This is a genomic window from Nodosilinea sp. FACHB-141 (assembly GCF_014696135.1).
In the GTDB taxonomy this organism is placed as follows: Bacteria; Cyanobacteriota; Cyanobacteriia; order Phormidesmidales; family Phormidesmidaceae; genus Nodosilinea.
The window spans coordinates 1-57,553 of record NZ_JACJPP010000019.1 but is presented as its reverse complement, the minus strand read 5'-3'; the positions used below and the strand labels follow the sequence as shown (position 1 = coordinate 57,553).

Genomic DNA, 57,553 nt, shown 5'->3' with positions numbered 1-57,553 from the left:
ATAAGCACGCAGTCGGTCAATCGAGATTGGATTGCCGTAGTTTATCCCTCGCTAGCTTAGCCCCTACCCAAAACCCCGTCGCCATGCCTGCAAACAACAAAGACGTCATATTGACGGCAGCCAGCGGGTTGAATCGGGGCTTGCGTTTGGCAATTAAGGTGCGCGAGGGATGCTCTGGGTCATACCAGACAGTGACGGTTTCACCGCGCCAAAAGGCAGGGCTGAGCCTATTTTCTCGTTGTCGATCGCCAGAGGGAGTTGTTTCTGCACAGGCGCTGCTAACCTCATGAGCTTGCCCAGTGCGATCGCTAAAGCGAATCACCGGGCAAGACCTGATGCTTCTAGAGCGGTTGGACGTGGCGGATTGCTCGGAATTGTCTACCTGCACCACTGTGGCTGAGGTTGAAAGCCAATTTCTATAGGCCAAGTTATCCACTGACGCCAAAAAAGAAATGACAGCCACAAAAACCGTCAATGCAGTTGTAATTCCACCGGCAATACTGAAAGCAACGAGGCTAAGAACCAGCAGCAACTTATGCACAGCTTTTCAACGTAGAGTGCGACATTCAAGACTATCAAGCAGTTTTGATTTTCGCTCTTCAGCTTTTCTTTTGTTTTTTTGCATTCACAGCCACGGTTTCTCCCTTGCCTCCCTTCTCTAAGCCTTAGGAGAGCCCAGTGGCCCCAGCAGCAAAAATGGCCAGGGCAGCTCTAGATCGGGCACCAGCTCGGCGTAGGGTCGCAGCCCCGGCACCGCGTAGGGCAGCACAAACCGCAGCGACCTGAGCGACGCCGGCCGATTGCCCTCGGCATCGACTGCGCCGTACTCTCTGGCTAGTTCGGCAACAATTTGCACCTGCCCAGTGCGGCGCAGCAGGTTGCGATCGCTCGCCAGTGCCGCAATTACCCGGCCGGTGAGCAGCGGCGTTTCCCAGTTGTAGTGATCGGGTGCCGAGCTATCTTCCCCAGCACCAGCAGGTTGACTATTGCCCAGCCCCATCTCAGCGGCAAACTGGGTCATCAACTCGGTTCCAACGATTCCCGGCCAAATCGAGAGCGAGGTTACCTGGTGGGGTTTGAGTTCTACCGCCATGTCTGCGGCCAGGCGATCGCAGGCTGCTTTGCCCACCCCGTAGGGCACCCCAAAAATGTACGACAACCCGCCCCACGACGACAGGGTGCAGATTAACCCTCGCCGCTGCGGCACCATCAGGCGAGCGGCATGAACGCTGGCCAGGTAGTGGCTCCGCAGTCCCACAGCGTTGCACGCGTCCCAAAACTCGGCGGGGTCAGCCTCCCAAAAAGGCTTGCCGTAGGCCGCCTTAAGCGCTGACACCCCAGCGTAGGCGTTGTTCACCAGCAGATCGAGCCGGCCATTTTGGTCGGTTCGAATGCGATCGAAGAGGGCCTTAACCTGATCATCGTCGCTGTGGTCTACCTGTACCGGAATCGCCGTTCCGCCTGCCTGATCTACCGCCGCCGCAGTTTCTTCCAGCGACCCCATCGAGTCGGTCGAGGCAGTGAGGGTGCGCCCGGTGATATAAACTACCGCCCCGGCTTCCCCCAGTCCAGTGGCAATGCCCTTCCCCAACCCCCTAGTGGCCCCAGTCACCACCGCCACCTGTCCGTCTAGCCGTGCCATAGATATCTCCTAATTAAACCGGCGACTTGCAGCCTGTAACAGAGCGATCGCCTAACCGGCCATCCCCAACGTAGCTGCGAGTCAGCTATTGGTTCCAACAACTTTGTTCTAACAGCCCCGCCGCTTGTGGGTAAGCTCCTGAAGAATCGCAGCGGCGCAATAGTTACTTATTTAGACAGAAGCCTCAGCCCCTCTAATTAGATAATCTATGGCCATAAACGGCGACGGCTCAAATGTCGGCCCTACTCAATTCAATTGTAAAACTATGTTTGTTAAAGACGCCCAAGATCAAACGCTAATTAAAGTACTCGACGTCACTGACTTAATTGATCCGCAGAACAACCAGATTCAGGGTCAGCAGCAGGCTGGTGAAGAAGAACAGCCACCCCAAGCCTACGAAAAATCGCGCCTTCAGTTTCCCTCTGGCGAGGCCCTACCCGAGTGCTGGACTAACCCAGACTACAAACTGCAACAGAGCCCAACCCCCCAGGCGTAGCCAATCCGTTGCGCCAGAGCACGGATATATTCCGATCGCGATCCTTCCACCCCATACGATGGTGGCCATTACCTTGCCCCGCAGCAATCACTCTCTGACCTATGCATCGACTTGAGCACAGCAAAACTACCCTTCGGGGCATTTTGGCCGTCTGCATAATTGTGGCAGGGGTTTTGCATTTCGCCCAGCCAGAACCGTTTATTCGGATTGTGCCGGACTTTTTGCCTGCCCCGGCTGCCCTGGTCTACATCAGCGGAGTGATCGAAATTATGCTGGGGATTGGTCTGTTGGTGCCCGCTCTGCGCCAAGCTTCAGCATGGGGGCTGGTTGCATTGTTCATTGCGGTGTTTCCGGCCAACCTCAACATGGCCATCAATCACATTGAAATCCAGGGCATCCCCAACACCTGGTGGTTTCAGGCGATTCGACTACCGTTTCAGTTTGTGCTGATTGCCTGGGCCTATTGGTATACCCGTCCAGAGCTACCGCAAACTTCTCAATAATTATTTTGGTTGTTGATTGGCATTGCGTGCAGCGTTAGGACCGATGACGCTGAATTTTTTCACATGCAGGCGTTACCTCCGTTGGAGACCCTCTGAGGAAGAGAATTGCGGCTTTAACCCCCACCCTCCAATAGCTTTATTTTCATCCTTGAGAACGAGCTAGTAGGAGAAAAATCCTTCCTGGGGGCGATTGAGGTGATCCTACAGCCCTGATAGTCTTAAGCAATCAAATTAGGTAATAAGCTATTATTACAAGTCCAGAGTTAACTTATACCGTTTGGACTGTGATGGTGGGTGAAACAAGGTGTTTTAACGCCGGTTGGCGGCGATCGCGCCCCAGTCAAAACTTTCACCGCCTAAATCTGCCCTAGACGCAGCGCTAAACATTTGCGTGGCCCGCAGCGACGGCATCTTTAATATACGAATTCATGTTTGGGGTCTCTATGCAAACTCGTCGAAGGCAACCTTCTAATGACTGGACTAAAGGGTCAAAGGGCATAGCCAGTTTTTTTGTGCTCTTTTTAGCCGTTGGCTTTTTGCTGTACCAGCTTTCTTCTAGCGTGCTGTTTGCCATGAGTTACTCCTCTGGCGCTGGAGCCCGAAGTCTTGCTGCAGCACTATTTCCGTTAACAGTCTTAATTTATCTAGGGTTCATTGCGCGAATTCAAATCCCTACTCGGGAGAGTCGCGCTCCCATTATTAACAGCTTTATCGTCTTTCTGTTGTGGACGATGCTGGTGCTCGGTGTTGATATTACTAATGAAACCGCTTATTTCCCAATCGAAGAACTGCTCTACTCCCTGACTTTGGCCGCCATGCTCTGGCGCTACAAATATCGAGGCCAATTTAAAGCATTGGTGGCCTGTTGCTATGGCGTTTTAGCTGGGACGATGGCAGCGGTAATTGTGTTTGGCATCAACCCTGCCGCTATGTAGGGTTTTAGAGGGCGTCTGATACGCGTTTTCTGTAGCTTTAGTCTCCTGCTGCTCCCCTCTGCTTCCCTTAAGCGAAGAGCTTCCTAATACCCTTAAAAGGTGTACTAGGGAGCTCTTCGCTTTTACTGCCAAAAGTAGGGCTTTTCAACCGTCCTCTTAAAACTGACGGCGCGAAAAAATTATGATTGATACTGACAGCAGTAGCGCTGTGTAAAGTAAGCCGTAGAGGGCATGGCCAAAAAGCTCTGGAGGGGTGGGCAATAGTTCTATGCCGTAGGCGGCGGCGTTGCGCAGGTTGAGGCGTTCTAGGTCAGGCAGCACCAGGTATAGGACGTTGGTGAGCCGCTGCACCGCTGGGGTCTCGCTGAGTTTGCCAAAGGCTACCAAGTCCTGGCTCAGGTGGCCCATCAAATACACTGCGAAGGTGAGCATTGTGGCCAGTAGGGAACTGGTGAATACTCCAAATACGATGGCTACGGCCACCAGCAGCGCCGCTTCCAGAGTTGTAAAGAGCAGCGCTAGTACTAAGCTTCCCAGCGAAAAGGGCACGCCGCTAGCGGCTAGCACCAGCACAAAAATTGCTCCGAGGGCAGCAATCAGCACCGCCAGCACCGCTGTAAGGCCCAAATGCTTGCCTATGATAAACTCGGCTCGACTGACTGGCTTGGCAATCAGCACCAGCACCGTGCGCTTCTCGATTTCTTTGTTGATGAGCCCAGTGCCCACAAACACAGCCACTACCACGCTCAGCAGATGAATGCTTGCTAGACCCAGGTCCATCAAAATTTTGTTTTCTGCCCCGGCAGAAATGTCGGGCAGCAGCACCCGCGCGATTACCAGCAGCAGGGCGAACAGGGCCACCAGATACAGAATGCGATCGCGAATTACCTCTAAAAACACGGTGCGGGCAATGACCCCTACCCGCGATAGCACCATTGGCTTAACCACTTCTGTACCTCTCAAAATTAGCCTTGCTGTTGTGTGCCCCTAGGATGCCCTGCCTGCCGCGGCGTTTGCAGGTCGCAGGTGAGGGTAGACCACTGGGTTGTGGTGTACCCGGGCGCGGCATTTTCGGTATCTACTAGGCCACCTCGGTTGACTGGCATCAGTAGGCAGGTTTTTTCTAGGTAGTAGCCGTTTTGGTTGGCGGCTGGCCCTGACCAAATTGCCCACAGCTTCAGGGTGTAGCCATCGGCGTTAGACAGGGGCTGAAAATCGAGCCGCCACAGCGAATTTTCTAAGGATGCGCCGCGACCCATCTGGGATTGTACCCGCCGCTGCAGAGCCTGACGTTGGCCTTCAAGGTTGAGTAGCCACCGCTCTACCGAAGGCCAGGGCTTGTTATCGATCTGCTCCCGCAGCACTTCTTCGGCAATGGTGAGGTGGGTGACCCCGGCGGGCAAGGCCACCTCCTGGCCCGGAAAGCGGTAGACAAAGGCGCTGTTGTCTACGCTGTCGGCCACTAGGCTGGGGTAGTCGCGCACCCAGGATTGAATGCGGAAGTAGAACTGAAACCAGCTGCTAAACAGCAGGCTGAGGCAAAACAGCAGCGCCAACTGCTGGCGTACCATCGGCGGCGGCGTTTTTAGGTCAAAATCCCAGCTCAATAGACTGGGCACAGCAATTACCGCAAAGGACACTAGGGGCCAGGATACCAGGGCGGGCTGTAACCACCGCCCGCCCCACGACCCAAACAAAAAGATGCATATAATTGCCCCCGATACCCAGGGGGCAACGGGAATACCGAAAAACCGGACTTTATTGGCTTCTAGCGCCCAACCCACCCCTAGGGCTAGGCAGATCCAGCTGATGGTGGCCAGCAGCCCTACAGTAAAGGGTGTGGCTGCCAAGAGGCGCGCCAGCAGCGACATGAGCCACGAAAACAAGCTCATGTAGATGACGGTTTGCCAGGAAAAGTAACGCGGCGGCAGCACCGCTTGCCACAGTTCAACCAGGGTTTGACGCAAAAAACCGAAAAAACCTACCATCCCAGTACTCCGCTCTGGTTGATCAGCAGTAGCAGCACCAAGATCGCGGTAAAGCTAGCGGCGTTGGCCTGGAGCATGGCCAACGCCCGAGGCGAGGTGCCGCCCTGTCGTCCTTCAATCTGGGCTCGCCGGGCCCGCTCGTAGCGCTGGCGGCGATCGCCTTCGATCGCCTCTGGAGTGTTTTCTGCGGGCTTTTGGCCGAGCAGTTGCAGCAGCCAGAGCAGCCCTTGGAGCTTAATCCAGTAGGTGACAAAGAAGGCGGCGATCGCCACCACCACCACCACCACCGGCAGCGCGTCGTGCCAGCTGTTGGTGTAAAACCGATTGAACAGCACGTAGCTAATCACCTGGCTGCGCAGCGCTAGGGGCAGCACCGCCTCAAGGGCCAAAAACGCAATCCAGCCCAAACTGGTGGCCAGCAGGTTAAGGGTGGCGGCATACTGCATACTGGTGCGGTAGCCCAGGCGCAGCTGCTGACGCAGCACCATGGCTTCTAGCACAATGGCCACCATGAGCAGCATGCTCTGCACGGCGATCGCCCGCAGCGGCAAAATGCCAAGTTCTGATAGCAAATCGTTGATGGGCATGGGCGCTGAGGGTGGGTCGCAAATCTCGACCCCTGATGGGGGGTTCCCGGTGCACTCTCAAGGGTATAACCTCGGCCCGGCTTTCGCTAAGATCTTAGATCGGGCCGCTCAAGAATACGCACACCTAGTACGCAATCCGCAACATCCATGGTTAGAACCGGCATCGGCATCCGCACTGCCCAGCAGGGCAACGAGCGGATCACAGGGCAGATTCACGTCTACGACGGTGAGGGCAAGGGCAAGTCCCAGGTGGCCCTGGGGGTGGTGCTGCGCTCCATTGGCCTGGGCATTCAAAATTTTTTGGAGAGCCGGGTGCTGCTGCTGCGGTTTCTGAAGGGGCCGGGCCGCACCTACGACGAAGATGCCGCGATTGAGGCGCTCCAGCGAGGCTTTCCCCACCTAATCGACCAGGTGCGCACCGGGCGGGCCGAGTTTTTTGGGCCAGAGGAGATCACCAAATTTGACAAGCAGGAGGCCCAACGGGGCTGGGATGTGGCTAAGGGAGCGATCGCCTCGGGCCTCTACTCCGTCGTGGTGCTCGACGAAATCAACCCGGTGCTCGACTTGAGTCTGCTCGATGTCAATGAGGTGGCCAAAACCCTGCTGAATAAGCCTGACCACCTGGAAATTATCGCCACTGGACGCGGTGCCCCCCAGCCCCTTCTCGACGTAGCCAACTTGCACTCAGAAATGAAGCCACAACCTCGGCCCGAGGGCATTGAGGGCATTGAGGGCATTGAGATCTACACGGGTTCGGGCAAGGGCAAGTCGACCAGCGCCCTGGGCAAAGCTCTCCAGGCTATCGGTCGAGGCATCAGCCAAGATCTCTCCCACCGGGTGCTGATTATTCAATGGCTGAAGGGGGGCAATGGCTATACCGAAGACGCGGCGATCGCAGCTCTGCGCAAAATTTATCCCAACCTGGTTGACCACCAGCGCTGCGGCCGCGATGCGATCGTCTGGCGCGGACAGCAGCAAGAGATTGATTATGTGGAGGCTGAAAGGGGTTGGGAAATTGCTCGGACGGCGATCGCCTCAGGTCTCTACAAAACCATCATCCTCGACGAGCTTAACCCCACAGTCGATTTAGAATTGCTGCCCGAGGAGCCAATTCTCCAGGCGCTGCTGCGTAAGCCTCGTGGCACTGAGGTTATTATCACCGGGCGCTGTAAAAATCGCCCCGCTTATTTTGAGTTGGCCAGTACCCACTCGGAGGTGTTCAACCACAAACACTATGCTGAAAAAGGCATTGATTTGAAGCGCGGCGTCGACTTTTAAAGAAGGTTATTTTCGTTAAGGCTCAAGGAAGGAATAAAGCAGAAATTCGCAGTTTAAAGCACAAAACACTGATCGAAGCCGTGACTTTAATCAGTATTTTGTCACTCTAGAATCTCGTTAAGGTCATCTCGTAAGCTGGGGTAACGCAACTATAGAATCTATTAGTCCGCTCTAGGACAGCTAGCCGTTTTTACTCAACCCAGTTGCGGCTGCGATGGGCAGCTAAACGCTCCTCGTAGGAGCGAAGTAAGCCATGGTTGTCTTCGTTGCTCAATCCATAGAAGCCAGTTTCTTGGTCGTAAATATTGGCACTGTGGTCAGGTCTGCCAGGATGGTTTTCTGTCAGCGTGCCCACAGGAGCGCCGATCGGACCCATACGTCGTAGGTCTCCTGCTACGGAGTCATTGCGGGTAGCCGTCGCGCTAGCCGTGTTGCCGATGGGAGGCATGCGTCGCAAATCGCCAGCACGAGAGTCGTTTTGAGCCTCAGTGGAGTAGGTGGTGTTGCCCAGAAATTGACGACTAGAACGCCCTTGAGCGATCGGTTGATAAATTCCTCTGATGCGCTCTTCGTAATGCTCGTCTACCACCATATCGTCGTCATATTTTGGCAGGTGCTCGACCTGGCCCTTGGTCAGGCCATCGACGTAGATACGGGTATTGTCATAGTCAAACCGGGCTAAGCCAACGGGCAGCAGGACGGTTTTCCCAAAAATCCACGGCCCAGTATCAATTACTAAGTAGCGAAAATGACCAGAATCATCTACTAACAAATCTTTTGCAGAACCTACTTTGTCTTCGCCTTGGGCATAGACAGCGTAAGAACTAATTTTATCCATTTGTCCGTCAGCAAGAGTCTCACGGTAATTAGGATAATAGCTTTTAAGCCGATGTAAAGGCACTTTAACGCCTCCTTTAATTCGTCCTGTTCAAAAGCTAACGAGAATAATCTTCTTCCCCATCGCTCAATAGAGGGACGGGTATAACCCCAGTAGGCATACATTAAGGGAACGGGTGGACATAGGCATGATGCAGGCTGAACCGACAATTGTGATGGATGTGGTGCTGGTGGGCGGGGGCCACACCCACGCCTTGGTGCTGCGGCAGTGGGGCATGGCTCCTATGCCGGGGGTGCGGCTGACGTTGCTGACCGACCTAGTTGATACGCCCTACTCGGGCATGTTGCCCAGCTATGTGGCCGGGCGCTACAGCTTCGACGAGGCTCACATTGACCTGCGGCCGCTGACTCGTTTTGCCCAGTGCCGCCTAGTGGTCGATCGCGCCGTGGGGCTCGATTTAGCCCAGCAGCGAGTGCTGTGTGCCAACCATCCGCCCCTGGCCTACGATGTGCTGTCTATTGATACGGGCAGCACCCCCGCGACGCTATCGGTACCGGGGGCAGCGGAATATGCTATTGCCGCCAAGCCAGTGCCCGCTCTGCTGCGCCAGTGGCAACAGCTAGTTGAAAATGTCGCAGCAAATCCTCAAAAACCAGTCTCCCTGGCGGTGGTAGGTGGGGGCATTGGGGGTGTAGAGCTAGCTATCGGCATACACGAACGGCTAGTGAACCTACTAGACACCTTGGGCCAACCGGCGGCTAACCTGGCGCTGCACCTATTCCATCGGGGCGAAGAACTGGCCCCCGAGCGCAATCGATGGACGCGCCGCCGATTGGAGCGGGTGTTGCGCGATCGCGGCATTCACCTCCACCTCAGCGAAGCAGTCAAGGAAATTTGCCTGGATGAAGGCAGCGGTCAGCGGGTGGTGAGGGGCTCGTCGGGGCTGGCAGTAAAGTGCGATCGCGTTTTCTGGGTCACCAGTGCCAGTGCCCCCGCTTGGCTGCAAGAGTCTGGCCTATCCCTCACTGACGAGGGCTTTATTCAGATAGGTGATACCCTGCAAACCCTCTCCCATTCCAACGTCTTTGCCGCTGGGGATGTAGCCACCATGGCGCGCCACCCCCGCCCCAAAGCCGGGGTGTTTGCAGTGCGCCAAGGACCGCCGCTAGCCCATAACCTGCGCTGCTTTGTGCAGGGTCAGCCGCTCAAACCCTTTCGCCCCCAGCACCAGTTTCTCAGCCTAATCGAAACCGGCAACGGCAAAGCTATTGCCGATCGCGGCCCGGTTGCGATCGAGTCTCCCTTGGCCCACCGTTGGAAAGACCACATCGATCGCAAGTTCATGGCCCGCTTCCGCGACCTACCGGTTGGGGGAATGGCTCAAGCTGCGGTTAAAACTCCTGCCGTTCCCCCCTCGCTCCCCTGCGCGGGCTGTGGCTCTAAGGTAGGCAGCACTGCCCTAGCCGAAGCCCTTCGCCGGGTGCGCCAAGACTTTCCTGAAGTCGATAGCGAGGCCGTCTTGATTGGCCTAAATGCCCCCGATGATGCGGCTGTAGTCACCGTGCCGCCGGGGCAGGTCATGGTGCAGACCGTCGATTACTTCACCGCGCTAATAGACGACCCATTTACTTTTGCCCAAATCTGCCTCAAGCATTGCTTGGGAGATCTCTACGCCATGGGTGCCCAGCCCCACACGGTACTGGCCCTGGTGCAGGTGCCCTACGCTACCCCAGCCAAGCAGGCTGAAATGCTCTACCAAATCTTAGCCGGCACCTTTAAAGGCCTGCTGGCTGCCAATGCTCCGCTGGTGGGCGGCCACACCGTTGTTGGTCCTCAACTGGCCCTAGGCTTCGCCTGCAACGGTGTGGCCAGCCCCAATGCCCTGCTGCGCAAAGGTGGCATGCAGCCCGGTGACGCTCTGATTCTCACTCAGCCCTTAGGGACCGGGACGTTGTTTGCCGCCGACATGCAGGGCAAAGCTAAGGGGAGGTGGATTGAGGATGCGATCGCCCACATGCTCACCCCCAACCAGGCTGCTGCCCATATCTTTCGCACCCATGGGGCCACCGCTTGCACCGATGTCACTGGGTTTGGCCTCGCCGGGCACCTGCTCGAAATGGTGCGAGCCTCGGGTGTTGCCGCTGCTCTAACCCTTGATGCTCTGCCGGTGCTGCCTGGTGCGATCGAAACGCTAAAAGTGGGCCTCTTCAGCAGCCTCCACCCCCAAAACCTCCAAGCTGCGGATTTTGTCGATCACACCTGGAGCGACCACCCGATCTATCCCCTGCTGTTCGATCCCCAAACTGCCGGGGGGCTCTTAGCAGCCGTGCCAAATGCTGCGGCCAACAGCTGCCTGGCCGACCTACATCGCCAGGGCTATAAAACCGCTGCGGTGGTAGGCCGCGTGACACCCGCCGCTGATACTGCCCATGCCCTAGTGCTGGACCTTGAAGAAGGGTGATTTTAGGGTAAAGTGGCACTGCCTAAGTGGTCTTAGACAATGCCGCTTCCAAAGATTTAGTCTGGAAATCTCGGGTTGAGCTAGACTGCTGCCGCTTTATAGGCTGCCCAGCCGCCGTGGGCCGAGATATCGGGCCAGCCGTGCTCGTCGATCAGTGCTTTGGGGTAGAGAAACGCGATCGCCGTTCCCCCGTCTGCCAGCTGCACCTCGTGGGGATACATGTGCGGCGGCTCATTGTCTTTCAAATAGGCGTACTGCTCTGGGGTCATGGCGTACAGCTCACCGGGAATCGAAATTCCCCCCGTCTCAACCTGGTAAATGCCTGGGTGCCAGCCATCCTTCACCGCATGCAGCCGATAGATAGGAGTCGTTGCCGCCGCTCCGAGAAAATCTGCATCCTGGAGGTTTTGGTTGTCAGGCTGGCCGCGCAGAGCCGAGCCACAAATAAAGACCGTAATGTTTTCGGTGTTGTCAGTCATGGCGAGCATTCCAGTGCCGGAGAGAGCGTGAAAAGGTTTTCAAATTATCACCTTAGAGGATCACGCCACCCCAACACAGTTTTTTGTATACAGTCCACCACCGTTGACTAGACCAATCGGCCGTTGGGCTCTAGCAGCGCCAGCGTAAACGTCGGTGGCTCAATCACCAGTAGGGTTTCATCGCCGCGACGGGCTAGTTTAGCGGCAATGTCGAGCACCTTCGCCGCATCGGTATCTTGCTTAAAGAAGCTGTAGTAGCGATCGTTATGGGTAAGCGCCATCAGCGGTTTAGTCACGTCGGGCACCTGCAACCGACAGGTCTGATAGGTGGTTTCGTCCGTCACTACTAGGCAGGCCTGGGGTCCAAATACTGGGCGAATCGTGTAGTCCGGCTTTCTAGCTGGGGCGGCGTAGACAGCCTGAGGCTCGTGGGCCCACACAGCGTAGCCCTGCCGAGTTTGTGTAATTGCCGCCGTATAGTCTCGCTTCCCTAGGCGGGCCACCACATTTAAAGCCTTGCGAGCCTCAGGCACAATCTTGAGAAAACTGTAGAACTGGTTGTCGACATAGATCGCTGACAGCCGATGGTCGATATCGGGCACCCGAACATGGCAGGGGGTGTACAGGTCGCGGTCAAACAGCAGCTTACAGGCCATGGCCGGGGCGGGGGCCAGAGAAACCTGATCGAGGCGAGGGGAAACGCTCATAGGGCAGTAGAAGTTGCAGTGGGTGGGGCCGTTACTGGAGATTGCCCCCAGTAACACAGTAGGTTTACTCAATAGCATGGGGGATGGTCAGTATTTTCCCAATGTTGAAATAACGGAGGTTTGGCTGATTAAAAAGAGCATCGACCGGGGAAAATACGGACGCTTTCTGCGATTTGCAACAAAATGCAACACAAGATGGCGACGGCGGCAGTAGCGCGATCGCGCGTCGGGGCAGAATACTCCACCGTTGGTAAGCCATGCCGGGCTAGGGTTTGGCAATTCCTGATATGGTGAAGGACTGAACCATTGCCCCTTTTGAGTACGTTGACCACGCCATGATGGCCACAGTAGATTCCCCAATTCCGGTTGTATTTCCCCTGGCGGCGGTTGTCGAGCAGGGGGCGATCAAAATGGCCCTGCTGCTGGCGGCGGTGGACCCTAACCTGGGCGGGGTCGTGATTGCCGGGCGGCGCGGCACCGCCAAATCTGTCATGGCGCGAGCGTTGCACCAGTTGTTGCCCCCCATTGAAGTAGTCGAGGGTTCCTGCTGCAACGCTGACCCCGCTGCCCCTCAGCTGTGGGATGACCAAACCCGCGATCGCTTCAGCGACTCCAGTCACCATCTTGATCTGCCCACCCGCGTGGTGCCCGCCCCCTTTGTGCAAATTCCCCTGGGGGTAACCGAAGACCGGCTGCTGGGCTCAGTGGATGTGGCCCGCTCCATCCAGGCGGGGGAAAGCGTGTTTCAGCCGGGGCTGCTGGCCGCCTCTAATCGGGGTGTGCTGTACGTCGATGACATCAACCTGCTTGATGACCAGGTGGCGAACCTGCTGCTGGCTGCCCTCACCGCCCGCCGCAACCAGATCGAGCGCGAGGGCCTGAGCTTTCAGCACCCTTGTGAGCCTTTGCTGATCGCCACCTACAACCCAGAGGCCGGGCCGCTGCGACAGCACCTGCTCGATCGCATTGCGATCGCCCTGTCAGCCGATAGCGCCATGGCCCTTGAAGACCGAGTGGCCGCGGTAGAACAGTCCACCCAGTTCGCCAACGATCCTCAGGCGGTGATTGCCGCCTACGCCGACGAGATCGATGCCCTCAGAACCCAGATTATTCTGGCCCGCGAATGGCTCAAAGAGGTCACCATCAGCCGGGAGCAGATCCAGTACCTGGTGACCGAAGCCCTGCGGGGTGGCATTCAGGGTCACCGGGCCGAGCTGTTTGCGGTGCGAGTAGCCAAGGCCCACGCCGCCCTAGAGGGGCGCGCCGAGGTCAATGCCGACGACCTGCGGGTGGCGGTGGAGCTGGTGATTGTGCCCCGCTCCCTGCTGCCCCAAGACATGCCCGAAGAGCCGCCGCCACCGCCGCCACCGCCGCCCTCCAATCAGGATCAAGACGAGCCCCAGGACAACACGGAAGATCAAGACAAGGAAGACGAAGAGGACGATACCCCCGACGAGGATGACAGCCCCCCCAGCATTCCGGAGGAGTTTGTCTTCGACCCCGAGGGCGTGATCATTGACCCGTCGATGCTGCTGTTTGCCCAAACCATGGGCCGTCAGGGGAAATCGGGCAATGCCAACCTAATTTTTTCTGAAGAACGGGGCCGCTATATCAAGCCCTTCTTGCCCCAGGGGCCGGTGCGCCGCATTGCGGTAGATGCCACCCTGCGGGCTGCTGCCCCCTACCAAAAGGCTCGTCGCGAGCGTGAGCCCGGTCGCCGAGTCATTGTTGAGCAGGGGGACATTCGCGCCAAGCGATTGGCCCGCAAGGCCGGTTCGCTGATTATTTTTGTGGTCGATGCCTCGGGCTCCATGGCCCTGAACCGCATGCAGAGTGCCAAGGGGGCGGTGCTAGAGCTACTGACCGAAGCCTACCAAAACCGCGACCAGGTGGCGCTGATCCCCTTTCGGGGCGAGCAGGCAGAGGTGCTGCTGCCGCCTACCCGCTCGATCGCCATGGCTCGGCGGCGGCTAGAGCGCATGCCCTGCGGCGGCGGCTCGCCGTTAGCCCATGGCCTCACTCAAGCGGTGCGGGTGGGCATCAACGCCCAGCAATCAGGGGATGTGGGCAGCGTGGTGATTGTGGCGATTACCGATGGTCGGGGCAACGTGCCGCTGTCGCGCTCCCTGGGCGACATTCCTGAGCCCGATGCCCCTAAGTCCGACATCAAGCAGGAGCTGCTGGAGATCGCCGGGCGCATTCGTGGAGTGGGCTATCAACTGCTAATTATCGACACTGAGCGCAAGTTTGTCTCGACTGGGTTTGGTAAAGAGTTGGCTAAGACTGCCGGGGGCCGCTACTACCAACTGCCTAAAGCCACCGATCAAGCCATTGCTTCTATGGCCCGAGGGGCGATCGCAGATATGAAGACTGGGTGAACCGTTCGACTTCCGGCCTCTATTTGGCGCATCTTAAGGTCTAGACGGGCAATATGTAAGGTATGAATCTCTAGAGGTAGGTCCTCGCTCTAGAGTCAGCCTATCCCTAATGTGCACCATCGCGAGTCGCCATGGAACGTCGAGTGTCATCGCTATCCCAGGGGCAACGCCTGCTGGCCGCTATCATGATTACTGATGCGGTAGGCTTTAGCACCCGCATGTCAACCGATGAAGAATGCACTCTGCGGTTGATCGATCGCGACCTGACGCTGATCGGCGATATCTGCCGAGAGTTTGGCGGCACTGTGCTCAAATCGACCGGTGACGGTCTGCTAATCTACTTTCTCAGCGCTGTAGAGGCGGTCTCCTGTGGGTTAGAGATGCAGCGGCGGCTAGTCGATCTAGCCGAGGGCTTGGAGCCCAACCAGTATCTCGATCACCGCATTGGCGTGCACCTCGGCGATATCCTGGTCAGCGAGCAGGATGTGATGGGCAATGGGGTCAACATCACCGCCCGACTGCAAACCTTTGCCAAACCCCGCGGCCTGTGCGTGTCGCGCACTATCTACGATGTGGTCAAGGCGCGGCTCAATCTTCACGCTACCTTTTTAGGCCCTCTGCAACTCAAGAATATTGAGGAGGCAGTACCTGCCTACCAGCTGGCGCTCCACGCTGAAGACACTGAGTCTGGCCCCCAAGGATCTGAGGACCACACCTGCACCCTACCTATGACCACGGAGGCTCTGCTAGACAATGCCCTGCGCCACCTGGGCACCCACGCCCATAACCTGCGCATTAAGAAACTGGTGTTTGCTACCTATCAGCAGGCCTGGGAAAATGACCCTGCGGTGCTAGATCAATTTGACCTCCGATCGCTGCTGCTGTCGCTGCGCGATCGCTACCCGACCTTGGCTGAATTTGAAGATCAGCTAAAGCGGGTAGTGGCCGGGCTCAACCGCCAAGATCTTTACAGTGAAATTGCCGGAACCATCGTCAAACAGCTCCAGCCCTGGTACGGGCGATCGCTGTTTCAAAACCCTGAGGCTACTTCCGAAGTTTTCACCCAGCTCACTCCGCGTTCTCTAGAGGAGCGCTGCCAGGCCATCGCCGACCAGTTTGACCGCAGCCCCGAGGCCCTACGACTGCGCAAGCTGCTGCACTGTCTTTGTCACGGTGGCTGGGAAAATGACCCCAGCCGTCTCAGCGAAACCTATTTGCCGGGGCTAATTCAACAGACGCTTACCCTGGCCCCTAGGCCCCAAGACCTGCGCTATCGGTTGAGCCGCGTTGTTAAGTATCTCAACCGACGCCAGCAGTACACCCGCTTGGCCAATCAGATCATGGTGGGGTTCCAGCCCCTCTACCAAACCCAGCCTGAGGCCCTAGCCGAGGCCACCGCCTTGGTAGAACAAACGGTTTTGGCCGAGGCCACCGTCCTGGCCGAGCCCTCTGGACCCTCCAGTCCGATCGCCGAAGCCTATACCACCCTGTCCAGCGGCGGCTATGACCAGCCAGCAGATTTGACCACTCTCCATGGCACCCTCTCTAACCCCATAGGTGGCGGGTCTGAGCCAGGAGGCCCGAGGCGCGATCGCTCGTCTCTATTCGACCTGCGGGGCGAGATTGTTCAGTATGCCAATCCGCTGCGGGCCAAAATTTTGCTGTACTCCTGTCTCCACGGCCCCTTCGGCTACACAACCCAAGACTGGTCTAGCCTCAGCCGACGCACTCTCGACGACTTATTGCAGCAAACCTTCGAATACTGTCCCACCTACTCTGACTTAGACAGTAAGCTATCCATTATTGCCCACTGTCTCGGCCGGGTCGGCGACGGGGGGCAGGTGGCCAGCGCCATTGCTCAGGCAATGCGCGCCTACTATCCCCAAGACCCCAATGGTCTGCTAGAGTCGGCAGAGGCAGTGGCCCAAAGCCCAACCCCCCATCTTGAAGTTGTCTCTGAGACGTCTAACGCTGGCGATCGTTCCGCTGTGGCTGCCCCTGTATCCGCCCGATTTTCTGCCTAAGCCCCTTGGTCTTCGATATGAATGCCCGCGAACTGCTCGACGCCTATGCCCGCGGCGATATGGACTTTAAGGGTAAGACCCTGGTGGGCATCGACCTCGCTGGGGCTGATTTGATTGGGGCCGATATGATGCAGGCAGATCTCGAGAATGCCAACCTCATGCTGGCGTTTTTAACGCGGGTGCGCTTTCGCCAGGCTAATTTGTCGCGGGCGCGCCTGGGGGGAGCTAACCTCAACCAGGCCGATCTGTCGGCTGCCATGCTGCGCGATGCTGATCTGCACGGGGCTAGCCTACAGGGGGCCGATCTGCGCAGCGCCAATATGACCCTGGCCGATCTGCTCGATGCCAATCTCACCGGAGCTGACCTGCGCAACGCTGATCTCAGCGGCGCTAACCTCACCGGTGCTTGCCTACGTGGAGCTAATCTACGCCAAGAAAACCGCAAGTACGCCACCAATCTGCGGGGAGCTAAGCTACACCTGGCTGATTTACGGGGCACCAATCTCTCGGGGGCCGATTTGGCCTACGTTGACCTCAGCGGCGCTAATCTCAGCGAGGCGGTGCTACGCGATGCCAACCTCAAGGGAGCCAATTTGCAGGGGGCGCTGCTGTGCAATGCCAACCTCAGCGATGTCGACCTTAGCCAAAGCTGTTTAGAGTCTGCCGATCTTACCCAGAGCCGTTTCCCCCGTAGCAACCTCAGCCAGGCTAACCTTAACCGCGTCAGCGCCAAAGGGGTCGACTTCACTGAAGCCACTATGGCTCTAGCCCAGATGGATGACTGCAATCTGGCCGACGCTCGCTTTAGTCGCTCTGACCTATCTCGTGTGAGTCTACGCCGCTCTATTCTCACTAAAGCTCTGCTAGTTGAAGCATATTTAGGTCGAGCCGATCTTAGCGATGCTGACTTAAGCGAGGCTATTTTAGAGCGGGCTGAAATTAGCAGCACCACCCTAGTCAACGTCATGCTGGCCGGAACTACTATGCCTGATGGCAGTATTCATGAGTGATGGGAGCGGCTCTGTTCCTGGCCAGGATTACTGCGCCACTTGCTCCCATGGATATTCAATAGTCCAGTTCTTCTTCGTACTCGGTGACTTTTTTCTTTTGGGGAATGTTGAGGGGCTTGGCCTCGTAGGGCGCGCCCTCGTCTTCCTCTGTCCAAACGTCTTCAGTGACGTCTTGGAAGTCGGCGTCGTAAGCTTTGTAGGTGCTCTGGTCATCTAGGGTAGCAGCCTGGTAGCGTTCCGCAGGCTGCTGGGCCTGGAGGGGGGCTTCAACCCGCTCGGGTTCGCCCCAGTCGTCGTCGCTCCAGCGCTCTTCAGTAGTAGCCGGACGAGCTTTGCTAAACTCGGCAGGTACTTGAACCCCTGAGGGCAGCTGGTTGGCGGTTGACACCGGCATAATGTATTCGCTGTCGTCGTTGCGATCCCAAGGGGCGCTGCCGATACCTAGGCGCTCTAGCAGGCCCACGCTGAGCTGCACCATTTTTTCTTCAGCGCCTTCGAAAACAATCAGGCGATCGGGGCCACTGCTGACTACTTCGTCAATGGAAAGTTCGTAGGTGCTAATCACCTGGTCAGGAATCTGAGGCAGTCCAAAGGAGGCGATCACAATGGTTTCTAGCCGTCCAGTGGTGACGTCGAACTTAAACCCACGCACTCGGCCCAGGGGTTCCCCGGTCTCAGTAATGACTTCACAGTTGACCAGCGTGCTGTAGGAAGCCACGCTCATTTCGTCGTCTAAAACGGCTTCATCATCTACTAAGATGACGTCGCCAATCTGGCGAATGTTGGTGAGCGCCATGACCTGCTGGGTGCTCGATACCAACCCAGACATAATATTTTCGCGCAGGCCAATGGCCACGACTTCTCGCTGGTCTACATCGACCCAAACCTGGCTGACAATTCCCAGTCGCTGGCCTGAGTTGCGGGTAATTACCTGGGTACCCAAGAAGTCGGAGCGAAGACGATATTTGTCTAAGGTCATGTTTAATCCATCTCGTGGACCGAGACAACAGAGCGCTGGTACAAGCCAGGCCGGTAGCAGACCGCGTTACCGGGGTAAAACGATTCCTTAACCTGAATAGCTATCTTAACCAGAATCGTCTAATTCTACAGGAGGGAAGACCGAACTACTAGACGGATTCGGTTGGTCACTAGCTTGATTTGCTCTGTAAATCTAAGGTTTAGGGGAACGGGGAAATGCCTAAACCTGACATGCTTTTTGCTACATATTGTGTCTACCTCGATTAAGACTATAGCGTTGCACTTTGGGTCTCCAGATCGATGCCGAGTACCTGGGTGTAGGCTCCACGGGCCTGGGTGACGCCGATGGTGCGCTGGGCGGCTTCAATCATTGGGCGACGTAGGCTCACCACGATAAATTGGGCCTGTTCGGTCTGGTGCTTGATCATACGCGACAGTCGCTCTACATTGGCCCCGTCGAGGAACATGTCAACCTCATCGAAGGCGTAGAAGGGAGAGGGGCGATAGCGCTGGAGGGCAAAGATGAAGCTGAGGGCCGTGAGGGATTTTTCGCCTCCGGACATGGAGGCTAGGCGGCGCACGGGCTTGCCCTTGGGGTGGGCGACTAGGTTGAGGCCGCCGTTGAACGGGTCTTCGGGGTCTTCGAGCTGTAGGTGGCCGTCGCCATCGGAGAGTTCAGCAAAAATTGACTGGAAGTTGAGGTTGACGGCGTCGTAGGCTTCGGTGAAGGCCTGGCGACGCAGGGTGGTAAAGGTCTCGATGCGCAGCAGCAGCTCGGTGCGCTCTTCTTCGAGGGTGGTGAGCTTGTGGGTCAGCTCAGTGAGACGCTCTTCAGTTCGGTTGTATTCTTCAAGGGCCAGCATGTTGACGGGTTCCATGGCCTCCATGCGGCGTTGGAGCGATCGCAGCTCTTTCCGCAACTCCTCCAAATCTGTCTCGGCGGGAATCTCGGGCAGTGGGTCGGGTAGCTCAGCCGCTTGGGTTGACAACAGTTCCTGGGCCTCGGCCAACTGCTGACGGCGTTCCTGCTGGGTTTCGAGCAGCTTTTGCCGCTCCCACTCCTGCTGCTGGGTCTGGGTACGCCGGGTGCGCAGACGGCCCTCTAGCTCATCGCGGACGGCTTTTTCGGCAGCTAGGGTTTGATCGAGGGCAGCCATCTGCTGGCGCAGCTGGGCAATTTCACCATTCAGCCCGGCCTGCTGCTGCTGGAGCTGGGTGAGCTGCTGATCGCGCTCAGTCTGCTGCTGGGCCTGGGTGGTGAGGGTCTGCTGGGCTTGGGTAAGGGCAATCTCAAGCTGCTGGCGCTGGTTGTGCAGATCTTGCAGGTAGCGCTCGGCATCTTGGAGGGCCTGCTGGCGATCGCTCAACTGACTCTCCAGCTGCCCCACCGCTGCCTGGGCAGTTTGCCACTCGCTGTGGGCCTGGGACTGCTCTAGCTCGCTAAGAGCCTGCTGCAGACGGGCGATTTCAGCTTCCTGGGCGGGCAAAGATTCTGCGAGTTCTTGCTGGTGCTCCTGGGTGCTGGTCAGTTCTTGCTGGTGCTGACTGAGCTGGGTTTCGAGCTGGGCTGCCTGCTGGGCCTGCTGCTGGTGCTGGCTCTGCTGCTGCTCGTTCGCTAGCTGGAGTTCGCGGTACTGCTGGCGCTGGGCAATTAAGTTTTGGGAGAGGGTTTTCAGGGTTTCGGAGGTGTTGTTGAGGTCGCGATCGCAGCGCTCTAGCATCACCTCAATATCTCCCAGCCGCTGGCGCAGGGCCTGGGCTTCTGACGATTCTGCCGGTTCTACGGTGCCAAAGTGCAGGCCGCTGGAGCGCGACGACACGTTCCCCCCGGTCATCGCCCCGCTGGTTTCGAGAATTTCCCCTTCCAATGTGACGATGCGGTAGTCGCCGAGGTACTGCCGGGCCGAGGTGAGGCTGTCGAACACCACGGTGCTGCCAAAGGTGTAGCCAAAAATATCGCGGTAGCGGGGATCGCAATCGATTAGGTTAACGGCGTAGTCGAGGAATCCGTCGGGGCGCTTCCAGTCGGGCACGGGAGTAAACCGGGGGGCGCGAATTTTGTTGAGAGGCAAAAAAGTAGCCCGTCCGGCCCGGCGCTGCTTGAGAAACTCAATGCCTTTAGCGGCTACCTGGTCGTTCTCGACCACTAGGTAGCCGAGGCGCGCCCCGGCAGCAATTTCTAGCGCGAGTTGATATTTGGGGTCTACTTTGCCCAGTTGAGCTACTAAGCCGCTGATACCCGCTAGGCCGCTGTCGAGCAGCAGCTTGGTGGCGTGGGTGCCCTGGCTCTCTTGCAGAGCCTGGGTTTGGGCTTCGAGCTTATCGAGTTCGCGCTGCTTGTCGCGCTGTTCTTTGAGCAAGCGGGTTTGGGTGTCGCGCTGGACAGAGAGTTCTGCCTCGGCAGCGGCAATCTTGGCGGCGATCGCCTGAATTTCTTTTTCCGCTGCCGCTAAACGCTGGGCGAACCCAGTGTCGGCTTCCGAGGCGGCTGGCGCAGACCCTAAGGCGCGGCGCTGCTCGCTTAACGTCTCGATCTGCTGTTCGAGCTGACGCAGGCGCTCTTGCAGGCGAATCTGCTCGGCCCGCTGGGGTTCGACATCGCCCCGTAACGTTTCGATCGCCTGGCGCAGCTGGGTCTGCTGCTGAACGCTGGCTTGGGACTCAGAGGCGATCGCCAATGTTGCCTGGCGGCGTTCTTCTAGGGCCTGCTGCACCTGGTTCTTGGCCTCGGTAAGGGCGACTAGCTCTCCCGTGGTTAGAGAGGCAATGGATTGCCGCACCTGCTCCAAATCTCGCTGCTGCTGCAGTTGGGCGATCTCAGTGTCGCGACGCAGGGCAGCTCCCTGGTTGGTAGCGTTGCGGTTTTCCTGTTCCTGGCGCTGGCGCTGGCGTAGCTCGGCCTCATGGGTGGCCACCTGGGATTGCAGGGCCAGATGCTCGTCTTCGCCCATGGCTCGAATGCGGGCATTGAGGGTGGCAAGTTCAGCTTCTAGGGCAGCGATCGCCCCCTGCCCCTGGGTAATTGCCTCGGCTAGCTGGGTCGACTTGACCTCGCCCTGCTCTAGGGTTTGGTGCAGGGCAGCGATCGCCCGCTGCTGGCTTTGCCACAGCAGCACTGCCTCCCACTGGCTTTTGGTCTGAAAGGTTTCCTTGAGGCGCTGGTATTTCTCAGCCTTTTGCCGATCTTGAACCAAGCGCTCAAGCTGGGTTTGCAGCTCGCGCTCAACAATGCGAAAGCGATCTTCGTGGTCGCGCACGGCCTCCAGCTTGCCCCGGGCCTGGTCAATTTTGCGATCGAAGGCGGCGACTCCGGCCAGTTCGTCGATGATTTCCCGGCGCTCGCGGGAGTTCATCGAAATAATGCTGGTGACATCCCCCTGCAGCACCACGTTGTAGCCTTCGGGGTAAACATGGAACCGCTGCAGCTGCTCGTGGAGCTGGTTGAGAGTGCAGGGCTCGCCGTTGATGTAGTAATTAGAGGTGTAGGTACCCTGACTGGTCACCCGCAGCCGCCGGGTCACACTCCACTCGCGGCCCGTGGGTAACGTGACCACATTGGCGGCGTCTGACTCAGAAATTGCAAGGGTGGGAGAATTGCCGTTGCGGCCGTTGGTATTAGCGATCGCACCGTTCCCACTAACATTCTTCTCCTGAACCTCCGTGTCGCCATCGATCATCAAATCGGCAGCCACGTCGCTGAGGTCGAAGGTGACTGTAACGCTGGCTTCAGAGGTCGCGCGACGGCTCATCTGGTTTTGGTTCACCAAGTCGGGCAGGCGATCGGCCCGCATGCCCTTAGAGCTGGCCAACCCCAAACCAAACAGTAGCGCGTCTAAAATATTCGATTTGCCTGAGCCGTTAGGTCCAGATATGACAGTAAACCCAGGCAACAATGGAACCTGGGTTGTACCCCCGAACGATTTGAAGTGGGACAGCTCAACACGCTTGATGTGCACTGGCCAGCGTTACCTCAAGGTTGAAACAAGTGTACTACAGGGCAGAGATTTTGGCTATCTAACTTAGACAGCTAGGATCCATACCTATTAGCTAGGCTGATGCCGCCTAAGTTTAGTGCAAAGAAAAGGATTTGTACGCTAGATAGCGAAGAAGGCATCCACATTCCGGGCAAACCACTTCGAGTTTCTTGGCTCTGCAGCCAGAACTGCACCTTCCCAAGAAAACTGATCCAGGATGGCACAATGAAGGGGAAAATCTACCCCCAGCCCCCGTGAGCCAGACCACTCCCCCCCCTCTGTCCCAGCCGATGATTTTAGGCTTTGACCCCGGACGGCAAAAATGTGGCTTGGCCGTCATGGGGCTAGACCGATTACTGTGCTATCAGCAGGTGGTTGCCGCCGATGCGGTGATCGATGAGATTACAGCCCTGCGCCAGCGATTTCCAATTTCAACCATCGTGCTGGGCGATCAGACTGCCTCGGGGAACTGGAAAGATACCCTCAGCCAGCTGCCTGACCCGCCTCGGATCATGTTGGTGGATGAACGATATACCACGCTGGAGGCGCGCGATCGCTACTGGCAGATGTATCCTCCATCGGGACTAGCAGGGATCATTCCCCAATCGCTGCGCAAAATTTCTCGTCCCATAGACGACATCGTGGCCATTTTGTTGATCGAGCGCTATCTGAACCGCCTGACAGGCGAGTAGGGCATGAACTGTCTCTTGGTCTAGAGCTTTGCCCGAATGGTGAACGAGTAGTCACCGCCGGGTTCGAGCTGGTAGTCGAAGCGTTCCAGAAAGCGGCTGAGGGGTTCGCAAATCAGCGCTCGCCCCAGGGATGGCTCTACTCGAAGGTTGCCCTGGCGAAAGCGCCACTGAAATTGCCATTCGTAGGTGCTGGCCCGCACTTCGCCTTCGATGCGGCCCTGGCTCCACGACTGGTGGGTAATGCGAACGTAGGCGGTGGTTTCAGAGGGGCGACGGGTCACGGCGGCAAAAGCAAAGCGATAACAAAACAATCGTGATCGAGGTTAAGGGCTGGGCAACACCCCCACAGGTAAGATAACCGTAGCGTAGGCTGTGGTCTACCCCGATACTGTGGGCAACGATACGGCTCAGCACTCTGCGATCGAGCAATTCGGTCACGGGCTGTTTTACCCTAGACGAAAAAACGGTAGCCTAGGGAGAAGCTAAATTGTGATCCCCAGCGTGTTCGGCATCTTAGCGGGTGTAGGGCACGTTTTGTTTACCTGATTTCCCCGATTGTAAGGTTGGACCCTGCCTGTGCCCAAGGTTGGCATTATCTACAACGACGTTAAGCCTGTGGCCTGCCAGGCCGCTCTCGAATGGGAGGAAAAACTGACTCGTCGAGGCTACACCGTCAGCCTGGCCACCGGCATGGGCGGCATTCTGGGCTATTCTCAGCCCGAGCGCCCCGTCTGCCATACTCCCCTTGACAGTCTAGTGCCGCCCAATTTCGATGCCGATATGAGTTTCGCGGTGGTGCTGGGGGGCGATGGCACGGTGCTATCGGCCTGTCGGCAACTGGCCCCCATCGGGGTGCCCCTGTTGACAATAAATACGGGCCACATGGGCTTTTTGACCGAGGCTTACCTGAATCAGTTGCCCCAGGCCATCGACCAGGTGCTGGCAGGCGACTACGAAGTCGAAGAGCGGGGCATGCTAGCGGTGCGCCTTTTCCACGAGTCTAGCCTTGTCTGGGAAGCCCTCTGCCTCAACGAGATGGTGCTGCACCGTGAGCCCCTGACCAGCATGTGTCATTTTGAAGTGGCGATCGGCTGCCATTCTCCGGTAGATATTGCGGCCGACGGCATCATTGTGTCGACACCCACTGGGTCTACAGCTTATTCGCTTTCGGCGGGGGGGCCAGTGATTGCCCCTGGGGTGTCGGTGACTCAGCTCATCCCTATTTGCCCGCACTCCCTGGCCTCTCGAGGGCTGGTATTTCCTGACCACGAGCAGGTAGTGATTCGTTCGGCTAACCCCGACCCTCTGGTGCTGATTGTGGACGGCAACGCGGGCTGCTACGTCATGACTAAAGACGAGGTGAGCACCTGCCGCGCTCCTTACTCAGCGCGGTTCATTCGGCTAAAACCGCCGGAGTTTTTTACCGTGCTGAGGGAAAAGCTGGGTTGGGGGCTGCCTCATATTGCTAAGCCAACGTCGGTAGAGCTGCCGTGAGGGGTAGTCGAGTAGTTGGGTGGATGGGTGGATGAGTGGGGGGTAAGGGACAGCTCCATGTGTCTGCCCAGCGTTCTATCAATGGGTGGACGGACGACTTGGGGTAGATCGGTGGGAATACTGGTCTGAGCCCTACATTCCCTGTTGCTATGGATTGGCCCACCATTGCTGTAATTATTCCTACTTACCAGCGGGAGGCGGTACTGTGTGAGACGCTGCGTAGTGTGCTGGCTCAAAATTACCCGGCCTACGAAGTGGTGGTGGTAGACCAGACTCAAACCCACCAGCCGGAGACCCAGCAGCAGCTTCAGGCTTGGCAAAATGCGGGGGACATTACCTGGTACTCAGTGCCCTGGGCGAGTCTACCGGCGGCGCGAAATTGGGGCATAGAGCGATCGCATTCCGATCTCGTCCTCTTCATCGACGACGATGTGGTGCTGCCTCCGGGCTACCTCTACGCCCACGCCCGCACTTTTCTGGAGCGGCCAGAAGTTGGGGCGGTGGCCGGGCGCGTGTTTGACCGCATGAAGCTCGCAGAGCAGACGGATCTGGAAATCGACTACCTGCCTCCCCAGGCGATGGATCCAGGAATTGCCTGGTACCACATTGACCTAGTGCACACCACGCAGCCCCAGCGGGTGCTGACGGCACGGGGGTGCAACATGTCGTTTCGGCGAGAATTGTTTGACAAGCACGGCCTGCGCTTTGATGAGCGCTTCTACGGCAGTGCCGTGCGCGAGGAGTCTGACTTTTGCCTCCACACTCGCGCCACCGGCTACATCATTTGGTACAACCCGGAGGCGCACCTGGTGCACCTGGGAGAAGAGACAGGGGGCTGTCACGACATCACGACGCGATCGCTCAGCTACCAGATGAACTTTTACCACAACCATTTTCTGCTGGCGCTGAAAAATCTTACCCTGGGGCAAAACCTGCGTCTCTACGGCCGCCTGTTTGACTGCCACGTGCTGGGGCACCCCCCTTGCAATAAGAGCGGCCATCCGCTGAAGATTCTGAGCCGAGGGTTGTTTTTTGGGTTGGGCTGGTTCTATACGGTTTACACACTGGCCACTACTTTGGGCAAACACGGGCGACTTTATGCCGATATGGAGTAGACCCACCCCAAGGTTAAGAATCTCAGGATTGAGAATCTACCTGTTGTGGCAACGCCCATAATTCTAGAACCGTCCCCCAAGGCAGAGTATGGCTGACGATCGAGACCCTATTATTCGATTACAGCTAGACCTATCGCCCGATCAGCCGGGACTGCTAGAAGGGCTAGACACTTGGCTACGGCTGGGGCTGATTACTGACCAGCAGGTGCGCGACCTAGGGCAGGCCAGCCTCAGCTGTGACTGGTTGCCAGAGGCGGCAACCGTAGCTGGTTCAGAATTAGATTTGACCGATGCGGTCAATCCCTTCCTGGAGCCTGAAGGGGTCTTAGCGGCGGGAGAGACGCCCTCCCCAATCCCTATCCCCGCTGAAGCAACTCCGATTAGGGATTTTATTCCCGCTGAGCCTGCCGATCGCCCTCGACGCCAGCGATTGCCCCGGCCCCGCACTCCTCGCCAAACTACCTCCCGACAGTCCCAAGGCCCATCCCCTACAAACCTTTGGCTTGGCCGCTTGATGAGCGAACTGAGCGTGGTGTGGCTGCTGGGGCTAGGGGTGTTTTTAGTCGTGCTGTCGTCGGCGGTGCTGGCGGCGACCCAGTGGGCTAGGTTTAACGGGGTGGGACAGTACCTGGTGCTGCTGGCCTATACCCTAGTGTTTTGGGCGGCGGGGCTGTGGTGTCACCGTCGCCCAAATTTGCAGCTGACGGCTAAAACCCTGCAAATGATTACCCTGCTGCTGGGGCCGCTGAATTTTTGGGCGCTGGATGGACTGGGGGTGTGGCGCGGGGGCGGAGTGCTGGTCGGGGCGATCGCCGCTATTCTTCTGACCCTAACGGCCCTGCAGGTGCTGCGCCAGCAGCAAAGCACTCCCTTAGAGCAGGCCAATGCTTTGGGATTGGCTTACCTACATACTGGCTGGGGCTTAAGCAGTGAGTGGGGCGGGGTGCCGTTGCTGGCGGTCTATGCCGGGGTTTTGGGAACTGCTGCGGCCACGGTCTATGGTCAGCAACAGCAGGGCAAATCGCCCGGGCTGCGCTGGTCTACGGTAGCCATCACAGCGGCCTTAGGGCTACTGCTGGCGAGGGGTCTAGGTGTCTTAGATGCTGAACAACTGGGGCAGCTGGGCTTGGCCTTTGGGCTGTATGGCGCGACCTGGGTATGGCTGGGTCAGCGGCGACTGGTGCCCCAGCCCCAGCGCGAAGCCAGTCTAGAGGTATCGCCTGGGGTTGAGTCTTCTGCCGATCGCACCTCCCGTTGGGGCATTGCTGCAGGGCGAGGACTGTTGTGGTGGGGCTGGCTGCTAGCGATTACAGACTGGCTCATTCAAGCGTTTGGGATCGGTCTGCTCGGGCTGGCGCTGCGTGTTCAGGCGTTAGGCAAGCTGGGTAAGCGGCGAGATCTGCTTATTGCCTATGCGATCGCCGTACAGCTCGGCTTCGTCGGCTGGGAGATGCTGCCCCTGTCGTTGCGGCAGTCCATGCTCGCCCCCTTTGCTAGGTTGGATGAATTTGCGGCTGGCACCTGGCCACTGCTAGGGATTTCGCTATTTCCCTATGTGGTGGGGATGGTGGCTTTGGCCGATTGGTATCGGCAGCGAGACAAGCTGAAGCTGGGCCGATTTAGCGACGGCATTGCCCTGGCTAGCAATTTTGTATTGACGCTGATCAGCCTGGCCAGCGGCCCGGTGCTGGTGGTGAATCTGATCGCCTCTACGATCACGACGTTGGTGGTAACGCTACGGCGACCTTCCCTAGCCCAGTGGCGCATTGTCGTGACCTACGGCTTGGCCTTGGGAAGTATTGTGGCAGCCATTGGCGATCGCTGGCCAAATCTGACCCTGAGTTACTGGGTTGTGGTCATGGTGGCCCTGGCAACGGTGGCGCTGGTGCTGAGCAAGACTCTGCGCGCCCTCTGGGGTAGCACGGCCTGGCTCTACGGAATTGGACTGTCTGCTCTGAGCTACGCGCTGCTGTGGGCAGACCTGATCGATAGCGGCTGGCGGGTCAGCTCGAGTTGGGTGGGGCTGGTGATACCGCTGGTGTTGCTGTTGATCGGTCGCTACCGCGCCAGCGTGCTAACTACAGGTATTGCGCTGCCCTTTACCTTAGGGCTGCCGTGGACTCGGCTAGTGGGTCTGGGCTCGGCAACGGCTCTGACAGGGGTAAATAGCACGTTCTACCGGCGGCCGGAGGTAGCGTTTTTGGCGGTGGGCTTTGCCGTGGGCTGGGTTTATAGCAGCCTGGCCGATTGGGTTACGGGCTTTCCTCGCCATTTGGCCGACTGGGGGCTGGTGACGGTGGGGCTGATGGCAGTGCTGTGGATTGCCTGGCGAGTGCTGCCCGCGCCCCAAGAGGCCGAAATGCCTTCGCTACCGGGGCTGTATCGGGTGGCTTGCGATCGCTGGGGTCACAGCCTGGCCATTGGCTTACTGACCCTTTCAACCATTGCAGTCTCTCTCTACTACCTCGACTGGCGAGAACCTCGCCCCTTGATCGTTGCTGTCCTGGCTGCATTCTTGATGACTTTGGTCCTCCGCTTTTGGGGAACCTTGCGGCCTCTCACTATTTACCTGGCAGGCTGGGGGATAGAACTGCTGGTAGCGGGGATCGCAGTAGAGCGTTATCCCGCGGTGGTTTCTTTGGCAGTGCCAACTCTGGGACTGGGGGCGATCGCCCTGGTCCTAGCCGCAGTTGTGGGACGTTCTCGCCCGGCCTTGGCTCCTCCCCTACAGACCCTGACGCTGCTCTATGCCGGCATAGCTTTGGCTTTACGCGCCTATACGGCCACAGCCTGGACAGGCTGGCTAGTCGTAGTCGCGGCCCTGCTGGTGCTAGAAGTGGGGCAACGTTCCCAAACGGCCCTGGCTCGCTGGCTGGCCTTGGGGCTGCTGTCGGTGGGGTGGTATGAGCTGGTGATCTACCAGATGTTGCAGGGCTCTGACGGCGAGGCGGCAGATGCTCTGCTGGTGCTGACAGGAGTTGCCGCATTAATCATGCTCGTGTATCGCCTGGCCGCAGGGCAGCTCGATCGCACCCTGGGTCTACCCCAGGTGGAGCTTATCTGGGCAGCTCACCTGCACTGGTTTATTGGTAGTTTGCTCATGCTGGGGTACGGCATTGGCCTTGGGTTTACCGAGGCGACCTTGGGGTGGTTGGGGTTGGCGATCGCCACCGCCCTGGTGCTCTATGCCCTCAGCCAGGGCCGGTTGGGTGCCTCTGGTGAGGTACAGCATGCCTGGGTCTACGCTGGCCTGGTCGAGCTGGTGGGCTGGTTTGCCCTGGGCCGATCGCTGTTCCCAGTTTTGGCATTTCTCGACAACTGGTGGGGCGTGGTGGCCTGTGTCGTAGCGGTGCCAGTGTATTGGCTACCTTGGGCCACCTGGGGCTGGCCTCAGCGCCCCTGGCGGGTAACGGCGGTTGGGGTACCCCTGGCTATCACGCTACTCGCGGGCGGCGTTGACCACATTCCGACGCTCTGGGTGCTAGTAGGGTTCTACGGCTGGCTGGCCTGGCACAGCGGCAAAATTCGCGTTTCTTATCTATCTGTAGTTTGTGCCGCTTGGGCGATCTGGATTTGGCTAGAAAAGGCAGCGATTCGCGATGGCCTGGCCTGGTTGCTGCCCCTGGGGCTATTGCTGCTCTACGTTGCTCAACTAGACCCGGCGTTGCAGCGGCCCGAGGGCAAAGAACAGCGGCATTGGCTCCGGATGATGGCCTTGGCGCTCATTTTATTCACTGCCCTAATTACGGAGCGGTGGACCGGACTGCCAGCTGGGACCATGGCCCTGGGGGCGATCGCCGCAGGGCTCGTGCTGCGCATTCGGGCTTTGCTCTACGTGGGCACCGTTGTTTTTGTCCTCAACGCCCTTAATCAGCTGGTAGTGCTCAACGCGGCCTTTCCCTTCATTAAGTGGGTGGCCGGCATTTTAGTCGGCATCGCTCTGATCTGGATTGCCGCCGATGTAGAGCGTCGCCGCGGTCAGTGGCTGCAGCTTACCCAAAACTGGGGGCAAGACTTAGATGCCTGGCAGTAGGGAAGGGATAAGTTTTGAGTTCTCAGTTTTGAGTTAAACCGAGCAATTCAAAACTCAATGGACTCTCTGTTCTAAGCTGCTAAATCTTTAGGAGCCAACTACTCTAGCGGCGGTGACAGCGGCTAGCAGATCGCTATGCACAGCTTTAGAACTGCCGATCACCATGCCCGGTCTCAGGTAGTTGCTACAAGTGTGCAACGGCGGCGGCGGCTCGCCTGTAAATGTGGTGACAATAAACCCCATTTCTTGGGCCATAAAGGCCAGCACGGCTCCGTCAATAAACTGCCCTTTGGCCAGCACGGCCCCGGCTAAATCGCTGCTGAGCAGGCCGTTAAAGTTGGGAATTTGGGTCTCTTTGGAATAGTCGGTTTTGGTGTGGTAGACCCGGTAGCGATCGCTCAAATAGGGCACCAGATCTCCCATTTGCCACCCCAGACAGATAGCTGGCTTGGGGCTTTGCACCTTGATCTGGGTGCAATCGTCGAGGGACTGTGCCAAACTCCCCATAAACGTGCCCTCTCCTCGTAGGGTGTAGTAGTAGAGGTCTTGGCTAGGGGTAATGGCGATCGCTGCTTCGTAGTCATCCGCGTTGAGAATCCCCAGAATGATCTGGTAGTTTGAGTGGCCATCTAAATAGAACTGAGTGCCGTCGATGGGGTCGAGGGTGATTAGATAATCGCCCTGCGGCCCTAGGTCAATGGCGCGAAAGTATTTGGTGTTGTAGGTCTGCTCGTGCTCTTCGCCGTAGAAGCGCACCGAGGGAAACAGCCCCAGCAGCACCACCTCCATCATGGTTTGAATCGACAAATCCGCATCGCTGAGGGCCGAGGCAAAAAAGTTGTCGCCCTTGCCGTCTTTGTCGGGCTGAGCCGCAATTTGAGCCTGAACCTGCTGGGCATAGGCCCCAGCGGTTTTGAGATAGGGCAGCAGCGCGGCTAGAATTTGCCGGGGAGTAGTGGGGGCCATAGGAGATGCAGCAAAAGAACGAAAATAGAAGAGCGAAAAAAACGCTCGATAGGCTTGAGTTTTGGTATTTTGGGCTAACCCAGACTTTACCGGCTATACCAGCGCCGGAATAGCAAAATAATCTAAAAAAATAGGGCTTCCTCAAACGAAGAAGCCCTGGGTTGGTTCAGGTGAGGTCAATTCCGTAAAGGATTTGACCTATAGCTTGTGACTAGACCGCAGCGGTGGTGGAAACTTTAGCGTCAAGTTCGCCCTTGGCGTACTTAGCAGCGTAAACTTCCACGGGCTCTTGCTTGATCTTGCTGGCCTGACCGGCAGTGCCAAAGGCGTCATAGCGCTCAGCACAGACCTCAGTCATGTACTTCATTGAGGGCTTCATGAAGTGGCGAGGATCAAAGTTAGCGGGATCCTTAAAGGCCGCTTCGCGGATGGCGGCGGTGATGGCTAGACGGTTGTCGGTGTCGATGTTGACCTTGCGCACACCGCTCTTGATGCCCTTCTGAATTTCTTCGATGGGCACACCATAGGTCTCAGGAATATTCCCGCCGTACTCGTTGATCATATCGAGCCACTTCTGGGGCACGGAGGAAGACCCGTGCATAACTAGGTGGGTGTTGGGTAGGCGGCGGTGAATTTCTTCGATGCGGCTGATAGCCAAGATTTCGCCGGTGGGCTTGCGGGTGAACTTGTAGGCACCGTGGCTGGTGCCGATGGCCACGGCCAAAGCATCTACCTGGGTGGCTTCTACAAATTGAACCGCTTCGTCGGGGTCGGTGAGCAGCTGGTCGTGGCTGAGGGTGCCCTCAAAGCCGTGACCGTCTTCTGCTTCGCCAGCACCGGTTTCGAGGGAGCCGAGGCAGCCCAGTTCGCCTTCTACACTACAGCCGATGGAGTGGGCTACTTTCACCACTTCACCGGTAACGGCAGCGTTGTACTCAAAGCTGGCGGGGGTTTTGGCGTCAGCTTCCAGGGATCCGTCCATCATGACGCTGGTGAAGCCGTTGCGCAGCGCCGAGTAGCAGGTGGCAGGAGAGTTGCCGTGGTCTTGGTGCATCACCACGGGAATGTGGGGGTAGGTTTCGACCGCAGCGAGCACCAGGTGGCGCAGGAAGTTTTCGCCAGCGTAGGAACGAGCACCGCGAGAGGCCTGCAAAATCACGGGGCTGTCGGTGTCATCCGCCGCCTTCATGATGGCCAGAATTTGCTCCAGGTTGTTTACGTTGTAAGCCGGAATGCCGTAGCCATTCTCAGCCGCGTGATCCAGCAGTAGCCTCAGTGAGACAAGCGCCATAAAAATCCTCCTAGTGTGTTCTCGCCGTTAGGCCTTCAGACGTTTTAGTAGGTAGCCTTACTCATCAATCTTAGGATAGATCGATGGATATATAACGAAATGTTTGGACAAGCTAAAGTCAAGCTTAAAAAGAACTCCCCACCCAGCTGGGGTGTGTTTGCCCTGCTGTTTGACCCATCATAAAACACTGGGGGACAGGAACCGTGAACTCTGTTACCGGAAGGCAGACAAAACTCAAACTATAAAAATGGGTCGCCTGGGATTCGAACCCAGGACCAATCGGTTAAAAGCCGAGTGCTCTACCGCTGAGCTAGCGACCCCCGTGAGGGGAAGTGGTGTTTGGTTATGAACCAGACACGGCTTATAAACATAGCATACCGCCGTGGGGATTTTGCAACATGCTTTCAAAAAAAACTTGCGGCTTTGGCTGGCTTGGTTGTCCAGCGGGGCAGAACGATTGTGGGGCGATCGCCTGTGCCCTTAGTTTCCCCATTTGCTCCCATTCGATTTGGATCAGCACCCATAAGCGGGATCCCCTCATACCCCTTTACCACTTGCCGGGCGAACTCTAGCCCAGCTCAAACTTAGTTACGGAACGTTACCAAGCGCTTGTTTTAGGCCCTGAATAGAGCTTTAGTTTAATGAAGCTTCATTTTTAGATAAAACCTCATCACACTACAGGCTATGTTTCCCACCCATCGCCCTCGCCGTCTGCGCCAGCATCCGCAACTCCGCCGCATGGTGCAAGAGACCCTGGTGACCCAGGCTGACCTGATTTATCCGCTGTTTGCGGTACCGGGCGACCAGGTGGCGAAGGAAGTCTCGTCGATGCCGGGGGTCTACCAGCTTTCGATCGACAAGATCGTAGAAGAAGCCAAGGAAGTCTACGACCTGGGTATTCCCGCCATTATTCTGTTTGGCATTCCTGACGAGAAAGATACCGACGCCACCGGGGCCTGGCACGACTGCGGCATTGTGCAAAAGGCCACCACCGCCGTCAAAGAGGCGGTGCCCGACCTGATGGTGATTGTCGATACCTGCCTGTGCGAGTACACCTCCCATGGCCACTGCGGCTATTTAGAGGTGGGCGATCTCAGCGGCCGGGTGCTCAACGATCCCACCCTGGAATTGCTGAAGAAAACTGCCGTGGCCCAGGCCAACGCCGGGGCTGACATCATCGCGCCCTCGGGGATGATGGATGGCTTTGTGCAAGCGATTCGCGCTGGGCTCGACGAGAGCGGTTTTGAAGACCTGCCGATTCTCTCCTATGCAGCGAAATACGCCTCGGCCTACTACGGGCCGTTTCGCGATGCGGCGGAGAGTGCGCCCCAGTTTGGCGATCGCCGCACTTACCAGATGGACCCCGCCAACGGCACCGAAGCTCTGAAGGAAATTGAGCTCGACATCGCCGAAGGGGCCGACATGCTAATGGTGAAACCCGCCTTGGCCTACATGGATATTATCTGGCGGGTGAAGCAGGCCACCAACCTGCCGGTAGCCGCCTACAACGTGTCGGGCGAATACGCCATGGTCAAGGCCGCCGCCCTCAACGGCTGGATCGATGAGCAAAAAGTGGTGATGGAAACCATGACCAGCTTCAAGCGCTCCGGGGCTGACCTGATTTTGACCTACCACGCCAAAGATGTCGCCCGTTGGCTAGGTTAATTCCTTGCCGTAGGGTGGGCACTACTCACCACTAGGTGAAAGCCCTCAAGCAGGTCTGTTCAGTCAGGTTCCGCCACCGGTTAGAAATTCCTAGAGCGTAGTCCTATGATGTCAGGGCTACGCTCTAAATTTTAGGCAGAGAATTTCTGCTACTGCACCCATGACCTTTGTGCTCACCAACGACGATGGCATTGATGCGCCGGGCATTCAGGCGCTACGAAATGCCTTGGCTAACTATCCTACCTGGGTGGTGGCTCCTGACCAGCATCTCTCGGGCTGTAGCCATCAGATGAACCGGGGCGGCCCAATCGCCATCGACCAGCGCAGCGATCGCGCCTTTGCCATTGGCGGCACCCCTGCCGATTGCACCCGCGTTGCCCTTAGCCACCTGTGCCCTGATGCCACCTGGGTGCTCTCGGGTATTAACGCTGGGGGCAATATGGGGGCCGATATTCACCTGTCAGGCACTGTGGCTGCGGTACGGGAGGCGGCGCTGCTGCGGGTGCCGGGGGTGGCGATTTCTCACTACATTGAGAATCGTCGTCCGGTGGATTGGGGGTTGGCGACTCGTCTGACCGCCCAGGTGGTCGATGTGCTGATGGCTGAGACACTGCCGCCGGGGTGCTTTTGGAACGTGAATTTACCCCACTTGCAGCCGGGTGATACCGACCCTGAGATTGTCTTTTGCACCCTCTGTACCCAGCCCCTGCCCACTGAGTTCAAGGTTGACCAAGGCCAGTTTTACTATACGGGCAAGTATGGCGATCGCCGCCACGACCCCGACTCAGACGTGGCTGTCTGCTTTGGCGGCAACATTGCCGTGACTAAAATTTGCCTGTGGTAGCGCCTAGACATGAATGTCTACGCCAACGCCAAAATGATCGGATAGACCGCGTAGATCCTCAAGGCGTGGCGGCCAGGCAAAGGAACTTCGAAACTGCCCAGGCAAATTTTGGGATAAACAGATGTGGTCAATGTTGGAGTGCTGCCCGCAGATCAACTGATGCACCGGGTCGTTTTCTCCAGCGGTGAGGCAGTCTAGCCCCACATCGGCCAATGCCTGTCGCAGGGCCTGCTTGTTTTGGCGTGACCCATAGTAGTGCAGATTATCCAGATCTTGGTTGAAGTCGCCGGCGACCAGCAAAGCTGCCTCTGGGTAGATCGTCCGCAGCTTTTGCCAGTCGGCCTGCTGTGCGGCTAAGGCAGCGGCAAAGGCTTGGCCTTTGGAGGCGGGGTGGGCTCGCCAGCCGCTTCCTAACCACGGCAGCACTGTGCCGTATAGCACCCATTGCTGGCTGTCGGGCAGCGTCAGCAGGGCGGCGGCGGTGCGAGCCTCATCAGAGGTTTCTAACGGTGTTAACACCCCGGTCTTGACCCAAATTTGCACCCAGCGCTCACCGTCGGCTCCGGGGCGATCGGGCAGGCTGCTGGCCACAGAGTAGTAATCTGCCCCTGGAGTAATGCCCAGGTGAGTTTCGGTCAAAATCCAAATGTCGGCATCGATGCGGCTGAGCCATTGTCGCTGGCGTTCAGCCCGCCCCGACTCAGGTAGCGCGCGCTCAAGGTTCCAAGTGGCGATTTTCATTCAGGATCAGTAGACAGGCGTAACAGAGAGGCTCTGTAGCAACCACTACTTAATCTTGGAAGTCTGCCTCTTGCATATATTCTTTAATACAAAATTGCTTGGCTGCTGCCTTTGATAAAGCTTTTGGCGGGGATAGTGCTGAGCTAAAGGCGGTAAAGGTCAGTCAGCATGGTTTCGCTAACTTCTGTGGTTGGGACATCGAACAGAATTTGGCCCTGGCGCAAGCCAACAACGCGATCGCAGTACTTCACCGCAAATTCCACCTCGTGCAGGCTAATCACCAGGGTTTTGCCGGTGGTTTCGCTGAGCTGGCGCAGCAGATCCATCAGGGCGCGCGATCGCTCAGGATCCACGCTTGAAATCGGCTCATCCGCCAGAATAGCAGCAGGGTCTTGCACCAGCACCCGGGCTAGAGCCGCCCGCTGCTGCTGGCCGCCCGAGAGGCGATCGGTGCGGGCGTAGAGCTTGTCGGCAATGCCCACCTGGGCTAGCGCCTGGGCCGCAGTCTGCACCTGCTGGGGCCATACCAGTGACCACAGCGCCCTCAGTAGCGGCCATCGCCCTAGGTGACCGGCATTGACGTTGTGAACCACGGCTAGGTTGCCCACCAGGTGGTGCTGCTGATAAACCGTGCCTACCAATCGCTGAATCCGCCGCCGCTTTCTGGGGCTGAGGCGATTGACATCCTGCCCGAGAATCACCACTCGCCCGGTAGTGGGAGTCTGACTGCCGTTGAGCAGACTCAGCAACGTGCTTTTGCCTGCGCCGCTGGGGCCGATCAGCGCCACCCGTTCGCCGGGGGCGATTGCTAAGCTGCAATCAGTGAGGGCCGCCACCGCTCCAAACCGACAGCTCACCCCCTCCAACTGAAATATCGGTCCCGCCCCCATCGCAGGCACTACTGAATCTTGCCGATCTTGCGGCCCACCGCTTCGATCTCGGCGTAGTTGTCGTTGTCGGTGGCAATAAAGCGCTCAGCCCCAAACAGATCGAGAATTTCCTTGTGTTCGGGCACGGCGGGGTCGAGGGCCATCAGGGCAGCCTGCACCTTGTCGGCAAAACCGTCGCCGTAGCGCTCATCCACCTCGGGGCTAATCACCCAGTGGTAGTCAAAGTAGGGCGGAGTGCGCCAAATGACGTCGACTTTAGTGGTATCAACTGCACCTTCAGCGACGCGATCGAGCCACACCTGCTCGTTGAGGGCTCCCACTTCATAGGTGCCCGCCTCCACCAGCTTAATGGTGGTGTCGTGGTTGCCTGAGAAACCCACTTCCCCTTTGAAGTCTTGGGCGGTGTCGAGGCCCGCCTCTTCCATAAAGTGCTGGGGCATCAATCGTCCAGAGGTGGAAGACTCGCTGCCAAAAGTAAAGGTGCGGCCCTTAATTTGGGTCAGGTCTTGGATGTCCGAGAATTCTTTAAGGCCAGCGGCGGTGTTGGCGATAAAGACGCTGTGGAACTGTTCATCAATGTCGCGCTGGGCGATCGCCTCAGCCCCCGGAACCTGTAACCGTGCCTGCACCCCTGTTAAGCCACCGAACCAGACCAAATCGAGGTCCCCGACCTTAAAAGCCGTAACGGCGGCGGCGTAGTCAGTCACGGGCTTGTAGTCGACGGGAACACCCAGCTCGGCCTCTAAGTAGTCGGCCAGCTTGGTATAAAGCCGCTGAAGCACCTCAGGATCTTGGTCAGGAATAGCTCCGGCGGTCAGGGGAAGGGTGCTCTGCTCCGTCGCAGCGCCGTCTTCTCCGGAAGCCCCTTGCCTTGGCTCAGAGGGCGCACAGGCTCCCAAAGGCAGGAGCAACAGCAGGCTCGATACCCCTGCAATCCATGAACGACGAATGCTTACCATGACTTGAGTAGTGCCCTAAACAGCAGCACTAAATCATACGGGTCGGATCCCCCCCAAAGCAATGCTCTCCCTGGGGAATGTCTAGGACTTAGGTCAACGCTGCCAGGTTCTAGCTCAACCAGAGCAGCCCGCCTAGCACTAGGGCAACCCCCACCAGCGCAGCCCACAAAAAGCCGTTGTCTTTAGTATTGATCTGGCTGGGGTCAAGGGGAACGGGCTCAGGCTTGGGACGCGATCGCGGGGCCGCCTTTGCCGCTGTTGAATAACCCGAACCGCCCGAACTCTGGGAGCCATCTTGAGACAAATTGTCTAAAGCCGGAATTTCGGTCATCCAGTTCGTCGGCCGCTGGAGCTGGGGCGCTTGCAGAATGTAAAGAAGATTTTTGCCCTGCTTGCGGGTCTCTAGGTCGGGGTGGCGAGCTAGGGCCTGGCAGAGGGCGATCGCATCGTTCTGTCGCCCCACTGCACTGTAGGCATTCACCAGCCAGGTTTGAATTTCGCCGCCCAGGGGTGTGGTGGCCTTAGCGAGCTTAACGGCCTCCTCAAAAAACTCCACGGCCTCGCGGTAGCTGCCCCGCTCAAAGGCAGCTTGGCCATAGGCGTACTGGGTTTTGGCGCGATCGCGTGGGTCTTCGGTCATGGGTCAAGAAAACTATCTACAGCCGGGTAATTACGCCGAACCTTTATTCTGCCGGAATGGATTGCTGGTTACCAGATTAAGTTCATATCCAGCACAAAGCCAGGCAGAACGGGTTCTCCTGAAAGGTGGATTGGGTTGTTCAACAACTCGGCAACTTGCTCCGGTTGGTAGACTTCGACCTGTCTGCTGCTGGGGTTAATCAGCCAGCCGAGCCGGACGCCGCTAGCCATGTATTCCTGCATTTTGGTTTGCACCACTGAGAGGCGATCGCTGGGCGACAGCAGCTCCAGCACAAAGTCGGGAGCGATGGGTGGAAATTTTTGCCTTTGCTCAGAGTTGAGGGCGTCCCAGCGAGATTGCTCGACCCAGGCGACATCGGGCGAGCGATCGCCACCTCCCGGCAGCTTAAACCCGGTGGATGAGTCAAAGACAACTCCTAGCCGATGCTGACGATTCCACAGCACAAACTCTGTGGCTAGTTCTACATTGCGGTTGCCGGTTTCTCCACCCGTTGGCGACATGATCAGCAGATCTCCCTGGGCATTGCGCTCAAACTTGAGGTCGGGGTTGGTGATGCACAGTTGGTAGAACTGCTCATCGGTCATGGTTAGGGCAGGCTGGAGCTTAATGGTGTAAGCCGTCATCACAGAACCCAGGAAGAGAATTGGCTGTTTTTATCATAGAAGTCCGGCTAAGCGAATTCCCTCAACGACCTGTTTGCGAACCGAGCATCTCCGTCTCCCATAGAATCTTGACACGGCCCCTTAACCCGACTTTTTTCGCTCAAGATGGAGTAAGGGAATAAGGAGACAAACACCGTGGTAGCCCCAGCAATTAAGCCTCAGACCGACTCACTACAGTACGAGGCTAAGACCCTCGCGATCGCCACCGTCCTGCTCGGCGCCACCCGCGAGAAGAAAAACCTCTTCGCCCAAATGCGCGACCAAATGCGCTGGGACGACAGAATTATGGATTTTGCCATGGGCAACCCTGGGCTGAAGGTGCAGCTGTTTCGCTTCATCGACGCGCTGCCTGCCCTGCGCAGCAAACCTGAGATCGCCCGCCACCTGCAGGAGTATCTATCGGCGGAAGAAGTCGAACTGCCCAATGCGCTCAAGGGATTGCTGAACTTTACCAATCCCGATTCGGTGCCTGGCCAACTCGCCGCTACCACCGTTGCCCCAGCGGTGGAAACCCTCGCCTATCGCTACATTTCGGGCGAAACCATCGAGAAGGCGATCAGGGCGATCGAGCGCATGCGCAAAGACAAGCTCACCTTCACCATGGATCTGCTGGGTGAAGCGGTGATCACTGAGGAAGAAGCCCATGCCTACCTTCAGCGCTACCTGGATTTAATGGCGCAGCTGTCTAATGCGGCGAAAAACTGGAAGACCGTCGACGCGATCGATCTGGCAGATGGCAAGGAACTAGCCAAGGTTCAGGTTTCCGTTAAGCTCACCGCCTTCTACTCCCAGTTCGACCCGCTGGATGCGGAAGGCAGCCGCGCCAAGGTGAGCGAGCACATTCGCACCCTGCTGCGCCGCGCCCAGGAACTAGGCGTTGCTGTCCACTTCGATATGGAGCAGTACCGCTACAAGGCCCTGACCCTGGCAATTCTCAAAGACATTTTGATGGAGGCTGAATTTCGCCAGCGCGACGACCTGGGCGTTACCCTGCAGGCCTACCTACAGGACAGCTACAACGATCTGAAGGATCTGGTGATTTGGGCGAAAAATCGCGGCACCCCGGTCACCGTGCGCCTGGTGAAGGGTGCTTACTGGGATCAAGAGACTATTACTGCGCGGCAAAACGGCTGGCGTAGCCCGGTCTATAGCCAAAAAGTTTCTACCGACGCCAATTTTGAGCGCATGACCCGGCTGCTGCTAGAGAACCATCAATACCTCTATGCCGCTATTGGCAGCCATAACGTGCGATCGCAGGCCCACGCCATGGCGATCGCCGAAGAACTCAACATTCCCCGCCGCAACATCGAGCTGCAAGTGCTCTACGGCATGGCTGACAAGCTGGCCAAAACCCTAGCTGATAAAGGCTACCGGGTACGGGTCTATGCTCCCTTTGGCGAGCTGATTCCGGGGATGTCATACCTAATTCGCCGCCTGCTGGAAAATACCGCCAACAGCTCGTTCCTGCGGCAGAACCAGGAAGACGTGCCCGTAGAGACCCTGCTGGCGGCACCGGAGTTTGCCCCAGAAGACGCCCCCGGCAACACCGCGCATCCCTTACCCCCCGCCCCCTACCCCAACGCCCCCGACCTCGACTTCGCGATCGCCACCAAGCGATCCCAAGCCACCGAAGCACTTAAGACCGTCCACGCCCAACTCGGTCGGCGTTACAACCCGATCATCAATGGTGAAGCGGTCGATACCGAAGCTACGGCAGATTCGGTGAACCCGTCGAAGCCAGCGGAACTGGTCGGCAAGCTGGGATTGGCCAGTCAAGAGCAAGCAGATGCGGCGATCGCCGCTGCCAAAGCGGCTTTCCCTGCCTGGGCCGCCACACCTGCAAAGGAGCGCGGAGCTATCCTGCGTCGCGCCGCTGATCTCATGGAAGAGCGCCGCCACGAACTCAACGCCTGGATGGTGTACGAAGTCGGCAAACCCCTGGGTCAGGCCGACCCTGAAGTCTCCGAAGCCATTGACTTCTGCCGCTACTACGCTGACGAGATGGAGCGGCTTGATGCTGGGTACGCCTACGACTACCCCGGTGAAACCAACCGCTATCGCTACTTCCCGCGCGGCATCGCAGTAGTGATCTCGCCTTGGAATTTTCCCCTAGCGATCGCTACCGGCATGACCGTCGCGGCTCTAGTCACCGGTAACTGCACCATCCTCAAGCCCGCTGAAAACTCCGCCGTGATCGCCGCCAAGATCGCCGAAATTTTGATCGAAGCGGGTATGCCCCCCGGCGTTTTTCAGTACCTCCCGGCCCGAGGCTCTACCGTCGGCGCACACCTGGTTAACCACCCGGACGTGCACCTGATTGCCTTTACCGGCTCCCGCGAGGTGGGCTGTCGCATCTACGCCGATGCGGCCCAATGGCGACCTGGCCAGCGCCACATGAAGCGCGTGATCGCTGAAATGGGCGGCAAAAACGGCATCATCATCGACGAAAGCGCGGATTTAGATCAAGCGGTGCAGGGCGTGGTCTACTCCGCCTTTGGCTACAGCGGCCAGAAATGCTCGGCTTGTTCTCGGGCGATCGTGGTGGCCTCGGTGTATGACGCCTTTATCCATCGCTTGGTAGAAGCCACCCGCTCTCTCAATGTGGGCGAAGCGGTGAAACCCAGCACCAAGGTCGGCCCGGTGATTGACGCCAACGCCCAGGCCAAAATCAAGGAGTACATCGAGAAAGGCAAAGCCGAAGCTACCCTGGCGCTGGAAATGCCAACGCCCGCCGACGGTTACTTCGTTGGCCCTACTGTGTTTACTAATGTGAAACCTGATGCAGCGATCGCCCAAGAAGAAATCTTTGGCCCGGTTCTAGCCGTCATCAAAGCCCAAGACTTCGACGATGCCCTACGCATCGCCAACGATACCGACTACGGGTTAACGGGCGGACTCTACTCCCGCACTCCTTCCCACATTGAGCGGGTGCAGAACGAGTTTGCTGTTGGCAACCTCTACATCAATCGGGGGATTACGGGGGCGATCGTCTCTCGCCAGCCCTTCGGCGGCTTCAAGATGTCGGGCGTTGGTTCTAAAGCGGGCGGCCCAGACTACCTGCTGCAATTTCTAGAACCTCGCCACGTTAGTGAAAACGTCCAGCGCCAGGGCTTTGCTCCGATTGAAGGCGTAGATTAACTCCCGTAGCAGAGCCGCTCTTCGGGTTCTTAATAAAACCCGAGAGCGGTTTACAAAAAGGGTCTTCCTCACCGGAGGTATCAGCGATAAGCTGTAACCCCGATACTTCCTGAATATATTGCTGTGTTGCGATCGCAACACAGCACTAGTTAACCGCACCTTATCTCCAGCCCTAGACCCAGTATTGCAGTCCCTCGACACAAGCTTGCAGCTCTGACATAGCAAAGCATTTCATGGATATAGTGAAACAGCATCCTGCCCTGCCCTAGCGAGCAGGTGTTCACCTGGCTCAAACTATGGGTTAATGGCAGGGTCAATCCCTGTGTCTTGCACTTTAAGAATTAGCTATGACTGAAGCAACTAATCCCAGAGTATTTTTTGACATCACCATTGGCGGCACTCCCGCAGGCCGCATTGTCATGGAGCTGCGTGCCGATGTCACCCCCAAAACCGCCGAAAACTTCCGCGCCCTCTGCACTGGCGAAAAAGGCATGGGTACCTCCGGTGTGCCGCTGCACTTCAAAGGCTCTAGCTTTCACCGCGTCATTCCTGAATTCATGTGTCAGGGTGGCGACTTTACTCGCGGCAACGGCACCGGCGGCGAGTCGATCTACGGCATGAAATTTGCTGACGAAAACTTTACTCTCAAGCACACCACCCCTGGGCTCCTGAGTATGGCCAATGCTGGCCCTAATACCAACGGGTCACAGTTCTTTTTGACCACCGTGGCTACCCCCTGGCTCGACGGCAAGCACGTGGTCTTTGGCAGCGTGGTCGAAGGCATGGATGTGGTCAGCACCATAGAGCAAGTCGGTAGCCGTAGTGGCCAAACCTCTGAGCCCGTCGTAATCGCCGACTGCGGCCAATTGTAAGCAGGCGCTAATCGTCGGGCGGAAACCGTAGACCAAGCTCGCCGGTTTCGCTAATCATAACGCTGCCACCAAGGGCTTCAATTCGATCAATGGCTTTTTGGCGAGTCGCATCGTCAAAAGCATTGGCCAAAACACTGGCCCAGGCATTGACCTGGGCCTGCTTGCTCAGGGGGTTATTGGCCAAAAAATCGGCTGTACGCTGAGAGTTTTCTGCAATTATTGGGGCCTCTGCTTCGGGCGATTGCCGTCCCCACTCTGCAGCGGTTTGAAAAGATTGTTGAGCCGCCTTCCCGTCACCCAGATAGAGCAGCTCATCTACACCGCGATAGCGCCAGATATAAAACCCGTCAGATGGCACCGTTGGGGTCAACCGCTTTAGCCCCTGGGCGGTAATCGCAACGCTTTGCTCCGGTTGGGCGGCGAAATTGCTAGTGCTGCCTGACAAAAACAGATAAAACATTCGGTAATACGGGTCTTTAGGGATAACAACCCGAAAGAACTCCGGGCTTAGGTCGTAACCCGTTTTAGCTCGAGCCTCATCGTCGCCAAAGTACTGCAAAAATCGCAGAAAAAACCAGTCAGCCGCCAGATTGTCAAACCCAAAGGTGGGCGTTTTCTGCGCCAACGCCAGGGTCGCTGCCGTTGCCTGGTCTTGTTGCTCAAGACTTTGATCGGTAATGCTGCGGTCTTGTAAGTTAGCTAGGCGCTGCTGCTGTAAGGGCACTAAGGCCAGCAGCAAAGCAGCGGGCAGTACCCAAATTGCCAAATGTTTGGCCCAGAGCAAGGGCGGGCGGCGTTTGCTTGAAGAGAGCTGCATGATGTGGGCGCAAGGGTAAGAAACCTATAGAGCGGGTTTCAGGTTTTAGGGTGGTTCTAGAATAAGTCTACCCACCGTGGCTGCGATCGCAATTGAGGCACTTCAACTCAGCCTCCTCATCTGCTTGGCAGTTCTGTAACCTGATGGCATCTCCCATGGCCCAAACCTCTGCTCAACAACTCAATGCTGTTTTTAAAGGTTGGTGGCTGGGAGGGGTAGGCCTGGTAGCTGTTGTCTTCATGACCTGGCTACCTCACAGTTACCTGCGCATGGTGAGTTGGCCATGGGCCTTGGTGTGGCAGCTGGGGTTTCTAGCTTTTGGCGGCTGGCTGGTCTGGCAGCTACGCCAGTTTCACGTGCCGTTTCGTCCCCTAGGTTACGGGCTCGATTGGGCTGTAGCCGGCACAGGTATTGTTTTAATGGTTTGCAGCCTGGCCAGCGACTTCAAAACAGTGGCCCTGTGGAATGTGGTTTTAGCAACGTACTACTTTTTTGCGTTGTACTGCGGCGTCAATTGGATAAACCAGGCCCAGCTCAAAGCTACTCAGGTAGCCGCAGCAATCGCCACAACGATGCTAGGCACCACCCTAATTTCCTTACTTCTATGGCGACCTACGTCAGGGGCAGAGTTAGACGACAGTTTTTCTACTGCCCTGCGCAATGCCATGCCCTTTGGCCACCACAATTTCGTGGGTGGCTACTTTGCTCTAGCGCTGCCGTTTGTTGCAGCCTGTGCTGTGGCCTTTAAGGGATGGCTGCGGTGGTTGATGGCGGCGGCCTCGGCCTTGGCTGCGATCGCTCTCTACCTCAGCGGATCGCGGGGGGCGTTGTTGGGAATTTTGGTGTGGTTGCTTCTTATAGTCGTTGCCTTTGTTGTCAACCCCACCGCTAAGGGCAGAACCCAGCGTTGGTTGCTAGGCGGCCTGGGGTTAGCCGTCGCGATTAGCGCTCTAGCCAGCAACTCAAGGGTTCGCAGCTTGTTTGGCGGTCTAGATTTTAACGATCCTTCTGGCTTTGTAGTACAAGATGGCCCGGTGCTCGATCGTTACTTCCTGGCTAAGACTGCCCTTAACATTTTTAGCCATCGTCCATTGGTGGGCGTGGGGCCAGGGGTGATGAGCCGTGTCTCAAATCTATATCGCCCGATAGAAACGGGCCTAGGTCAAGACCATTCTCAGCAGCTTCACAGTACGCCGTTTCAGCTTTTAGGAGAGATGGGGCTACTGGGTCTTGGGCTGGATCTGGCATGGCTGGTACTTGTCGCCGCGCTCTGGCTGCGTCTATACCAAACTGCACAAGAGCCGGCTAGTCGATGGTTGCTGTATGGCGCAGGCGGTAGCTTCTTAGCCTACGGGGTATCTAGCCTCACTGACTACCAGCTTGAAAACGTTGGCATTTCCATGGCGCTTGGGGCCTTGCTACTCCTGTTGCTCAGCCTAGCAAATCAAACAGAGCTGCCCTCGCTGCCTACCCTAAGTGGAGGAACCCGCCGCTATCTTAGCCTGGCCCTGGTAGCCTGGTTGGCGATCACAACCTATTTGTGGTTTGTGACCGACCTAGGCTTCTTTTTTGCCCACCGTGCCCTCAGCCGTGCAGAACGAGGCGATGTAGCTAGCTCGTTGCAACAGCTATCTGCCGCTGCCACTTTCGTTCCTTGGGATCCAACCTACCCCGCCCTATCCGGACAAATCATCTATCAACTGCTGCCTCTCGTGTCTCCAGGTGAGCAAGATGCTGTGCGCCGCGATGCCTTGACTAATCTGTATAGCGCTGCTGCGATCGCCCCCAACGATGCCTGGTTTAATTACAACATGGCGGTTCTGCTGTTACCTCAAAACCCAGCTGCTGCAGCGGACTATAGCCGCCGTGCCGTGCAGCTACTCCCCAGAAAAAGTGCCTTGAGCCGCTATGTGCTGGGGCAAGCCTACCTAGCCCAAGGCCAAACCGAAGCCGCCGTAACCGCGTTTAGCCTTCAAGGCCTTGGCCATCCCGAATTTTTGACTTTGCCTCTGTGGGAGCAAGAGTCCTTAGCACCAATTAAACAGCAGGTTTTAGATCAGGCGTTAACCTACCACGAGTCCATACTCAACGGGCTATCGCCAAAGATCCCAGGATATTCCACTTTTTACGACCAAACAGCGCTGATTCGCTGGTGGCAGAGACAACCTCTCACCGCCAACCGTGACGGGCTAAGACCAATCACGCAGGCGCTTTTAGCCACAGACCAAAGCCTCGAAGCAGCCCTAGCCATCGTTAATCAAGCACTAGAAGCCACTCCCCAAGATCAGGCTCTGTTGCTGCTTCGGGCATGGCTTTCGCCTGCCGCTGCCCAAAACTACTTTGCTCAAGCCGAGCTTCCTGCACATGAGAAGGTACTGCTAACCGAATCGTTGGGGCAATTTCGAGATGTGCGATCGTGGTTGACTTCCCTAGTAGAACCGGTTGAACTAACTGGCCGTAGCTTGCTAGGGCTCACCTATCGCAATCGATACGCTCAGGGCATTAACTTTATTGCACCCATTGAGGAAATGGAGCAGTGGGCTATCCCTAACTTACTTGGGTTGTTTGAGGAGCTGCCCAGGGAGTTTGTGGCGCTAGACCAAGCTATAGAAACGATTCAAACCAAGCAGCTTAACTTGCCTAGTGCCGTCAAGAATCGCTTTGAAATTACACCCCCGCCTCCACTGCCCGAAAACTTTTTTAGTCAGGTGTGATCGCTCAGTCAGAGCAAGTGGGTAAGTTAGACCCAGGCGCAAATAACACCTCTACCGCCGCCTAACCCAAGGAGACATACACCTATGAAAGCATCTCTCAAAGCCAACCTGCTCAAGCACTTCATTGCTAAAAAAGAAGAAGGCGGCTTCACTCTAATTGAACTGCTGGTGGTTATTATCATCATCGGTATTCTGGCTGCTATTGCCCTACCTTCCTTCCTCAACCAAGCCAACAAAGCCCGTCAGTCTGAAGCTAAAACCTACGTTGGTTCTATGAACCGTGGTCAGCAAGCTTACCGTCTAGAAAACCCTACGTTTGCTCCTGGTTTTGTGGAACTGGCCATTGGTATTCCTTCCGCCACCACTTACTACAACTACACCATTGGCGCTAGTGGTCCTTTTGGCGCAACGGCTTTTGCTGACAGAGTTGATACCGCTCTAAAGAGCTATGTCGGTGCTGCCCAGCTAAACTCGGGTAGCGCAACCACGGAAGCAACCACGATTGCAATCATTTGTGAATCGACTCAAGCTAACGTGGCTGCTGCTGCCGGTGCGCTCACCAACTTCAGCACCTCTGCAAGCCAGTCTGCTACTGCTTGCACAAACGGTACCTGGAAGAAGCTCTAGATTATTGATGGCGCTTAACTTCTAGTTCCTAATAACATTTGGGATCAGTTACTTATTTTTACGTAGCTGATCCCAAGCTTCTTTAAAGCAAATTTGAGAAGCCGCCATCAGTTCAATATTGAGAGTAGTAGAAGTTATACGTTTAATGGAAAGGCTAGCTAGCCAAGAATGGGTTCTACAATTTGTGCTCATCAGAATAGATGGAAAGCTTACAGCCATTCAAAAATTTTCTCAAAATACTTTGACTTTTGTAGCATCTATCATTTTTGCAAGCCCATTCAAATTTTTTGTTTAGGTAGTGGCTGTTGCAGTGAGTGAGAAACCTGAACGCGCACAACCTATCAATTGGCAAGAAAAGAAACAGAGGCGATTACTCAACCCAACCTGCTGAGCTGCAAAAAAAACGCTGAACAAAAGCTTTGTTCAGCGTTTTCTGATTTAATAGCTAGTCTTCAGCTCCAACATTAGCCCCCAGCTACGGCAGGGACGATGCTGACTTCGTCTCCATCATTAAGGGCAGTCTCTTTACCATCGAGAAAGCGAATGTCTTCGCTGTTGACGTAGAAGTTGACAAAGCGGCGCAGTTCGCCAGAATCGTCACACAGCCGGGCTTTAATGCCGGGGCAGTTGCTCTCCAAATCATTGAGCAGATCTACGATATTGCCACCACTACATTCGAGGGCAGCCTGGTTGTTGGTGAATTTTTGCAGCGGGGTTGGAATTAGTACTTTAACAGCCATGGGTGTAGTAAATGAATTGGAAAATAAGATTGGTCTGTCAGTAAGAGTTATAGGGAGTAAGGTTCAAGCTGAAAAGCAAAAACTTAAACCTTGAACCTCGTACCTTAAGCCCTAGACTAATACCTGCTGCCATTCCAGCCGGTCGAGGGTGCGGGAGCGCTCTAGGGCACGCTCGAAGCTGTCGAGCTTAGGCTCAATGGTAAAGGGCTCACCAATGTAACCCTGTACAGCCTCTTGGGTCTTCAGGCCGTTGCCGGTAATGTAGACGACTGTAGACTCGTCGGGGTCAATCTTACCGGCTTCTACCAGTTTTTTGAGTACTGCAATGGTGGTGCCGCCAGCAGTCTCGGTGAAGATACCTTCGGTTTCAGCCAAAAGCTTCATGCCTTCAATCACTTCAGCATCGGTTACTGACTCGATGTTGCCGTTGGTTTTACGAGCTATATCGAGCGCATAGATACCGTCGGCGGGGTTTCCAATGGCAATAGACTTGGCAATCGTATTGGGTTTGACCGGAGTCACAAAATCGCGGCCTTCTTTAAAGGCTTGGGCAATAGGAGAGCATCCCTCGGCTTGGGCACCGCTAAAGCGTACAGGCTTATCGTCGACGAGGCCGACCTTCACAAATTCTTGAAAGCCTTTGTAGATCTTGGTAAATAGTGACCCCGATGCCAACGGCGCTACGATGTGGTCTGGTAAGCGCCAACCTAGCTGTTCAGCTACTTCGTAGCCCAGGGTTTTAGACCCTTCGGAGTAGTAGGGGCGCAGATTGATGTTGACGAACCCCCACCCTTGGGTGTTGGCTACCTCAGAGCACAGACGGTTGACCTGGTCATAGTTGCCCTGCACAGCCATCACTGTAGGGTTGTAAATTAGGGTGCCGAGCACTTTGCCTGCTTCCAGGTCAGCGGGGATGAATACACAGCAGTCAAGGCCAGCATGAGCTGCGATCGCCGCCGTAGAGTTTGCTAGGTTTCCTGTACTGGCACAAGATACTGTAGTAAACCCTAGCTCTCTTGCTCGGGTCAGCGCCACCGATACCACCCGGTCCTTGAAACTCAGGGTGGGCATGTTGACAGCGTCATTCTTTATATAGAGTTCTTTTAGCCCTAGCTGCCGCGCCAGTCGGTTGGCCCGCACTAGGGGTGTCATGCCGGTTCCCACATCAATTGGGTTATCGGTGCTGACGGGCAAAAAGTCCTTGTAGCGCCAAATTGACAGCGGCCCTGCTTGGATACTGCTGCGGGTGACCCGCCTGCGAATTTCGTCATAGTCGTAGGCTACCTCTAATGGGCCAAAGCACACGTCTTCGCACACATGCTTGGCGCCTAAGTCATAGGTCTCACCACATTCTCGGCATTTCAATGCTGAAAATGTGGGCTTGGTGGCGATCGCTTGTTCGATAGACTGCGTCATGGCGTTTTCTCTGAGATTTTCTGAGGAGCAGTTGTCAACTTCGCTAAGTTATCCAGAACGTAACACTGGTGACAATACTTGGTCAAATATACCCGACCAAAAAAGTCGGGTATAACACAAGGCTTTTTCTGTCAGTATTTTGCGCTGGTAGCTGCCGATTCTTAGCTGAGAGCGACGGTCCAAGTTGTTCTGAGTTTGCTGTTGCTCTTAGCCTCATCCGCAGTTGTTCCGACCCTAATAACCACTGTGAAACCACTTCAGGGGTTCCAAGATCGGCCTTGGGAGCAATAAAGTAACTTGCTATACAAACGCTTGCCTTGCAGTTGAGGTTAAGTGATCTAAAGTCATGGAACGTTTGCATTGGTTAGCGTGCCAGACCAGTCAGACTGCTTTATGCTTTATGCCCAAAGTGGTCTGTGCTGTGGTCTGGCTGTCATGGCAACGGCAAAACAGTAAATTCAGTGCAGATGCTCTCTGTGATGCTCTTAGCAGAACGTTATGGTAGTGACCCAAGATAAGCCCCTTGCCAATGTTTTTCGTCAGCTATCTGGAGGAGCGTTTCCCCCTGTAGTCGAATCCTATGAGCGGGGAAAAACAATTTTTTTCCCTGGAGACCCAGCCGAACGGGTGTACTTCTTGCTAAAAGGGGCAGTGAAGCTGTCGCGGGTGTACGAGGCTGGAGAAGAAATCACAGTTGCTCTGCTGCGCGAAAACAGTGTGTTTGGAGTCTTGTCGCTAATTACGGGCAACCGTTCTGATCGCTTTTATCACTCCGTGGCCTTCACCCCAGTAGAGCTATTGTCTGTTCCAATTGAGCAGGTTGAGCAGGCGCTGGAGGAAAATCCTGAACTGGCCTTGCTGATGTTGAGGGGGTTATCCTCTCGCATCTTGCAAACCGAGATGATGATCGAAACCTTGGCCCATCGAGACATGGGCTCACGGCTGGTAAGTTTCTTACTCATTCTCTGTCGCGATTTTGGGGTGCCTAGCCAGGATGGCATCACTATTGACCTGAAACTGTCTCATCAGGCCATTGCTGAGGCCATCGGCTCCACTCGGGTGACTGTGACTCGCCTGCTGGGAGATTTGCGCCAGGAAGGCATGATCTCCATCTACAAAAAGAAAATTACTGTGCATGATCCGGTCAATCTGAGTCAGCAGTTTACTTAGTTTAGGTTTGGCTAGGTGGGGTGGTTTTGGTAGCCAAACCAGCAATCGACAATATTGGGGCGTACGAGGCTTCAACCCATGCAGTAGAGTAAGTGCAAACTCCCCTGTGGCTGGTGCATGGTTTCTGGTTACGTACTGATTTTGGCGGTCTTAATTTTGGGGGGCTTTATTGCTACCCTCGGCGATCGCGTCGGCACGCGGGTGGGCAAAGCACGTCTAAGCTTGTTCAATCTACGCCCCCGGCAAACGGCTACCTTAGTCAGCATTGCCACGGGTAGCGTCATTTCAGCCTCTACACTGGCCCTGCTGTTTGGAGTGAGCAGTCAGCTGCGCACTGGGGTGTTCGAGTTGAGTAAAATTCAGGCTGATTTAGCCAACGCCGAGGCTGATTTGGCCCAGGCTCAATCTACCCAAGAGAGCGTAGAGACCGATCTGGAGTCGGCAACTAACGAACGGCAGCGGGCGCTAGCTCGATTACAAGAAATTAACCAATCGCTCAACCAGGCGGTGGTTCAGCAGGAAGCGACTGAGGGTGAACTACGCCAAACTCTAGGCCAGCTAGATGCCGTATCACAGCAGGCTGCTGCGCTGCGCCAATCGACGGACGCTCTGCGGGTTCAGCGTGATAACCTGCTGGCGCAGCAAGCCACTATTGGCAAACAGATTGCCGATCGCGATCGGGCAATTGCCAAACTAGATGAGGAGATTGCCGATCGCGATCGGGCGATCGCCCAGCGAGAGCAGCGGCTGGCTAGCCTAGAGGCCGAGCAAGACTTTTTAGAGCAGCAGGTAGCCGTTCTGCAAACGCAGTATCAAGGGCTGTTTCGGGGCAATATTGCTCTCAACCGCAACCAAGAGATTTTAGTCGGTCAAGGTCGTGCCGAGAATCGAGAGCAGGCAGAGGAGTTTGTGACGGGCTTTTTACTTGAAGCCAACCGCCTGGTGTCTCGAGCCATTGCCCCTGGGGCTTTGATCGACCAGCAAATTTTGCTGATTGGTAATCGCGAGGTCGAGGCGCTGATTGAGCGTTTGTCCACAGGTGAAGATTACGTCGTGCGCCTGCTGTCTGCGGCTAACTATGTAACGGGCGAGCCCTGCGTGGTGCAGCAGGGTGAACCCTGCGTGCAGGTCTTTATCGATGCCACCCCTAATCAGCAGGTTTATGCTCTGGGTGAGCGATTGGCAACGGTCACGCTAGACCCTCCTCCTCTGGGCGATCGCCAGCTAGTTGAGCGACTTAACCTTCTGTTGGCAGCCGCTCAATTTCGGGCCCGACAGGACGGCGTTGTCAGCGACACGCTACAAGTAGCCGACAACCGGCCTGAAACGGTGCTCAATTTCTTAGAGACTGTTCAGCAATCGGGGCAGGCTGTCGATCTTCAGGCTATTGCTGCCACTGATATTTTCACGGTAGGGCCGGTTCAAATTCATCTAGCAGCAGTGCGCGACGGGCGCATTCTGTTTCAAACGAGTGGATTCAATAATCCCCTGGACGATAGCACTGACTTGCTAAGCGAATAGCCTTGGAGCACCTCCTCTCGGAAAACTAAGTAAAAAGGATCCAAGTTAAATTAACTTCGGTGGCGAATATTTAATAATGTCTAAAAAAATTTGCAGATAGTTACCATCTGCCCCTACTTCGATACTGTGGGGATCACCTGTGCTTAGAATTAACCTACAAATCTGTCGGCTGCTAATAGGTTGCTTTTAACTCTGGCTTGTCTCAAGGCAAGCAAACTTTAAATACACCTGGAGCGATCCCATGAAATTTGAGGATATTTATCAGTTCTTCGAGGATCCACCGCCAATTTACTTGAACAAAGAGCTTGCCGTTTGCTACGTGTTGTCGGTATTGCTCCAGCAAGACTCCTACGGCACCGAATTGATCCAGCGGTTAACCCACCAGTATCCCCACTATCGTCTATCAGATACGGTGCTTTACGGAGCACTTAAGTTTTTGGAGGACGAAAATGCTATTGACGGCTACTGGAAAAAGGTAGAAGGCCGGGGTCGTCCTCGTCGCATGTACCGTCTTAATCCTGACTGGCGGCTTCAAGCCGAGGAACTGGCCGAATTTTGGAAAACCTATATGGGCGATCCAATCCGGCCGGCCTGCGCTCAAAGCCCAGTCTACTCTGCTCCGCATCGGTGAATTAGGAGTGCAAGGCCTACCTGAATGATGCAACATTCCGTACCCTAGAGAAGTAGCTTTGCATGGTCCGGCGTGACTGACACTATTCTCTATTCGACTCTGTTCCTAACCCTGCTAATGATAGTGGGGTTAGTTTTTTTTATTCGGGCTTCTACCAAAGACCGTATCGAAACCCTGACGCTAACGCGTCCTATTGATCCCATAACGTTACTGCAAAACCTGACGACTTACTTTGAGGCACGGGCCTATGCCATCATTGCGGCTGAAGAAGAGGCCCAACGCATCACCCTGCGGGGAAGAGTACGTCCGAGCCTGTTTTTGGCTGGATTCTTAACTCTGCTTGCCACTGTGGGGACTCTCTGTTTTGCTTTAGTACTCGCCAATCTATGGCCAGCCCACGGCGCTATCTTTTTGGCTCTGCTAGCACTGAGCCCGCTAGCCGGCTGGTTCTATTGGCGTGGCGCTGAGCGCGATGAGGAGATTTGCTTAGAAATTCGGCCCGACGCTGCGGACAGCGGCTCGTTAGAGAGTGCGCTTGCTAAGGTTACTGTTACAGCTCACCGCGATGAGCTGATTGCCCTTGAGCAAGGCTTTGACCGCTGAAGCAAAAAAAAGCTAGCCCTTGGGCTAGCTTTTTGCATGTGAAAGGTAATTCTGACAGTGACATTGGTAAAGCAAATATCTGCTATCAGAATACTTACCTTAGTGAGTCAAGGTCTCTAAAACTGAGGCGTTCTCTTCTTCTTCTTCACCTTCTTCACCGAGCAGCACCCGCAGACTGGGGAAAAGAAAATGATTCTCTTCTACATACTGGGCACCAAATAGACCCTTCTCGGCCCAAAAGTACCGGTCAGTGGTGTGCTCGTTCCGCTTAACCAGCAGCAGGGCTGGGGGGGCAATGCCCTCGGAATGGATAAAATTCCGAGCTGCGGTTACGGGTTTTTCGTTGCCGCTCTCAATACTATACTGAGGAACAGCTTCTAAAATGCGACGGCCTTCTAAGCGACGACGACTCTTACGCTTGCGTCTCCTTGCCAAGTTGCCTACCTCCCTCTCATTGGATATTTGGATGTAGTTTCGGTTACAAAATTTGTTAACCAGGCCAAGTATATAGGCTCAAAATAAGAATTTCAACTTCTCTTAAAAATCGGCCTAAAACCTCCGAACACCAAGCGCTATAAAGGATGCAAGGGTGTCAAAGGAGATCAGAGCTGAACAGAATTGTTAAAAAATTGACAAAACTTTAATTTTTCTTCCGTCAAACTCTTATGTTGCGCCGCCATGATTGGCTCTCCCAGCTCCGAATTCACCACATTGTGTCAGTCCCAGGTACTTCTGCTGACCCAGTCGTTAGAGGCTGCTTCCACAGTGGTGTACTTGGTCGAAGCCACCGTTGAGACAATAAATCCCACTTTGATACCGCTGGTGGCTTATCCAGAAACCGCCAACCTGTGGCACGACTTGCGGGAGGGACTAGCGGCAGTATTCAACACAGCCGAAGAAGTTGATGGCAGCAAGCAATCCCCAATCGTCCAACCAGAACAGTGGCTTCAGCAACCCGTTGACTCAGAGCGAGATTCAGTTGGGCTACCATCCACAGCTCGTGTTTCTTCAGAGAAGGGTTTGCTCTCGATGCCGTTTGGGATAGAACCGGCAACCCAACCGCAGGGTGTGGGGGCTGATCTAACCACGTATCCCCTAGTTTTGCCGTTGGCCCATGATGGAGTGGTGCTGGGCATGATCGTCAGTACTCGCGAAGCACTGCCGTGGACAGCGGACGATTATCGACGGGCTGAGCAGGTCGCTAGCACGTTGGCGATCGCATACGTGCTGGACCAGCGTAGCCAATGGCTTCAGTGTCAGCTTAACCAACGTCAGCTGATCCAAGCCGATCAGTCCGAAACTTTCCACGATCTGCTGCATCAGTTCCGCAATCCGCTCACAGCTTTACAGACCTTTGGCAAATTGATGGTCAAACGGTTACCCCCTGAGGATACCAATCGGCCGATTGCTGAAGGCATTGTGCGTGAGAGCCGACGATTGCAGGATTTGGCTCAGCATTTTGATACCGCTGTTGCCGAAGGGGATGAAACCTTGGCGCAGGCTACTACCCCACCAGCGGGTAGGTTGCTGCTACCAGGCTCACCCAGTGAATGGAGCGATCGTCCCAGTATTGTTATCGACAGCAACGAAGACACCTTAAACAGCAGATTGGCAACGACTCAAAGTCAGCCCCTTGAAGAGTTGGTTTCAGCAACAGGGCATGGGCTGGGACGATCGCTAAGGGTGCAGCCCGGCGCGATCGCTGAGATCGCCCTTCCACTGGTGCAGTCCATTGCACCCTTGGCTCATGAGCGGGGACTGCACCTGGTGCACCATATCCCTACCGCTTTACCCATGGTTTGGCTTGATGCTGCTGCTCTAGGAGAAGTGCTCCACAACCTGCTCGACAATGCTCTAAAGTACGCACCCGCTGGGTCTTTAGTCTGGATTACCGCAGGGCTAGTGCAGCGGATTGGCAGGCAGATGTTCCAGGGAATTGTCGTAGGCGATACCGGTGCAGGCATTCCCCCTAGTGACCAGCCCCAGTTGTTTACCCGTCACTTTCGCGGTGTGCGGGCCCAGGGCGACATTCCGGGTACGGGGCTAGGTCTCGCCATTGTCCAAGACCTAGTGCAGGGCATGGGGGGGCGTATTGATCTAGTCAGCCCTGTTCAAGGCACGTCATGGCTGCCGCCAGAGGCTGTAGCTTATCCTCAAAACCCCGGCGTTGTGTTTGTGGTTTGGCTAAGGGCCTTAGACAGTGAGGTGTAGACCCAACGAGATTGATGGGCTAAGGTGCTACCGTTGTGCTTCCCACTACGGAATGCCGCATCCATAGGAGAATGGAGTCAGTCTGTTCATCAGGTTCAGCAATCCATCGTCTTCGGTGTTACCCATGGCAACCACCCTATCCCCCAATACCTCTGCTCGGCTGGCACCGCCAGCCTCTCTGTCCCCCCTAACGGTACCCAAACGGTTGTTGTTAGGACCAGGGCCCAGTAACGCTGACCCCCGTGTCATTGCCGCCATGAATCAGCAGCCCATTGGCCATCTAGACGCTGCTTACCTAGCGATGATGGATGAAGTTCAAGAGCTGCTGCGCTATACCTGGCAGACTACTAATCCCCTCACCTATGCCGTGGCCGGTACCGGGTCTGCAGCGATGGAAGCAACGATCGCAAATGCTGTCGAACCGGGCGATCGCGTCTTAGTTGCTGTCAAAGGCTATTTTGGCTACCGCTTGGTCGATATGGCCCAGCGCTATGGAGCCGATGTTGTCACCATTCACCGGCCCTGGGGTGAAGCTTTTACCCTAGAGGAACTTACCGCCGCATTAAAGGAACATCGGCCTGCGGTGTTGGCGATCGTCCACGCCGAGACTTCCACCGGAGTTCGCCAACCCCTCGAAGGATTAGGATCAGCCTGTGCTGACCACGACTGTTTGCTGCTGGTTGATACTGTCACCAGCCTAGGCGGTGTGCCAATTTTTCTCGACGAATGGCAGGTTGATCTGGCTTACAGCTGTAGCCAAAAAGGATTGAGCTGTGCCCCTGGTATTTCCCCCTTCACCATGAGCCCTCGAGCTGTCGCCAAGCTAGAGCGCCGTCGCCAACCCGTCGCCAACTGGTATCTTGATGCTGCCCTGCTGCGGAAATACTGGGGACCAGAGCGGGTCTATCACCACACCGCACCAGTCAACCTCACTTATGCTCTGCGCGAAGCTCTGCGTCTGCTAGTCGAAGAAGGCCTAGAGCCCCGTTGGCAGCGTCATCAACAAACTGCCACCTACTTTTGGCAAGGGCTAGCGGACCTTGGTCTCACCTGTCACGTCGAAGAATCCCTTCGTCTACCGACCCTGACTACCGTACGAGTACCCAACGGCGTCGATGCCAAAGCCGTTGGTCGTCAACTTATGACCGACTACAACATTGAAGTCGGCGGTGGGCTCGGAGAACTTGGAGGCAAGGTATGGCGAATTGGCCTCATGGGCTATAACAGTCAGCCAGAGCATGTTGATACCCTGCTACATGCTCTGGGGACAGTGCTACACCAATCTACTTAACGCATTAAGTTACTGACTACCCGTGCAGACGAAGAAGGCGTCTCCACTATCTGTGGAGACGCCTTCTTCGTCTGCACGCTTGCTAGACCACACTCCGCTGCTGGCTTGCCAACAGGGGAAACCCTAGCTTCTCCCGTTGTTCTAGATAAAGCTGAGCTACTCGCCTGGCTAATCCTCGTACCTGGCGAATGTATCGGGTGCGCTCTGTTACAGAAATTACGCCTCGCGCATCCAACAAGTTAAAAGTGTGTGAGCACTTCAGCACGTAGTCATAACTCGGCAGCACCAGCCCTCGATCCATAAGCTGCTCTGCCTCTTGCTGGTACAAATCAAACAGCGTGAACAGCAGTTCTGGATTTGAGGCCTCAAAGTTGTACGTCGAGTTCTCAACCTCCGCCTGCATATAGATATCGCCATAGGTGAGCTGATCGTTCCAGCGGATTTTGGCGATCGCATCCACTTCCTGCAAATACATCGTCAACCGCTCTAGCCCGTAGGTTAGCTCAATTGACACTGGACGGCAGTCGATCCCCCCGCACTGCTGGAAGTAGGTGAACTGGGTAATCTCCATCCCGTCTAGCCACACTTCCCAACCTACGCCCCAAGCACCCACCGCCGCATCTTCCCAGTTGTCCTCCACAAACCGAATGTCGTGGTCTTCTGGTTTAATCCCCAACGCCCGAAGCGAGTCTATATAAGTCTCCTGGATGTTCTCAGGCGATGGCTTAATCAATACCTGGTACTGAAAATAATGCTGGTAGCGGTTCGGGTTTTCTCCGTAGCGCCCATCTGCCGGTCTTCGGCAAGGTTCCGCATAGGCCACTGACCAAGGCTCTGGCCCTAGCGCCCGCAAAAAGGTATGTGGACTCTTTGTTCCCGCCCCCTTCTCCGTATCGTAGGGTTGCATAATCACACAGCCTTGCTTAGCCCAAAAATCATTCAGTGTCGCAATTACAGCCTGAAAGTGCACAGCTCTCCCCCGGTTACTAACCCAGACTCATACTCATAACCTTCAAATAGTATTCAACAGACTTGCCCTGCGCTGACAAATTTCCTACTGGATGTCTCCCTGTAGCCACTTGCAGCCCATCGCTATTCACCCGTGTAAAACCAAAGAAGGTTTTTTGGGTATGTCTGTATTTCAAATTACAGAGCGAGTTTAGCGTTGCCTACAGCCCAAAGTCCTTCAGCGAGAGGGATTTTGCGACGCTAGGGGTGCTGTCATTTCTGTTGTTATCTGCGCTAGATACGGTGTCTACGCGAGAAACTTTTCTAGAAAATTGCTGACGGATTCTGTTTGTGAGGCTTTTCAGGAAGGGCGAAACCCTTGCAACACAAGGTGTTTGAGGATTTTGGAAAATCTTCATCAAAGGTGTTGACACCACAGGGAATCCGCCCTATATTGATAAAGCGCCTGAGGGAAGCGACTCGAACGAGTCTTTCACCGAGGGTTGAAGCGAACCTCGACAACTACATAGTCTAGAAACAAAGCCAAGGTTCCTGTCAAGGAT

48 protein-coding genes and 1 tRNA gene (1 of these 49 cut by a window edge) are annotated in these 57,553 nt (G+C 56.2%); 25 read left to right on the top strand and 24 right to left on the bottom strand.

Translation table 11 applies throughout. From position 1 onward, the window contains the following. A protein-coding gene (locus H6F59_RS19965; RefSeq protein ID WP_190704477.1) for an NAD(P)-dependent alcohol dehydrogenase crosses the window boundary here: on the top strand, nt 1-4 show its end. The gene continues 1,052 nt to the left of window position 1, outside the view; only the last 4 of its 1,056 coding nucleotides appear in the window; its start codon lies off the left edge, out of view; it ends in the stop codon at nt 2-4. A gap of 12 nt (nt 5-16) precedes the next feature. On the opposite strand, the gene H6F59_RS19960 is transcribed toward H6F59_RS19965, so the two are convergent. Together H6F59_RS19960 and H6F59_RS19955 are read right to left on the bottom strand one after the other, a co-directional pair. Beyond that, nucleotides 17-541 carry a DUF3592 domain-containing protein gene (locus tag H6F59_RS19960; protein WP_313887266.1) on the bottom strand — a complete coding sequence of 175 codons (525 nt, stop codon included), beginning with the start codon at nt 539-541 and terminating at the stop codon, nt 17-19. 117 nt (nt 542-658) lie between these two features. Further along, nucleotides 659-1,642 (bottom strand): SDR family NAD(P)-dependent oxidoreductase, encoded by a 984-nt coding sequence (locus tag H6F59_RS19955; RefSeq protein ID WP_190704471.1) that lies wholly within the window; start codon nt 1,640-1,642, stop codon nt 659-661. Nucleotides 1,643-1,907: 265 nt separating this feature from the next. Here H6F59_RS19955 and H6F59_RS19950 point away from each other — a divergent pair, with 265 nt between their 5' ends. From H6F59_RS19950 to H6F59_RS19940, 3 genes are all read left to right on the top strand, one after another. Further along, nucleotides 1,908-2,138, top strand: a complete 231-nt coding sequence (locus H6F59_RS19950) for an acetyltransferase (RefSeq protein WP_190521441.1) — start codon at nt 1,908-1,910, stop codon at nt 2,136-2,138. A gap of 101 nt (nt 2,139-2,239) precedes the next feature. Continuing rightward, the gene (locus H6F59_RS19945; protein ID WP_190704466.1) at nt 2,240-2,641 is read left to right on the top strand and encodes a MauE/DoxX family redox-associated membrane protein; all 402 of its coding nucleotides are present in this window, start codon (nt 2,240-2,242) and stop codon (nt 2,639-2,641) included. Nucleotides 2,642-3,084: 443 nt separating this feature from the next. Beyond that, a complete protein-coding gene (locus H6F59_RS19940; protein WP_190521343.1) occupies nt 3,085-3,576 on the top strand; it encodes a hypothetical protein in 492 nt (163 codons plus the stop codon). Nucleotides 3,577-3,732: 156 nt separating this feature from the next. Here H6F59_RS19940 and H6F59_RS19935 read toward each other — a convergent pair whose 3' ends face one another. Genes H6F59_RS19935 through fraC form a run of 3 tightly spaced genes read right to left on the bottom strand, consistent with a single transcriptional unit; the run spans nt 3,733 to nt 6,151 of the window. Continuing rightward, on the bottom strand, nt 3,733-4,512 hold the full coding sequence (locus H6F59_RS19935; RefSeq protein WP_190704516.1) for an ABC transporter permease subunit: 780 nt from the start codon (nt 4,510-4,512) through the stop codon (nt 3,733-3,735). A gap of 29 nt (nt 4,513-4,541) precedes the next feature. After that, entirely contained in the window at nt 4,542-5,564 is a 1,023-nt protein-coding gene (locus tag H6F59_RS19930; RefSeq protein WP_190704464.1) for a DUF5357 family protein, read from the bottom strand. Continuing rightward, complete coding sequence (fraC, locus tag H6F59_RS19925; RefSeq protein WP_190704461.1) at nt 5,558-6,151, bottom strand: filament integrity protein FraC; 594 nt, start codon at nt 6,149-6,151, stop codon at nt 5,558-5,560. Before fraC ends, H6F59_RS19930 begins: the two co-directional genes overlap by 7 nt. Nucleotides 6,152-6,298: 147 nt before the next feature. Between fraC and H6F59_RS19920 the strand changes: the two genes are divergently transcribed. Further along, nucleotides 6,299-7,429, top strand: coding sequence for a cob(I)yrinic acid a,c-diamide adenosyltransferase (locus tag H6F59_RS19920; RefSeq protein ID WP_190704458.1), 1,131 nt, complete (start codon nt 6,299-6,301; stop codon nt 7,427-7,429). 190 nt (nt 7,430-7,619) lie between these two features. Here H6F59_RS19920 and H6F59_RS19915 read toward each other — a convergent pair whose 3' ends face one another. Next, nucleotides 7,620-8,267 (bottom strand): PRC-barrel domain-containing protein, encoded by a 648-nt coding sequence (locus tag H6F59_RS19915; RefSeq protein WP_190704455.1) that lies wholly within the window; start codon nt 8,265-8,267, stop codon nt 7,620-7,622. Between the two features lie 187 nt (nt 8,268-8,454). On the opposite strand from H6F59_RS19915, the gene selD reads away from it, so the two are divergent. Then, a complete protein-coding gene (selD, locus tag H6F59_RS19910; protein ID WP_190704451.1) occupies nt 8,455-10,728 on the top strand; it encodes a selenide, water dikinase SelD in 2,274 nt (757 codons plus the stop codon). An 80-nt stretch (nt 10,729-10,808) separates the two neighbouring features. Here selD and H6F59_RS19905 read toward each other — a convergent pair whose 3' ends face one another. Continuing rightward, the gene (locus H6F59_RS19905; RefSeq protein ID WP_190704448.1) at nt 10,809-11,207 is read right to left on the bottom strand and encodes a gamma-glutamylcyclotransferase; all 399 of its coding nucleotides are present in this window, start codon (nt 11,205-11,207) and stop codon (nt 10,809-10,811) included. Nucleotides 11,208-11,314: 107 nt separating this feature from the next. Then, nucleotides 11,315-11,914: a hypothetical protein gene (locus H6F59_RS19900; protein WP_190704430.1), complete on the bottom strand. Its 600-nt coding sequence runs from the start codon at nt 11,912-11,914 to the stop codon at nt 11,315-11,317. A gap of 335 nt (nt 11,915-12,249) precedes the next feature. On the opposite strand from H6F59_RS19900, the gene bchD reads away from it, so the two are divergent. From bchD to H6F59_RS19885, 3 genes are all read left to right on the top strand, one after another. Further along, entirely contained in the window at nt 12,250-14,292 is a 2,043-nt protein-coding gene (gene bchD, locus H6F59_RS19895; protein ID WP_190704427.1) for a magnesium chelatase ATPase subunit D, read from the top strand. 131 nt (nt 14,293-14,423) lie between these two features. Beyond that, nucleotides 14,424-16,316, top strand: coding sequence for an adenylate/guanylate cyclase domain-containing protein (locus tag H6F59_RS19890; RefSeq protein WP_190704424.1), 1,893 nt, complete (start codon nt 14,424-14,426; stop codon nt 16,314-16,316). A gap of 17 nt (nt 16,317-16,333) precedes the next feature. After that, a complete protein-coding gene (locus tag H6F59_RS19885; protein ID WP_190704419.1) occupies nt 16,334-17,326 on the top strand; it encodes a pentapeptide repeat-containing protein in 993 nt (330 codons plus the stop codon). A 55-nt stretch (nt 17,327-17,381) separates the two neighbouring features. Here H6F59_RS19885 and H6F59_RS19880 read toward each other — a convergent pair whose 3' ends face one another. Beyond that, nucleotides 17,382-18,305 carry a PRC-barrel domain-containing protein gene (locus H6F59_RS19880; RefSeq protein ID WP_190704416.1) on the bottom strand — a complete coding sequence of 308 codons (924 nt, stop codon included), beginning with the start codon at nt 18,303-18,305 and terminating at the stop codon, nt 17,382-17,384. 268 nt (nt 18,306-18,573) lie between these two features. Then, entirely contained in the window at nt 18,574-22,260 is a 3,687-nt protein-coding gene (gene smc / locus H6F59_RS19875) for a chromosome segregation protein SMC (RefSeq protein WP_190704413.1), read from the bottom strand. A gap of 308 nt (nt 22,261-22,568) precedes the next feature. Between smc and H6F59_RS19870 the strand changes: the two genes are divergently transcribed. Beyond that, on the top strand, nt 22,569-22,970 hold the full coding sequence (locus H6F59_RS19870) for a Holliday junction resolvase RuvX (RefSeq protein ID WP_190704511.1): 402 nt from the start codon (nt 22,569-22,571) through the stop codon (nt 22,968-22,970). A gap of 20 nt (nt 22,971-22,990) precedes the next feature. Here the strand turns inward: H6F59_RS19870 and H6F59_RS19865 are convergent, their stop codons facing one another. Then, entirely contained in the window at nt 22,991-23,251 is a 261-nt protein-coding gene (locus H6F59_RS19865) for a DUF3146 family protein (protein WP_190521372.1), read from the bottom strand. 295 nt (nt 23,252-23,546) lie between these two features. Between H6F59_RS19865 and H6F59_RS19860 the strand changes: the two genes are divergently transcribed. The 3 genes from H6F59_RS19860 (at nt 23,547) to H6F59_RS19850 (ending at nt 29,612) form a co-directional block, all read left to right on the top strand. Next, a complete protein-coding gene (locus tag H6F59_RS19860) occupies nt 23,547-24,464 on the top strand; it encodes an NAD(+) kinase (protein ID WP_190704410.1) in 918 nt (305 codons plus the stop codon). A 149-nt stretch (nt 24,465-24,613) separates the two neighbouring features. Further along, a complete protein-coding gene (gene hpsN / locus H6F59_RS19855) occupies nt 24,614-25,579 on the top strand; it encodes a hormogonium polysaccharide biosynthesis glycosyltransferase HpsN (protein ID WP_190704407.1) in 966 nt (321 codons plus the stop codon). Nucleotides 25,580-25,667: 88 nt separating this feature from the next. Beyond that, nucleotides 25,668-29,612, top strand: a complete 3,945-nt coding sequence (locus tag H6F59_RS19850; RefSeq protein WP_190704403.1) for a hypothetical protein — start codon at nt 25,668-25,670, stop codon at nt 29,610-29,612. An 87-nt stretch (nt 29,613-29,699) separates the two neighbouring features. On the opposite strand, the gene H6F59_RS19845 is transcribed toward H6F59_RS19850, so the two are convergent. The 3 genes from H6F59_RS19845 to H6F59_RS19835 form a co-directional block, all read right to left on the bottom strand. Then, nucleotides 29,700-30,578 carry an inositol monophosphatase family protein gene (locus H6F59_RS19845; protein ID WP_190704401.1) on the bottom strand — a complete coding sequence of 293 codons (879 nt, stop codon included), beginning with the start codon at nt 30,576-30,578 and terminating at the stop codon, nt 29,700-29,702. A gap of 211 nt (nt 30,579-30,789) precedes the next feature. Beyond that, on the bottom strand, nt 30,790-31,869 hold the full coding sequence (gene fba, locus H6F59_RS19840) for a class II fructose-bisphosphate aldolase (RefSeq protein ID WP_190521382.1): 1,080 nt from the start codon (nt 31,867-31,869) through the stop codon (nt 30,790-30,792). A gap of 248 nt (nt 31,870-32,117) precedes the next feature. Beyond that, nucleotides 32,118-32,189, bottom strand: a tRNA-Lys gene (locus H6F59_RS19835). A 364-nt stretch (nt 32,190-32,553) separates the two neighbouring features. Here H6F59_RS19835 and hemB point away from each other — a divergent pair. Next, nucleotides 32,554-33,534, top strand: coding sequence for a porphobilinogen synthase (gene hemB, locus H6F59_RS19830; protein WP_190521384.1), 981 nt, complete (start codon nt 32,554-32,556; stop codon nt 33,532-33,534). A gap of 160 nt (nt 33,535-33,694) precedes the next feature. Continuing rightward, on the top strand, nt 33,695-34,378 hold the full coding sequence (surE, locus tag H6F59_RS19825; RefSeq protein ID WP_190704397.1) for a 5'/3'-nucleotidase SurE: 684 nt from the start codon (nt 33,695-33,697) through the stop codon (nt 34,376-34,378). Between the two features lie 3 nt (nt 34,379-34,381). On the opposite strand, the gene H6F59_RS19820 is transcribed toward surE, so the two are convergent. From H6F59_RS19820 to H6F59_RS19800, 5 genes are all read right to left on the bottom strand, one after another. Further along, the gene (locus H6F59_RS19820) at nt 34,382-35,119 is read right to left on the bottom strand and encodes an endonuclease/exonuclease/phosphatase family protein (protein WP_190704394.1); all 738 of its coding nucleotides are present in this window, start codon (nt 35,117-35,119) and stop codon (nt 34,382-34,384) included. 143 nt (nt 35,120-35,262) lie between these two features. After that, on the bottom strand, nt 35,263-36,009 hold the full coding sequence (locus tag H6F59_RS19815; protein WP_190704391.1) for a phosphonate ABC transporter ATP-binding protein: 747 nt from the start codon (nt 36,007-36,009) through the stop codon (nt 35,263-35,265). Nucleotides 36,010-36,017: 8 nt separating this feature from the next. Beyond that, nucleotides 36,018-36,968, bottom strand: coding sequence for a putative selenate ABC transporter substrate-binding protein (locus tag H6F59_RS19810; protein ID WP_190704387.1), 951 nt, complete (start codon nt 36,966-36,968; stop codon nt 36,018-36,020). Nucleotides 36,969-37,077: 109 nt separating this feature from the next. Continuing rightward, nucleotides 37,078-37,608 (bottom strand): tetratricopeptide repeat protein, encoded by a 531-nt coding sequence (locus H6F59_RS19805; protein ID WP_190704384.1) that lies wholly within the window; start codon nt 37,606-37,608, stop codon nt 37,078-37,080. A gap of 68 nt (nt 37,609-37,676) precedes the next feature. After that, the gene (locus H6F59_RS19800; RefSeq protein WP_190704381.1) at nt 37,677-38,252 is read right to left on the bottom strand and encodes a Uma2 family endonuclease; all 576 of its coding nucleotides are present in this window, start codon (nt 38,250-38,252) and stop codon (nt 37,677-37,679) included. 174 nt (nt 38,253-38,426) lie between these two features. Between H6F59_RS19800 and pruA the strand changes: the two genes are divergently transcribed. Then, nucleotides 38,427-41,429, top strand: a complete 3,003-nt coding sequence (gene pruA / locus H6F59_RS19795) for an L-glutamate gamma-semialdehyde dehydrogenase (RefSeq protein ID WP_190704378.1) — start codon at nt 38,427-38,429, stop codon at nt 41,427-41,429. 347 nt (nt 41,430-41,776) lie between these two features. Beyond that, nucleotides 41,777-42,301, top strand: coding sequence for a peptidylprolyl isomerase (locus H6F59_RS19790; RefSeq protein WP_073607654.1), 525 nt, complete (start codon nt 41,777-41,779; stop codon nt 42,299-42,301). Between the two features lie 7 nt (nt 42,302-42,308). On the opposite strand, the gene H6F59_RS19785 is transcribed toward H6F59_RS19790, so the two are convergent. Then, nucleotides 42,309-43,118 carry a hypothetical protein gene (locus tag H6F59_RS19785; protein ID WP_242021588.1) on the bottom strand — a complete coding sequence of 270 codons (810 nt, stop codon included), beginning with the start codon at nt 43,116-43,118 and terminating at the stop codon, nt 42,309-42,311. A gap of 143 nt (nt 43,119-43,261) precedes the next feature. Between H6F59_RS19785 and H6F59_RS19780 the strand changes: the two genes are divergently transcribed. Together H6F59_RS19780 and H6F59_RS19775 are read left to right on the top strand one after the other, a co-directional pair. Then, nucleotides 43,262-45,832 carry an O-antigen ligase family protein gene (locus H6F59_RS19780; RefSeq protein WP_190704375.1) on the top strand — a complete coding sequence of 857 codons (2,571 nt, stop codon included), beginning with the start codon at nt 43,262-43,264 and terminating at the stop codon, nt 45,830-45,832. Between the two features lie 84 nt (nt 45,833-45,916). Then, the gene (locus tag H6F59_RS19775) at nt 45,917-46,459 is read left to right on the top strand and encodes a type IV pilin-like G/H family protein (RefSeq protein ID WP_190704372.1); all 543 of its coding nucleotides are present in this window, start codon (nt 45,917-45,919) and stop codon (nt 46,457-46,459) included. A 464-nt stretch (nt 46,460-46,923) separates the two neighbouring features. On the opposite strand, the gene H6F59_RS19770 is transcribed toward H6F59_RS19775, so the two are convergent. Both H6F59_RS19770 and thrC read right to left on the bottom strand, forming a co-directional pair. Then, entirely contained in the window at nt 46,924-47,199 is a 276-nt protein-coding gene (locus tag H6F59_RS19770) for a MoaD/ThiS family protein (RefSeq protein ID WP_073607741.1), read from the bottom strand. A 111-nt stretch (nt 47,200-47,310) separates the two neighbouring features. Continuing rightward, nucleotides 47,311-48,615, bottom strand: a complete 1,305-nt coding sequence (gene thrC, locus H6F59_RS19765) for a threonine synthase (RefSeq protein WP_190704369.1) — start codon at nt 48,613-48,615, stop codon at nt 47,311-47,313. Nucleotides 48,616-49,113: 498 nt separating this feature from the next. On the opposite strand from thrC, the gene ntcA reads away from it, so the two are divergent. From ntcA to H6F59_RS19745, 4 genes are all read left to right on the top strand, one after another. Further along, a complete protein-coding gene (gene ntcA, locus H6F59_RS19760; protein ID WP_073607508.1) occupies nt 49,114-49,785 on the top strand; it encodes a global nitrogen regulator NtcA in 672 nt (223 codons plus the stop codon). A gap of 117 nt (nt 49,786-49,902) precedes the next feature. Beyond that, on the top strand, nt 49,903-51,306 hold the full coding sequence (locus H6F59_RS19755) for a DUF3084 domain-containing protein (protein ID WP_190704366.1): 1,404 nt from the start codon (nt 49,903-49,905) through the stop codon (nt 51,304-51,306). Between the two features lie 241 nt (nt 51,307-51,547). Further along, nucleotides 51,548-51,937, top strand: a complete 390-nt coding sequence (locus H6F59_RS19750; protein WP_190704363.1) for a PadR family transcriptional regulator — start codon at nt 51,548-51,550, stop codon at nt 51,935-51,937. A 72-nt stretch (nt 51,938-52,009) separates the two neighbouring features. Further along, complete coding sequence (locus tag H6F59_RS19745) at nt 52,010-52,540, top strand: cofactor assembly of complex C subunit B (protein WP_190704360.1); 531 nt, start codon at nt 52,010-52,012, stop codon at nt 52,538-52,540. 99 nt (nt 52,541-52,639) lie between these two features. On the opposite strand, the gene H6F59_RS19740 is transcribed toward H6F59_RS19745, so the two are convergent. Beyond that, entirely contained in the window at nt 52,640-52,975 is a 336-nt protein-coding gene (locus H6F59_RS19740; RefSeq protein ID WP_190704356.1) for a DUF3155 domain-containing protein, read from the bottom strand. Nucleotides 52,976-53,218: 243 nt separating this feature from the next. On the opposite strand from H6F59_RS19740, the gene H6F59_RS19735 reads away from it, so the two are divergent. Together H6F59_RS19735 and H6F59_RS19730 are read left to right on the top strand one after the other, a co-directional pair. Further along, complete coding sequence (locus H6F59_RS19735) at nt 53,219-54,751, top strand: sensor histidine kinase KdpD (RefSeq protein WP_190704353.1); 1,533 nt, start codon at nt 53,219-53,221, stop codon at nt 54,749-54,751. Between the two features lie 124 nt (nt 54,752-54,875). Further along, entirely contained in the window at nt 54,876-56,042 is a 1,167-nt protein-coding gene (locus H6F59_RS19730; protein WP_190704350.1) for an alanine--glyoxylate aminotransferase family protein, read from the top strand. A gap of 82 nt (nt 56,043-56,124) precedes the next feature. On the opposite strand, the gene glyQ is transcribed toward H6F59_RS19730, so the two are convergent. Continuing rightward, nucleotides 56,125-57,012 carry a glycine--tRNA ligase subunit alpha gene (gene glyQ / locus H6F59_RS19725; protein WP_190704347.1) on the bottom strand — a complete coding sequence of 296 codons (888 nt, stop codon included), beginning with the start codon at nt 57,010-57,012 and terminating at the stop codon, nt 56,125-56,127. Nucleotides 57,013-57,553: the final 541 nt, after the last annotated feature.

What these genes read in the sequence shown, in the direction of transcription:
- H6F59_RS19955 (WP_190704471.1), bottom strand. Translation starts at nt 1,642, where the DNA reads ATGGCACGGCTAGACGGACAGGTGGCGGTGGTGACTGGGGCCACTAGG.
- H6F59_RS19950 (WP_190521441.1), top strand. Translation starts at nt 1,908, where the DNA reads ATGTTTGTTAAAGACGCCCAAGATCAAACGCTAATTAAAGTACTCGAC.
- H6F59_RS19945 (WP_190704466.1), top strand. Translation starts at nt 2,240, where the DNA reads ATGCATCGACTTGAGCACAGCAAAACTACCCTTCGGGGCATTTTGGCC.
- H6F59_RS19940 (WP_190521343.1), top strand. Translation starts at nt 3,085, where the DNA reads ATGCAAACTCGTCGAAGGCAACCTTCTAATGACTGGACTAAAGGGTCA.
- H6F59_RS19935 (WP_190704516.1), bottom strand. Translation starts at nt 4,512, where the DNA reads ATGGTGCTATCGCGGGTAGGGGTCATTGCCCGCACCGTGTTTTTAGAG.
- H6F59_RS19930 (WP_190704464.1), bottom strand. Translation starts at nt 5,564, where the DNA reads ATGGTAGGTTTTTTCGGTTTTTTGCGTCAAACCCTGGTTGAACTGTGG.
- fraC (WP_190704461.1), bottom strand. Translation starts at nt 6,151, where the DNA reads ATGCCCATCAACGATTTGCTATCAGAACTTGGCATTTTGCCGCTGCGG.
- H6F59_RS19920 (WP_190704458.1), top strand. Translation starts at nt 6,299, where the DNA reads ATGGTTAGAACCGGCATCGGCATCCGCACTGCCCAGCAGGGCAACGAG.
- H6F59_RS19915 (WP_190704455.1), bottom strand. Translation starts at nt 8,267, where the DNA reads ATGGATAAAATTAGTTCTTACGCTGTCTATGCCCAAGGCGAAGACAAA.
- selD (WP_190704451.1), top strand. Translation starts at nt 8,455, where the DNA reads ATGATGCAGGCTGAACCGACAATTGTGATGGATGTGGTGCTGGTGGGC.
- H6F59_RS19905 (WP_190704448.1), bottom strand. Translation starts at nt 11,207, where the DNA reads ATGACTGACAACACCGAAAACATTACGGTCTTTATTTGTGGCTCGGCT.
- H6F59_RS19900 (WP_190704430.1), bottom strand. Translation starts at nt 11,914, where the DNA reads ATGAGCGTTTCCCCTCGCCTCGATCAGGTTTCTCTGGCCCCCGCCCCG.
- bchD (WP_190704427.1), top strand. Translation starts at nt 12,250, where the DNA reads ATGATGGCCACAGTAGATTCCCCAATTCCGGTTGTATTTCCCCTGGCG.
- H6F59_RS19890 (WP_190704424.1), top strand. Translation starts at nt 14,424, where the DNA reads ATGGAACGTCGAGTGTCATCGCTATCCCAGGGGCAACGCCTGCTGGCC.
- H6F59_RS19885 (WP_190704419.1), top strand. Translation starts at nt 16,334, where the DNA reads ATGAATGCCCGCGAACTGCTCGACGCCTATGCCCGCGGCGATATGGAC.
- H6F59_RS19880 (WP_190704416.1), bottom strand. Translation starts at nt 18,305, where the DNA reads ATGACCTTAGACAAATATCGTCTTCGCTCCGACTTCTTGGGTACCCAG.
- H6F59_RS19870 (WP_190704511.1), top strand. Translation starts at nt 22,569, where the DNA reads ATGATTTTAGGCTTTGACCCCGGACGGCAAAAATGTGGCTTGGCCGTC.
- hpsN (WP_190704407.1), top strand. Translation starts at nt 24,614, where the DNA reads ATGGATTGGCCCACCATTGCTGTAATTATTCCTACTTACCAGCGGGAG.
- H6F59_RS19850 (WP_190704403.1), top strand. Translation starts at nt 25,668, where the DNA reads ATGGCTGACGATCGAGACCCTATTATTCGATTACAGCTAGACCTATCG.
- H6F59_RS19845 (WP_190704401.1), bottom strand. Translation starts at nt 30,578, where the DNA reads ATGGCCCCCACTACTCCCCGGCAAATTCTAGCCGCGCTGCTGCCCTAT.
- fba (WP_190521382.1), bottom strand. Translation starts at nt 31,869, where the DNA reads ATGGCGCTTGTCTCACTGAGGCTACTGCTGGATCACGCGGCTGAGAAT.
- hemB (WP_190521384.1), top strand. Translation starts at nt 32,554, where the DNA reads ATGTTTCCCACCCATCGCCCTCGCCGTCTGCGCCAGCATCCGCAACTC.
- surE (WP_190704397.1), top strand. Translation starts at nt 33,695, where the DNA reads ATGACCTTTGTGCTCACCAACGACGATGGCATTGATGCGCCGGGCATT.
- H6F59_RS19820 (WP_190704394.1), bottom strand. Translation starts at nt 35,119, where the DNA reads ATGAAAATCGCCACTTGGAACCTTGAGCGCGCGCTACCTGAGTCGGGG.
- H6F59_RS19815 (WP_190704391.1), bottom strand. Translation starts at nt 36,009, where the DNA reads ATGGGGGCGGGACCGATATTTCAGTTGGAGGGGGTGAGCTGTCGGTTT.
- H6F59_RS19810 (WP_190704387.1), bottom strand. Translation starts at nt 36,968, where the DNA reads ATGGTAAGCATTCGTCGTTCATGGATTGCAGGGGTATCGAGCCTGCTG.
- H6F59_RS19805 (WP_190704384.1), bottom strand. Translation starts at nt 37,608, where the DNA reads ATGACCGAAGACCCACGCGATCGCGCCAAAACCCAGTACGCCTATGGC.
- H6F59_RS19800 (WP_190704381.1), bottom strand. Translation starts at nt 38,252, where the DNA reads ATGACGGCTTACACCATTAAGCTCCAGCCTGCCCTAACCATGACCGAT.
- H6F59_RS19790 (WP_073607654.1), top strand. Translation starts at nt 41,777, where the DNA reads ATGACTGAAGCAACTAATCCCAGAGTATTTTTTGACATCACCATTGGC.
- H6F59_RS19785 (WP_242021588.1), bottom strand. Translation starts at nt 43,118, where the DNA reads ATGCAGCTCTCTTCAAGCAAACGCCGCCCGCCCTTGCTCTGGGCCAAA.
- H6F59_RS19780 (WP_190704375.1), top strand. Translation starts at nt 43,262, where the DNA reads ATGGCATCTCCCATGGCCCAAACCTCTGCTCAACAACTCAATGCTGTT.
- H6F59_RS19775 (WP_190704372.1), top strand. Translation starts at nt 45,917, where the DNA reads ATGAAAGCATCTCTCAAAGCCAACCTGCTCAAGCACTTCATTGCTAAA.
- H6F59_RS19770 (WP_073607741.1), bottom strand. Translation starts at nt 47,199, where the DNA reads ATGGCTGTTAAAGTACTAATTCCAACCCCGCTGCAAAAATTCACCAAC.
- thrC (WP_190704369.1), bottom strand. Translation starts at nt 48,615, where the DNA reads ATGACGCAGTCTATCGAACAAGCGATCGCCACCAAGCCCACATTTTCA.
- ntcA (WP_073607508.1), top strand. Translation starts at nt 49,114, where the DNA reads ATGGTAGTGACCCAAGATAAGCCCCTTGCCAATGTTTTTCGTCAGCTA.
- H6F59_RS19755 (WP_190704366.1), top strand. Translation starts at nt 49,903, where the DNA reads ATGGTTTCTGGTTACGTACTGATTTTGGCGGTCTTAATTTTGGGGGGC.
- H6F59_RS19750 (WP_190704363.1), top strand. Translation starts at nt 51,548, where the DNA reads ATGAAATTTGAGGATATTTATCAGTTCTTCGAGGATCCACCGCCAATT.
- H6F59_RS19735 (WP_190704353.1), top strand. Translation starts at nt 53,219, where the DNA reads ATGATTGGCTCTCCCAGCTCCGAATTCACCACATTGTGTCAGTCCCAG.
- H6F59_RS19730 (WP_190704350.1), top strand. Translation starts at nt 54,876, where the DNA reads ATGGCAACCACCCTATCCCCCAATACCTCTGCTCGGCTGGCACCGCCA.